Below are 40,876 nucleotides of genomic sequence, written 5' to 3'. Positions count from 1 at the left end.
ACACTTCCCGCCCCATCTCAAATAGTCTAAATAAATCCCGCATTTTGCCGATAACATGTCCAGCCGCACCCCTACCCGCGGTCCGACAGACTATGCAGAGTTCTTACAATTACTGGCTCGTGGCGATTTCGTTCGCGGTGGCGACCCTCGCGTCGTACACCGCGCTCGACCTGACCGGGCGCATCTTCCTGCTCGCGTCGGCGCCGCGGCGCCACGCGTGGCGGCTCGGCGGCGCGCTGGCGTTGGGCGTCGGCATCTGGTCGATGCACTTTGTCGCGATGCTCGCGTTCTCGCTGCCGATCCCGCTCGGCTACGACCTCGGGCCGACCGCGTGGTCGCTCGCGCTGGCGATCGGCGCGTCGTACCTCGCGCTCTGCATGACCACCCGCGCGCGCCTGACGCCGGGCCATCTGTTGCTCGGCGGCGTGCTGATGGGCCTGGGCATCGCCGGCATGCACTACACCGGGATGGCGGCGCTGCGGATGGCGCCGTCGATCAGCTATCAACCGGGCTGGTTCGCGGCGTCGCTGGCGATCGCGATCGGCGCATCGAGCGCGGCGCTCTGGATGGCGCGCGCGCTCAGTAACGAAAACACCCGCCATCTCGCGCGCAAACGTTTCGCTGCCGCGCTGGTGATGGGCGTCGCGATCAGCGGCATGCACTACGCGGGCATGGCCGCCGCCGATTTCGCGCCCGGCGCGATCTGCGGCGCGGCCAACGGCATCGACTCGACCTGGCTCGCGACCCTCGTGCTGCTGTTTACGTTCGCAATCCTGACGGTCACGCTGATGCTGTCGCGCTTCGACGTGCGCACCACCTTCCTGCTCGGCGCGGTATCGAAGCTGAACGGCCAGATCGTGCGACTCGCGACGCTCGACGCGCTGACCGGCCTGCCGAACCGCGCGACCCTCACCGAGCGGATCGACAGCGCGATCGGCCACGCGCGGCGCCAGCACACGTCGTTCGCGGTGCTGTTCATGGACCTCGACGGCTTCAAGACGATCAACGATTCGCTCGGCCACTCGGCCGGCGACGAGGTGCTGGTCGCGTTCGCGCGCCGCCTCGAACAGTGCGTGCGCGCGAGCGATACCGTCGCGCGGCTCGGCGGCGACGAGTTCGTCGTGCTGGCGGAAAACCTCGCGACCCGCGACGACGCGGCCGCGCTCGCCAACGGCGTGCTCGAACGGATGCGCCGCGGCACCTGGAGCGACGCGCAGCCGCTGCAGGTGATGCCGAGCATCGGCATCGCGCACTATCCGCAGGACGGCGACAGCGTCGAAACGCTGCTCAAGCACGCGGACGCGGCGATGTACGAAGCCAAGCGCGCGGGCCGCGGCACTTACCGTTTCTTCGAGCGCAGCATGAACGAGGCGGCGACGCGCACGCTGCAGATCCAGCACGCGCTGCACGAAGGCTTCGCCAACAACCGCTTCTCGCTCGAGTTCCAGCCGAAGTTTCAGGCCGGCGGCGACACGCTCGCGGGCGCCGAGGCGCTGATCCGCCTGAACGATCCGCAGATGGGCGCGCTGACGCCGCTCGAATTCATTCCGATCGCCGAGCGTTCCGGGCAGATCGTGCAGATCGGCTACTGGGTCGCGCGCGAAACCTGCCGGCGCATTCGCGGCTGGATCGACCAGGGTCTGCCGGCGATGAAAGTGGCGATCAACCTGTCGCCGCGTCAGTTGCTGCAACCGGATCTGGTCGAGACGATGCTGGAGATCGTGCGCAGCGAAGGGGTCGAGTGCGAGCAGCTGATGTTCGAAATCACCGAGACCGTCGCGATGCAGGACGCGGCGCGCACGATCGAAGTGATCCGCGCGTTCCAGGCGAGCGGCTTCGAGATCGCAATCGACGATTTCGGCACCGGCTATTCGAGCCTCGCGTATCTGCAGCGGTTTCGCGTGAAGCAGCTGAAGATCGATCGCTTCTTCACCAACGGGCTCGACTCGCACGGGCCGGAAGGCAGCGCGATCGTATCGGCGATCATCGCGCTCGCGCACTCGCTGGAAATGGACGTGGTCGCCGAGGGCGTCGAAACGCAATCGCAGCTCGACAAGCTGCGCTCGATGATGTGCGACGAAATGCAAGGCTTCCTGCTCGGCAAGCCGGTCAATGCCGACGACTTCGGCGCGATGCTCAGGGGACGAATGATGGCCGCATAAGCGAGGCGTGCTGCACAACCCGAGCGGGTTGCCGCCGTGGCCGGATCGACCGGCGCGGCGCGCCGCACGGGGCGGGGAATTAAAACAGAGCAATCACGTTGCCGGTTGCCGCCGCGGCGGGGACACGATCCGGGCATTCAGGGACCGGCGACGCATACCAATAAACAAAGACAGGCAGACCGTGCTGGAGAGTTCATGACTTTCGATGTAGCGACTTTTACCTCGTTGTGGCTAGTCACGTTTCTATACTGCGCGGTCTTCACCACCGCGTTGTCGCGGATGTTCGCGCAGGTCGTCGCGTTCCGCTTCTGGGCCGTCGCGTTCTTTCTGAATGCCGGCTCGGCGGCGTGCGTGTTTGCGCATCTGACGTGGCAGAGCAATGTGCTGTCGGTGCTCGCCGCGACGCTGGCGCTGCAATGCCGGCTGCTGCTGTGGGCCGGCCTGCGCAAGCTGCTCGGCAGCCGCGCGCCGTGGCGCACCGGGCTCGCGCTGTCGCTGCTGTTCTGCGTGCTCTATGCGGGTTTGCTCGCGTTCGACGTGCCGATCCTGTGGCGCGCCGCGTTGATCGCGCTGTTCTTCCTGCCCTACCGCGTCGGCACGCTCTATGAAGTGTGGCGCCCGCGCCGCGGCAATCTCGGCCCCGCGCGTTCGATCGCGACGATCGGCGGCGTGATGGCCTGTTTCAACTCGACGCTGCCGTTCCTGCTCGCGCTGGTCAATCGCTCGCATTTGTCGCTGCTGCTCGGCAGTCCGCAAACCATGTCGGCGCTCTACGCGTTCGTATTCGCCGGCGACCTGCTGCTCGCGAGCGGGCTGCTCGTGCTGGCGTTCAAGCTGCTGAGCGTCGAGCGCAACATGCTCGCGACGCTCGATCGCAGCGCGTCCGCGCAGCTCGCGGCGAGCCGCACGCTGCGCGCATTGCAGCGCCGGCGCGACCGGCTCGCTCATGTGTATGGGCAGCATGAAGGGATTACGCATCCGCAGCCGTTGACGTGGAACGCTTGAGTCGCGATGTTGCGACGCCGGGGGCGATGACGGCTGGCCCCCGCTCCACAGCCGCTTAAGCGGCTTAAGCCGCCTCCTCGCTCAACGCGGCGAGCCGCTCGGCCAGCGCGTCGCTGACGCGCGTCATCGGCAGACGCAGTTCGTTGCGCACCCACCCTCCTGCCGCGAGCAGCGCCTTGACCGGCGCCGGATTCGGTTCCGCGAACGCGAGCTGGATCTGCGGCACCAGCGCGTGAAACTGCCGCCGCCCTTCTTCCAGCCGCCCCTCCACCAACGCCCGATACAGCGCGACGAAGCGCTCCGGCCGCCAATGCGCGGACGCGGCAATCGCGCCGCTGCCGCCCGCGCACACCGTATTGAAGAGATCGAGATCGTTGCCGGCCAGCACCTGCAAGCGGCCGTCGCGGATCAGCGCGAGCGTGGTGTCGAGCGAGCCGGCGCAGTCCTTGACCGCCACGATGCGCGGATGCGCGGCGAGCGTCAGCAAGGTGTCGAGTTCGAGCCGCACGCCGGTGCGCTGCGGAATGTCGTACAGCACCAGCGGATGCGCGCTCGCGTCGGCCAGCGCCTCGAAGTGCGCGACGATGCCTTGCTGCGCCGGACGCGTGTAGTACGGCGCGGCGATCAGCAGACCGGCGAGCGGCAAACGGTTCAGTTCGGCGATCCGCGCGCGCATCGCGGCGGTATCGTTGCCGGAGACACCGGCTACGACGGGGAGCGGGCGGCGGGACGCGATACCCGTTGCCGGGGTGTCGGTTGCTTTGCCCGCCGCGGCGGCCTGCGCGGCGTCGAGAATCGTCGCGAGCACCGCGTCCTGTTCGGCCGCGTCGAGCGTGGCCGGCTCGCCGGTGGTGCCGAGCGCGACCAGACCGGCCACGCCGGCGTCCGCATAGCGGCGCACCAGCGCGCGCAACGCGGCGTGATCGACCGCGCCGTCGACGAACGGCGTGATCAGCGGAATCCAGATACCCGAGAAATCAGACATGTTTCTACCTCGATGACGACCGTATCGAATCCGGTCAGCGCTGCGAGGAAGAAGGGAAAGCCGCGAGGGCGGTCGACCGGTCGTTCCGTCGCAACATCTGACGACGGAACAGCACTCCGGTCAGATGAGCGACTGTTTTTTGGCTTTGGCGCCGACGTGGTCCGCGCAGGCGTTCGCGCACGCGTTCACCGCGCTCGAAAGAGCGGCGTGGGTGGCGAGCGACGAACGGAGTCGGATCATGGGGTCGGAATGCATGAACGGCAGTGTAACCGCGAAAGCCGCGCCGCGGGGCGCTGCGCAGGCGTCCGCAGCGGTTTTGTCTCGAAAAAGTCTTGACTTCCGTGGCCGGGAAACTAATATACGCACCGCGTACATACGACACGCGAACTTCCGCCCCTCCCGCCGCTTTCTTCCGACAGGTGCCGCCATGAGCGTTCCGCAACAAGCCTTCCTCCGCGATGCGATGCGTCGCCTGAACATGACGCGCGATACCTTCGCCAGCCGGATCGGCGTGTCGCGCCGGGCGCTCGACACGTGGCTGCTGCCGGACGACTCGCAGGAATCGCGGGCGATGCCGGAGATCGTCGAGCGCTTCGTGTCGGAGATCGTCGCGAACGGCGAGCCCGGCGAAAAATATACGCAAAGCGTAGATTCGCAGTCGCTCGCGAGTCAGATCCTGTTCGAGGGCCGGCCGCAATTGCTGTCGGTCGAGCAGTTCTCGCGCGACTCGGTCGAGGCGCTGTTCCGGGTCGCCGACATCATGCAGCCGATCGCGCGACGCCGAAAAATCTCGCGCGTGCTCGAAGGCGCGGTGCTCGGCAACCTGTTCTTCGAGGCCAGCACGCGAACCCGCGTGAGCTTCGGCGCGGCGTTCTGCCGGCTCGGCGGCTCGGTGTGCGACACGACCGGCTTCACGTTTTCGTCGATGGCCAAGGGCGAATCGATCTACGACACCAGCCGCGTGATGAGCGGCTACGTCGACGCGCTGGTGATCCGCCACCCCGAGCAAGGCTCGGTGGCAGAGTTCGCGCGCGCGACCAACGTGCCGGTGATCAACGGCGGCGACGGCCCCGGCGAGCATCCGAGCCAGGCGCTGCTCGACCTGTACACGATCCAGCGCGAGTTCTCGCGGCTCGGCAAGATCGTCGACGGCGCGCACATCGCGCTGGTCGGCGACCTCAAATACGGGCGCACCGTGCACTCGCTGGTCAAGCTGCTGGCGCTGTATCGCGGCATCAAGTTCACGCTGATCGCGCCGCCGCAACTCGAAATGCCGGCGTACATCCTCGAGCAGATTTCGCGCAACGGCCACGTGATCGAGCAGACCCACGATCTGCGCAGCGGGCTCGCGGGCGCCGACGTGGTGTACGCGACGCGGATCCAGAAAGAGCGCTTCGCGAACGAATCGTTCGAAGGCTATACGCCCGACTTCCAGATCAATCAGGCGCTGGTCGACAGCGTGTGCGGCGCCGATACGCTGATCATGCATCCGCTGCCGCGCGACAGCCGCCCCGGCGCGAACGACCTGAGCACCGACCTGAACCACGATTCGCGGCTCGCGATCTTCCGCCAGACCGACAACGGCATTCCGGTGCGGATGGCGATTTTCGCGGTGCTGCTCGGCGTCGAGAAACTGGTCCAGCATTCGATGCGCGATGCCGCGTGGCGTCCGCCCGTGTATCTCGGGCCGGACGACGCGGTGTTTCATGGGATCGATTGAGGGGGCGTTGGGGGGACGTTGCGGGACCTTGCGGGACCTTGCGGGCTCGCCGGCGCCGCGTGACCGTGACCGTGACCGGTCAGGTCGCCGCGCCGTTCGCGGCGCGGGCCGCCTGCCTGAAGCCGCCGGCGAAGAACAGCACCTGGTACTTGACCGCATTCGACCAGTAGTCCCAGGTATGGCCGCCGGGCCGCTCCGCGTAATCGTGCGGCACGCCGAGTTCGACGAGCCGCTCGTGCAGCAGGCGATTCGATTGCACCAATGAGTCGTTCACGCCGCAATCGATCGTCAGCGCGATGTGCTCGCGGCCGAAATCCTGCGCGCTCGCGACGATCGCCTCGTCGTTCCAGAACTGGGCATCTTTCAGCGGGTCGCCGAATACCCGTTCGATGCCCGGCTCGTCTTCACAGCCGCGCGGGTCCACCGCGCCGCTGATGCTGCCCGCCGCGCCGAATTCATCGGGGCGATCGAGCGCGATACGCAACGCGCCGAAGCCGCCCATGCTCAGACCGGTGATCGCGCGCGCCTGCCGGGTCGCGATCGTGCGGAAATGCAGATCGATATAGCCGACCACCTCGGAGCCCACATAGGTTTCATAGCGGCTGCGCGGATCGACCGGGCTGTCGATATACCAGCTTTCATGACCGCCGTCGGGCATCACGAGGATCACGTGGTAGCGGTCGGCGAGCTTGCCGATATGCGAATTCGCGGTCCAGTCGGTGTAATCGCCGCCGGAGCCGTGCAGCACGTAGACCACCGGGAAGCGCGCGCTGCCGCTGCCGTGTGTGTATTGATCGGGCAACACGACCGTCGCGTCGAACGAGCGATGCATCGCGACGCTCGGAATCGCGACGACGCGGGTCTGAAACGCCCACACCGGCGACGCGGTCAGCATCACTATCGACATCAATATCAGGCAGAACGCACGGACTGGATTCATCGTGGGTCGCTCCCGCTTGCTTTCGTTTGCCTTGATCCGGCATCGATCCAGCCTCGATCCATCAGGCATCCGAATGAAGTCGCCGGGGTTCGGCGCGGATGGTGCTCGCCGATGACTTTAGCAATAGGGACTTACAACCATATTTCAGGGCGACGCAAGGCCCCCGAGATATGAGCGTGAATTTCGGCAGCGGAATTCCTATTATGTTGTTGCCGTGGCCATTAAGCCGATTCCGCCATCGCGAGAATAAATATGCTTTCGCAATAGCGGTTTTTGTTTTCCGTAACCATTGGCGCAATCCGAAAATCTGTCCCACACTTATTCCCGACCCACCGCCCCGCGCGGCAGATAAACGCGGAATGTCAAATACAAGATTCGCACTGGTCCAAAGTCAACTGATTGGCCTGTTCCCTCGCTAACGGAGATGCCGAATGAAACGTCGTGAAGTGTTGGCCATGCTGGCCGCAAGCGCGCTTGTCGAGGTGACCGAGGTTTCCACCAGCGAGGCGCAGGCAGCCCAGGCGCCGTTCACCGATGAAGCCGAGTTGGCAAAACCGAACGTCACCGGCTCGGTCACGCTGGAGGACGCGATCCAGCGACGCCGCTCCGTGCGCTCGTTCAAACCCGACCCATTGCCGATCGAAACCATCGGCCAACTGTTCTGGGCCGGGCAAGGCATCACGAATCCGGAGAACGGCCGGCGCGCGGCGCCGTCGGCCGGCGCGTTGTACGCGCTGGAGCTTTACGCGGCGACCGCCACTCAGGTGCTGCACTATCTGCCGCAAGGCCACCGCGTCGAAACGCGGGACTCGGCCGACCTGCGCCCGAAGCTGCGCTCGCTTGCCGTCGACCAGGCATCGGTCGGCAACGCGCCGCTCGTGATCGCGGTGGCCGCGGAGCCGAGCCGGCTGAAGCAGCGGTATGGCGGCAGAGCCAATCTGTACGCCGACCTCGAAGTCGGCCACGCGACCCAGAACATCCTGCTTCAGGCCGTCACGCTCGGGCTCGGCGCGGTGACGGTGGGCGCCGTCGATGGACCCAAGGCGTCGCGCGCGCTCAAGCTGCCGAATGGGCAGACCATCGTTTATCTGATTCCGGTGGGTTTGCCTGCGTAGTCGGGAGGTGGGTTTGCCTGCGTAGTCGGGAGGCGGCTTTGGCGCCGCCGCTTCTTAACCTCAAGCATCGGTAATTCGCCGGCCGGCCTGCAGGTCCCGGCGAACTCACTCACGCCGCAGCGCCGCTGGTCCGCCACTGCGCCACTGCGCCACTGCGCCACTGCGCCACTTCGCTCGCGCGGCGACATCGCGCCGGTCTCTGTAAGACGTACTCCCGAAATATCCCCTCTCCATCGCAGCCAACCGCCGCGCGGCATCGGCCCACGCATGCCCGACCGCATCAGGCGCGCAACGTGCTTAGGGATAGATTCGTTGATCGCTACTCGCCGAAATCACAAGGAGGACAACGATGACCCTGATCATCTATCTGCTCGGATGGCTCATTTTTATCGGCGGCGTCGCCTGGGCATTGGTGACGCTGCATGTCGCGCAGCACACCATCGCGATCGTCGCCGTTATCCTGCTCGGCATCGCGGTGGCCACCGGCGCCACCCGAGCGCGCAATCGCGACCGGTCATAGTCGCCCCAGGCGCTTGCGCGGCGCGATCTCACGCAGCGGACATGACGGCCGTCTCACCCGGCTGAAGTTGCGCGGCATGATCCACCGCCCCGCTTGCGCGCCCTTCGACGTGCGCCGCGAACCCCACCTGCCCCGGCGCGACTTCATCGCGCAACGTCAGCGCCGGAATCGTGTAAGCACCGCCGTTCTGCTGCCGGAACGCGATCGGCGCATCGGTCCACAGCGCATCGAGCCGCTGCCCAAGTGCTTCGCTCACCTCACCATATTTCGCGTCATTGACCCGGCTCGTGCGATAGACGACGAACGGCGGCAGCACGTCGAAGCCCGGGTAATAAAGCACGCCGTGCTGGATCGGAAACAGCAGATCGTCGATCGGACCATTGATGCCGCGCGCGCTGTAATGCGACTCCCAGCCGCCGGTCGTCACGACCAGCATCGCGCGTTTGCCGGCGAACTTGCCCTCGCCGTAACGCTCGCCCCAGCGCGCATCGGAATGCTCGCCGACGCCGTACGCGAGACCATACGCATACACCCGTTCGATCCAGCCTTTCATCAGCGCCGGCATCGAGAACCACCACAGCGGAAACTGGAAGATCACCGCATCGGCCCACTTCAGCTTGTCCTGCTCGCGCGCGATGTCCTCGCTCTGCAAGCCGTTTTCGAACGCATGCTTCGATTCCTGCGACGGATAAAAGCGCTCGCTGCTGAGCCGCTCACGGCTATCGTCCGCATCGAGCGACGCTTTCCAGTTCATCGCGTAGAGATCGGACACCTGCACGGTATGGCCCGCGCGTTCGAGATGGCGGACCGTGAAATCCTTCAGCGAACCGTTCAACGATTTCGGCTCGGGATGCGCATAGACGACGAGTACGTTCATGATGAGACCTTCGTGGCTGAAAGTCCTCACGATAGGCGCCGCCGAGGTATATTGGAAATGAATTACCAACATATCAGGTATTACCGTGCTTAATCTCCGCAGTCTCGACCTCAACCTGCTGGTCACGCTCGATATGCTGCTCGAAGAGCACAACGTCACGCGCGCCGCCGAGCGGCTGAACTTCTCGCAGCCGTCGGTCAGCGTGCATCTGGCCAAGCTGCGCGAGCTGTTCGGCGATCCGCTGCTGTTGCCGGGCCCGCGCGGAATGCGCCCCACCGCCCGCGCCGAGGCGTTGCGCGAACCGTTGCGCGATGCGCTCGGCGCGCTGCAACGCGCGGTCGCGCCCGCCAGTCCGTTCGATCCGGCCGCGGCCACGCATAGCTGGCGCATCGCCGCGACCGACTACGCGGAATCGACGATCATCCTGCCGATGCTCGCCGGCCTGCGCGCGGCCGCGCCGGGCACGCGTCTGGCGATCGTCGAGGCGGCGCCGCCGCGGCTCGCGCGCCAGGCCGAACAGGGTGAGATCGATATCGGCTTTCATACCAGCGAAGGCGCGCCCGAGGGTTTGCGCCGCCGCGTGCTGTTCGCCGAGCGCTATCTGCTGGTCGGCCGCGCCGGTCATCCGAAGCTCAAGCGCCGGCCCACCCTCGCGCAGTTCTGCAAACTCGAACACGTGATCGTGTCGCCGGACGGCGGCGGCTTTTTTGGCGTCACCGACGAGACGCTCGCGAAGGTCGGACTCGCGCGCAAGGTCGTGCTGTCGGTGCCGCACTTTCTGTTCATGCAGTCGGTGCTCGCGAACACCGATCTCGTCGGCATGCTGCCCGCGCGTCTCGTACGCGGTTCGACCGCTCTCTGTACGGTCGAACCGCCGGTCGAAGTACCGGGCTATGAAATGGCGATGCTATGGCACGAGCGCGTGCATCGCGATCCCGCGCATCAGTGGTTGCGGGAGTTTATTGCGGCGTCGGTGTGAGCAAGCGGCGTGGCCGCTAGTCAATGCGCGCCACCCTCACCACCAATCGCATTCAGCGCATCGAGCGTCGCATCGCTGAGCTTCAACCGCGCGGCCTGCAGGTTCTCGCGCAGATGCCCAACCGACGACGTCCCCGGAATCAGCAGAATGTTAGGTGCCCGATGCAATAGCCACGCGAGCGCGAGCTGCATCGGCGTCGCATCGAGTTCACGCGCCAGCTCCGATAGCGCCGACGATTGAATCGGCGTAAAGCCGCCGAGCGGAAAGAACGGCACATACGCAATGCCTTGCGCGCCGAGCGCGGCGATCAACGCATCGTCGTCGCGGTGCACGAGGTTGTAGTGGTTCTGCACGCAGACGATCGGCGTAATGCGCTGCGCTTCCTCGATCTGCGCGGCCGTCACATTGCTCAGCCCGAGATGGCGCACCAACCCGCGTTGCTGCAATTGCGCCAGCGCGCTCACCTGCTGTTCGATCGACCCTTCGCTCGGCGCATGCACGTTGCCCATCACGCGCAGGTTGACCACGTCGAGCGCATCGAGCCCGAGGTTGCGCAGATTGTCGTGCACCGCGCGTTCGAGGTCGGCCGGCTCCTGCGCCGCCAGCCACCCGCCGGCGCTGTCGCGCACCGCGCCGACCTTGGTGACCAGCGTCAGCTCGCGCGGATACGGGTGCAGCGCCTCGCGAATCAGCTGGTTGGTCACGTGCGGCCCGTAAAAGTCGCTGGTATCGATGTGATCGACGCCCGACTCGACCGCCTCGCGCAGCACCGCGAGCGCCGCGTCGCGATCTTTCGGCGGCCCGAACACGCCGGGCCCGGCCAGCTGCATCGCGCCGTAACCCATCCGGTGCACGCTGCGGCCGGCCAACGGGAAGGTGTCGGTGGAGCTGAAATTCGGCATGACGATCTCCTTGTGAAGTGATGAGCCGCAGTATCGCCGGATTGCGTTGTTGAATAAACCGGTCTAACGTGCACGGGTTGTTCAAAAAAATGAACGGTATTCCTATGGAACTCAACGATCTGGCCGCCTTCGTGTCGGTCGCCCGCGCGGGCGGCTTTCGCGACGCCGCGCGGGTGAGCGGCGTGTCGGCATCGAGTCTGAGCATCGCGGTGCGGCGCCTCGAAACGAAGCTCGGGCTGCGCCTGCTGAACCGCACCACCCGCAGCGTCGCGCCGACCGAGGCCGGTGCGCGGCTGATCGAAAAACTGACGCCGCTGTTCGGCGAAATGGAAGCGGCGCTCGACGTGCTCAACGGCTTTCGCGACAAGCCGACCGGCACGCTGAAGCTGAACGTGCCGGCCAGCGTCGCGCGCATCGTGCTGCCCGACGTGCTCGCGCGTTTTCTGAAGCTGTACCCGGATATTCGTGTCGAGGTGGTGGTCGAGGACGGTTTCGTCGATGTGCTGGCGGCCGGTTGCGATGCGGGGATCCGTTACGACGAGCGGCTCGAACAGGACATGATCGCGGTGCCGATCGGCGCGCGCGCGCAGCGCTTCGCAACCGCCGCATCGCCCGCTTATCTCGACTCGCATGGGCGTCCCAGCCATCCGCGCGAACTACTCACGCATGCGTGCCTGCGCGGTCAATTCGCCGGCGGCGCGACGCCGACCTGGTACTTCGAGCGCGACGGCGAACTGCTGCAATTGAATCCGAGCGGCCCGCTGCTGGTGCGGCCGAGCGCGGCGATCGACCTCGCGATCAGCTGCGCGATCGCCGGCGTCGGCGTGATTCATCTGTTCGAGGACATGCTGCGTCCGCATCTGGCGAGCGGCGCGCTCGAAGCGATTCTGGAGCCGTGGTGGCAGCGTTTTTCCGGGCCGTTTCTGTACTATCCGGGACATCGTCACGTGCCCGCGCCGTTGCGAGCATTCGTCGATTTTCTGAAAGCGGATCCGGCAGGAATCCTGCCAATCCCGCATCAGTGAGGTGTGCCACATAATCGCGCGATCGTCGTCAGAAACAGGTCCGCGCCGATCGGTTTGAGCAGGCACGCGGTCCAGCATTGCGCGTCGCCGGTCGCCGGCGGCACCGCGGTATTGACGAGAATCGGCACGCGCGCGAGTTCCGGCATCAACTTTAGCCGCCGGCAGAACTCGGCGCCGCCCATCACCGGCATCATCCAGTCGGTGACGATCAGGTCGGGAATACGTTTGCGCAGACACGCGAGCGCCTCGGCCCCGTTGCTCGCACAACAGACCTGATACCCTTCGCTCTCCAGAATCAGCCGCCACGCGGCGAGGATTTCCGGTTCGTCGTCCACCAGCAGGATTGAAAGCATCGTGTTTTGCCGACGCAAAAAAAATGTTCTTGTCAGACGAGTCGCCGCAAGTCCTGTTCCACAGCCGGCAATTGCGCGGATAATGACGCGGATTGCCGCTGCGCACAGGCGCGCTCTCGCGGCCGCGCGAAACGCGCAGCCGGGGCTGAAGCGGTATCGACGCGAGTCGTAGCGTCGATACGTTCGCAGGTTGTAGAAACTTCATCCGCGCTTTCATCATGACCGAGTCACATGTAACCCCGCTGCGCAGTTTTGCAGGATTCGTCAAAGCCGAACGCCATCGGCTCACGCGTCAATGGATGCAGGCGGTCGCCGCCGACGTCGATCTCGTCGAAGCGGACAAGCTCACTTACCAGCAGCTTGCCGATCATCTGCCGGACATTCTCGACGAACTGTGCGCGGCGCTCGCCGCGGAAGATCTTGAGCACGTCGAAACATCGATCGAACGCGATGCGAAAAAACACGGCAAGGTGCGCTGGCGCCAGGGCTATCGGATCGAAGAACTGGTGCGCGAACTGGATCTGTTCCAGCAGGTGCTCGCCGATGCGCTCGACGAATACGCGGTGCTCGACAAGACCTTCACGCGCCGCCACGAAAGCCGCGCGCGGCGCTTGATCGCCGAGGCGTTCAGCATGGTCACGCTCATGTCGATCAAGGAAGTGGTCAGCGAGCGCGATCGCAAGATCGACGAATACACCGGGCAGCTCGAACGCGCGAATCATGAATTGACGCTCAAGCAACGGCTGGTCGGCGATCTGTACGAATCGCGGATGCAGATCACGCGCAGCGTCGTGCACGATCTGCGCAACTTCCTGAACGCGTTTTCGATTGCGTTGCAGCTGATCGCGCGGGCGCCGTCGAAGGCCGACACCGCGCTGACGCTCGCGAACCGCCAGGCCGCCGATATGAAGCTGCTGGTCGATCAGATGATCGAGTACTCGGTCGTGCTTGGCGACTCGGCGCCGCTCGCGCGGGAGAGCGTCGATCTGCGCGAGCTGTACGACGAACTGGTGGTCTCGACGCGGCCGTCGATCGAAGCAAAGGGACTCACGTTGCACAGCTCGTTCGACGCGGCGCTGCCGGTCGTCACGTCGCATCGCCTGAAGCTCAAGCAGATCGCGGTCAACCTGCTGTCGAACGCGATCAAATACACGAAGTCCGGGCAGGTCGAATTGCGCTTCGCGCTGCGCGATGCCGAACACTGGGCGATCCGGGTGGCCGACACCGGCGTCGGCATCGCGCCCGCCGACGCGGAACGCGTGTTCGACGAATTCGAGCGCGCGGCCGGCGACGATATTCCCGGCACCGGACTGGGACTTGCGATCGTCAAGGAGCTGAGCCGCGTGCTCGGCGGGCAGATCGAATTCCGGTCGCGCGAGGGCGTGGGCACGACGTTCGAGATCCGGTTTCCGCTGCGGCTCGAATGATTGCGCTGCGCTAAACTGCCCGCTCGCCAATCCCGCTCACCCGTTTCGACTTGCGCATGATCCACCTTCACACCGCCCGTTTCCCCGACCAACTCGACGACGTGCGCAGCATCTTCCGCGAATACGCGGAGAGTCTCGGCATCGATCTGGGCTTCCAGCAATTCGATGCCGAACTCGCCGGTCTGCCGGGCAAATTCGCGGCGCCGCGCGGGCGCGTGCTGCTCGCGAGCCGTGACGACGGCGAGATCGTCGGTTGCGTCGCGATGCGGCCGCTCGACGACACCGTCTGCGAAATGAAGCGGCTGTATGTGCGTCCGGCCGGACGCGGTCTGCACGTGGGACGGCAACTCGCCACGCAGATCTGCGCGGCCGCGAAACAGGCCGGCTATCGGCGCATGCGGCTCGACACGTTATCGACGATGCAGGCGGCGCTGGGACTGTATGCGTCGCTCGGCTTCGAGCCGATCGATGCATACGTGTTCAATCCGATTCCCGGCGCGGTGTTTCTCGAATGCGATTTGACGCGGCAGCGTGAGCAATCGGTTTAGCTTTTAGCTCGCCTGCCTGCGTCGCCGCTTTCGTCAGGATCGCGGTTCGACAATCGCGGCGATGTTCAATGCGCTGGCGATGCGCGCTCACCGCGCGTCGAAGGCAAACAGTCGCGCATCGCGCCGCCCCGCTCGCTCAACCCGCGCATTACCACTTCGGATGACTTACCGTCGCGCCGCACGAGTTCCGCGAGATCGAGCAAGGCGGCGTAGCGCGCGGAGCAATCCTGCGCGGCGGGACTCGCCGCAGCCGCAATGAAGTAGTTTGCGGCGACGAAAGCGCTGAGCGTGAGCAGCGTCGCGACGACGAACGCGGCGAGCGCCGCGGGTTGGCCGCCACGACGCAAGCGCGCCGGAACAACCCGCGCGCTTACCCACCTGGCCGCGCTCATCATCAGGCCCAGTGCGCCGGCACGAACACGCGGCCCACCCAATGCGCGGGCACCCACACAGCGGCGTGAGGCGCGGGAGCGACATACACCGGACGCGGCGCGACGTACACGGCCCGCGGCGCAACGTAGACCGGCGCACGCGTGACCACGACAGGCTTCGGTGCCACGTAGACAACCGGCGCGGGCGTCACGACCACGGGCTTGGGCGCCACATACACAGCCGGCGGCGGCACAACCACCACCGGCTTCGGCGGCACATACGCGACCGGCGGCGCCACGACGACAGCCGGCGCGGGCGGCGGCGTGACAACCACCGCGGCCGGCGGCGGCGGCGTCACCACCACGGCAGCCGCCGGAGGCGGCGCAACGACCACCGGCTTCGGCGCGACCACCACCGTGGTCCCCGTCGTCGTGCCGCCGGCCACCACCACCCCGCCCGTCACCACCGTGCCGCTCGAACTCACCGTATTGCCGTGCGTGCCGGTCACGCTCGTCGACGTGGTCACGACGCCGGGCGCGACCCGCGTCGCCGAACCGGAGTGATAGACGCTGCCGTTGTCGGGGCCCGTCACCGTGCCCGAGCGCGCGCAGGTCGATCCCGCGCAACTGGTCGCCGCCGAATGGCCGTAGGTATTGCCGTTCGCGCCGGTGACCGAGCCCGACGACGAATACTGACCCGGCGCCGTGCGGGTGACATCGCCGGAAGTCGTCGCGCTCTTGCCGTCCGGGCCGGTCAGCGAGCCGGTGTGCGAGCACGAACCGCCCGCGCAGCTGGTGTCGCCGGAATGCTGCACCGAGTTGCCGTAGCGGCCGGTCGCGGTGCCCGAGTTCGAGAACTGGCCGGGCGCGGTCCGCGTGACCGTGCCGGTGTTGCTCGCGAAGCCGCCGTACGGGCCAGCGACGCCACCCGCATGCGTGCAGCTGCCGCCGCCGCACGAGCCGTAGTGGCCGCCGTTATAGGCGCCGCGCGACGTGTACGCGGTGCCGTGTCCCGACCACGCGAACGCCGACGCGCTGCCGAACGCGAACACCGCGGCGGCCGCGCCGAGCACCAGTTGGCGCAGCGCGCGGCGGCCGCTGAACGCCGGCGAAACTGATGCCGCGGTGCAAGCCGCCGCGTCACGAGCGACGCCGGCCACGTTGGCATCGGCGTTGAAGAAACCTGCGAACGAACGATTTTTCACGGTATGTCCTTGCTGGATTCGGGCCACTTGCGTCACTGCGGTGTGGCGACGAACGGACTATAGAAGGAGCTGCCGGGGAAATCATCCGGGAAGATATGTCACGCTGTTTCACCGTGCGGCCACCGCATTGAAGCCCCGCCCAGCAAGGGTTTTCGGGCGATTCGCGGGCTTCGCGACATCTTTCGACATAGTTTGCGGCGCGCTCGTGTAAGCGGATTTACAAGAGTCCACAAGCACTCACTGCCCGGCCGGCGTCACCTCCACCGCCGCCGCCGACACAAACGCCGCATGCACGGTATCGCCCACCTTCAGCCCGTTCAGATCGACGCCGGGCGCCGCTTCATAGGTCTGCGTCTGCGACGCGCCGCGCAACGTCACGCGACGCTCGTTGCGATCGATCTTCTGCACGGTCGCGAGCACTTCGGTCTGGCGCGCCGCTTCATAGCCGCCCGAAGCCGGCGTGATGCTTTGCCGGTCGGCGCGCTCGCGACTCTTCTTACCCGCGCCGCCGGCCTTCTCGACCTTCGTCAGCAGCGCGTTCCTGTACAGCACGTCGACGCGGTCGCCGATCTTCAGTTGCTCGAAGCCGGCGACCTGCTGACTCACGAGCACGATCGCGACGTCGCCGCGTGGACCCTTCAGCGTCAGCGAGCGGTTGCCGGCATCGATCGCGACGATCTCGGCCGTCATACGCACCGGCTGGACCGCGCTCAGCACGCCGCGCGGGGCGCTCGCGAGATCGTCCTGCGCTGCCGCCGGCTGGACCACGGCCCCCGCCGCCGCCGCGAGCATCAACGCTGCGCCTATCGTCGCTGTCTTCATCCGCGTTCTCCTTGGCAAGGGTCGTTGCAATCGGGCAGCGCGATCGGTCGCATTCGCCGCCCGGATGCTCGTGGGACGCACTGTTCGTGCCAGATGCCGGCCGCACCGCGTAAGCGGGGCACAGCCATTCCATGCTATTCTCCATACCCCTAGGGGGTATACCTATGTCACATCTCAGTGCACAAAAAGACGATCTTCTGAAGCGGGTTCGCCGGATCGCCGGCCAGGTGCAGGCCATCGAGCGCTCGCTGGAGTCGGACGCCGATTGCGAGAAGGTTCTGCATCTGGTGGCCGCGACGCGCGGCGCGATGAACGGTCTGCTCGACGAGATCGTCGAGGCGCATGCGCTCGAACACGTCGCGCATCCGGACCTGACCGCGAGCCAGCGCAAGCAAGGCGTCGATGCATTACTCACGGCGATCCGCCGTTATTCGAAGTAGGTTTGAAATGACTGATTCCAGCAGCATCCGTTACGCGCACGAGCATTCGTATCTCGGCAGTTCGCACGACGAAAACGCGCGGCGCACCCGCTCGGTCGTCGCGCTGACGCTGATCATGATGATCGGCGAAATCACCGCCGGTTATCTGACCGGCTCGATGGCGCTGCTCGCCGACGGCTTCCATATGGCCACGCATGCGGGCGCGCTCGGCATCGCCGCGCTCGCGTACGCGTACGCGAGACGCAACTCGACCAACCGCGATTTCAGCTTCGGCACCGGCAAAGTGGGCGAGCTCGCCGGCTTTACGTCCGCGGTGATTCTCGCGCTGGTGTCGCTCGGCATCGGGATCGAATCGGCGTTCCGGCTGATCCATCCGACCGGCGTCGCGTTCGGCGAGGCCGCGATCATCGCCGCCATCGGCCTCGTCGTGAATATCGTCAGCGCGCTGCTGCTGTCCGGCGGCCATGCGGACCATAGCCACCACGGGCACGGTCACAGTCATGGTCACGATCATGCGCACGCTCACCCTCATCATCACGGCCATGCGCACGGCAGCGACAACAATCTGCGCTCCGCCTACGTGCACGTGCTCGCCGACGCGCTGACCTCGGTGCTGGCGATCGTCGCGCTGCTGGCCGGCCGTTATCTCGGCTGGGTCTGGCTCGATCCGCTGATGGGGATCGTCGGCTCGATCGTGATCGCGCGCTGGGCCTGGACGCTGATGCGCGATACCGCCGGCGTGCTGCTCGACAAAACCGATCAGCACGTGGCCGACGAAATCCGCAAGATCCTCACTTCACACGGCGACGCCGAGATCGCCGATCTGCACGTGTGGCAGATCGGACCGGAAGCGCGAGCGGCCATCGTCAGCGTGCGCACTCGCGGCGGCGTGACGATCGACACGATCCGCGCGCGGCTCGCGCCCGTGCACGAAGTCATGCATCTGACGGTCGAGGCGGCGTAGCCGCGGTAGCGTTTCGTTTCGCGCAAGAAACGCGCGCAAAACAAAGGGCCGGTGTGTCGGACGACACACCGGCCCTTCTCATATCGATTGGCGCGGAAAAACCGCAAGGCGGAGCGCGCTGCGCCCCGCCTCAAACCATTACACGCGTTCGATCGCGATCGCGATGCCCTGACCGACGCCGATACACATCGTGCACAGCGCGAAACGGCCTTGCGTGCGCTGCAGCTGATACGTCGCGGTCGTCACCAGACGCGCGCCGCTCATGCCGAGCGGGTGGCCCAGCGCGATCGCGCCGCCGTTCGGGTTCACGCGAGGATCGTCGTCGGCGACGCCCAGCGCGCGCAGCACCGCGATGCCTTGCGACGCGAACGCTTCGTTCAGTTCGATCACGTCGAACTGGTCGATCGTCATGCCCAGACGCTTGAGCAGCTTCTGCGTTGCCGGTGCCGGGCCGATGCCCATCACGCGCGGCTCGACGCCGGCGGTCGCGACGCCCAGCACGCGGGCACGCGGCACGAGGCCGAAGCGCTTCGCGGTTTCTTCGTTCGCGAGCAGCAGCGCGGCGGCGCCGTCGTTCACGCCCGATGCGTTACCGGCCGTCACCGTGCCGTCCGGGCGCACCACGCCCTTGAGCTTCGCGAGCGTTTCGAGCGACGTTTCGCGCGGGTGTTCGTCTTGCGTAACCGTGATCGGATCGCCCTTCTTCTGCGCGATCGTCACACCGACGATTTCCTGCGCGAGCGTGCCGTCGCGTTGTGCGCGCGCGGCCTTCTGCTGGCTGCGCAGTGCGAACGCGTCCTGGTCGGCGCGGCTGATGTTGTAGTCGGTCGCGACGTTTTCGCCGGTTTCCGGCATCGAGTCGACGCCGTACAGCTTCTTCATCAGCGGGTTGACGAAACGCCAGCCGATCGTCGTGTCGTAGACCTCGTTCTGGCGCGAGAACGCGGAAGTCGCCTTCGGCATCACGAACGGCGCACGGCTCATGCTTTCGACGCCACCCGCCACCATCAGCTGCGCTTCGCCCGACTTGATCGCGCGCGCGGCGATGCCGATCGCGTCCATCCCCGAACCGCACAGACGGTTCACCGTCGAGCCCGGCACGTCCTTCGGCAGACCCGCGAGCAGCAGCGACATACGCGCGACGTTGCGGTTGTCGTCACCGGCCTGGTTCGCGCAGCCGTAGATCACGTCGTCGATCGCGGTCCAGTCGACGTTCGGGTTGCGCTCCATCAGCGCCTTGAGCGGCACCGCGCCCAGATCGTCGGCGCGCACCGACGACAGCGAACCCGCATAGCGGCCAATGGGGGTGCGAATCGCGTCGCACAGGAATGCTTCGGTCATGTGATGTCTCCAGTTGAGAGGCTGCGTGCGCTGCGCGCCGGTTCGCCGCGATGCCGTGAGGGCAGCGCGGGAAACTGCAGGAAGCTGCAACAGGCATCGGCGTAGGGGCCGACGCGTCGCAGCAGCTTAGCGCAGGATCGAAAACGATGGGCTTGGGATTGACGACAAGTACCGCGATGGCGCTTCCTGAGCCGACCAAAATGTTCTTTACACGAACACTAGGTCATATATCGAACAAACAGGCACGATAATAGGCGCGTGCGCGAAACCATGTCAAGCACGGCGGACGCCGTGCCAGCTCATATTAGGGAATACGCGGAGGGGGAGTCGTTCGAGGTGCGGTGAATGCGCATTCGGTGCGCATTCAGTGCGGATTGAACGTACGGTCAGCGCGGAACGATCCCTTCGTCGGCGAGATAAGCGCGGATCACATCGGCGAAATTGCGCTCGCCGGTGAGCCCCAAACGCTCGGCGCGCGACGTGTCCCACGCGCCGGGCCAACTGCCGACAATCTTCTCGATCCGCTCATCGGGCTCGCGCACGACACGCCCGGCAACCGCGTCGCCGGCCACTTCGCGCAGCGCCGCGATCATTTCGTCGACGCTGACCGACAGCCCCGGCAGATTCAGCACCCGCTGCTTGCCGAGCGCGGCGCCGTCGAGTTCGAGTCCGGCGATCAGAGATTCGATCGCCTTGCGCGGCGACAGCAGCCACAGCCGCGTCGAGCCGGCGACCGGACACACGGCCTGCTCGCCGTTCAGCGGCTCGCGAATGATGCCGCTCGCAAACGACGACGCCGCCGCATTCGGCCGCCCCGGCCGCACGCTGATGGTCGGCAGCCGCAGCACCCGGCCGTCGACGAAACCGCGCCGCGAATAATCGTTCAGCAGCAATTCGGCGATCGCCTTCTGCGCGCCGTACGACGATTGCGGATTGAGCGCGGTGTCGTCCTGCACGATCTCGGGCAGTTCGCCGCCGTACACCGCGACCGAACTCGTGAACACCACGCGCGGTACATGCCCACGCTGCCGGCAGACTTCGAGCAGCAGCCGCGACGCATCCAGATTGATGCGCATGCCGAGATCGAAATCCGCCTCGGCCTGACCGCTGACGATAGCGGCCAGATGGAAGATCGCCGCCGTATCGGCATCGATCGCGCGTTCGAGCACGCTGCGCTCCGCGATATCGCCGACTTCGGTGCGCACGCGCGCGTCGCCGAAATCGTTCGCGCGCACGACGTCGAGCAGCACCAGTTCAGTCAGCGCTTGCGGGGTGCCGCGCGCATCCTTGAGCGAACCGCGCGCGAGCAGTTCGCGCGCGAGGCGTTGACCAAGAAAACCCGCGCCGCCGGTGATCAGTACTTTCATGATTGCGTGTCCGTGGTGATGGATCGGGAATCGCGCGCTGCCGCGACGCGCGGCAACACTCAGCGCGCCGCGTCCAGATAAGGCGCGAGCCAGCCGAGCCCGGCCGAAGTCCCCGCGCGCGGCCGGTATTCGCAGCCGATATAGCCGTCGTAGCCGAGCGCATCGATCAGCTCGAACAGGTACGGATAGTTCAGCTCGCCGAGATCCGGTTCGTGCCGCTCGGGCACGCCGGCGATCTGAATATGGCCGATGCCGGCCATGTCGCGTTTGAGCTTCATCGCGAGATCGCCTTCGACGATCTGGCAGTGGTAGCAGTCGAACTGCACCTTCAGATTCTTCGCGCCGACTTCCGCGCAGATCGCCTGCGCGTCGTCCTGGCGATTGAGGAAATAGCCGGGCATGTCGCGCGTGTTGATCGGCTCGATCACGATCGTGATCTGCTCGGCTTGCGCGATTTGCGCGGCGTAGGCGAGGTTTTTCAAATACACGTCGCGTTGCGCGCGGCGTTGCGTGTCGCCCGGTTGATCGCCTGCAAGCAGCCCCGCCATCACATGCAGCTTGCGATTGCCGAGTACGCGCGCGTACTCGAGCGCGGTGTCGAGGCCGCGTTTGAATTCTTCCTCGCGCCCCGGCAGCGACGCGAGACCGCGTTCGCCGCCGGCCCAGTCGCCGGGCGGCGCATTGAACAGCGCCTGCGTGAGGCTGTTCGCGTCGAGCCGCGCCTTCAGTTCGCCCGCGCGAAATTCATACGGGAACAGAAATTCGACCGCGTTGAAGCCGTCGCGCGCGGCGGCGGAGAAGCGGTCGAGGAACGCGTGCTCGTTGTACATCATCGTCAGATTGGCGGCAAAGCGGGGCATGTCGGCAACTCCTTTATCCAATTAGTGCTGTGCGGCGCGGCTGGCCGCCACTACCAGCGCGCGCCGAACGCGCCGCGCAGTTCATCGATTGCGGCGGCGTCGAGCGGCGCGGGCCGCGGGTTCGTCATCAGCCACAAACGCGCGGTCTCTTCCAGTTCTTCGAGCGCATACGACGCATGCGCGACCGAGCGCTCCCACACCACCGGCCCCAGCCGTTCGAGCAGCACCGCGCGCACGCTGTCGGCGAGCGCGGCGATCTGCTCCGCGACTTGCGGATCGCCCGGCTTGCGATAACGAATCAGCGGAACGTGCCCCACTTTCATCACGTAGTACGGCGTCAGCGGCGGCAGCACGTCGGCGTCGCTCCATACGCCCGCGAGCGTCAGCGCGACCAGATGCGTCGAATGGGTATGGACGACACCGCGCGCGTCGCGATTGCGCGCATAGATCCCGCGATGCAGCGCGAGCGTTTTCGACGGCTTGCCGCCCGAGACCGGCTGGCCGTCGAAACCGACCTTCGCGATCTCAGCGGGATCGAGGCGGCCGAGACACGCATCGGTCGGCGTGATCAGCCAGCCGTCGTCGAGTCGCGCGCTGATGTTGCCGGCCGTGCCGACCGTATAGCCGCGCTGATAGAGGCTCGCGCCGACCGTGCAGATTTCGTCGCGCACGCGCGCTTCATCCGACGTATGGAGTGCGGGCGCGCCGGTCATTGCGCGGCTCCGTCGAGATGGCGCAGCGCCTTCGCGAAGAAATCAGTCGTACCGAAGTTGCCGGACTTCAGCGCGAGCGCGAGCGGCTCCGCGCCGGTGGTCGCGGTCGCCGGCACACCCGGATCGATCTGCGCGCCGATGCGCAGCGTGCGCACGTCGAGCGCCTGCACGACCGCGCCCGATGTCTCGCCGCCCGCGACGACGAACTTGCGCACGCCGCGCTCGCGCAAGCCGCGCGCAATCGACGCCAGCGTCGTCTCGACCAGATGCCCCGCCTCGTTGACGCCGAGTTCGCGCTGCACCGCCTTCACTTCGTCGGGCGAGGCGGTCGCGTAGATCAATACCGGCTCCGCGCGATCCAGATGCTGCTGCGCGAACGCGAGCGCCTGCGCGACCACGTCCTCGCCGCGCGCCGCCGCGAGCGGATCGATGCGGAACGCGGGCCGGCTCGCGCGCCACTCGGCAACCTGCGCGTTGGTCGCTTTCGACGCGCTGCCCGCCAGCACCGCCGACAAACCTTCTACACGCGGCAACTGCGCTGCGTCGGCCTGTTCGCCGAGCAGACCCGCGCGGCGGAAATTGGCCGGCAAACCGAGCGCGACGCCGGAGCCGCCGGTGATCAACGCCAGCTCCGCGCAAGCCGCGCCGAGCGTATGCAGGTCGGCGTCGGACACCGCATCGGCGATCGCGATACGCACGCCATCGGCGCGCAATGCATCGATGCCGGCACGCACGGCCGCATCGCCTTGCGCGATCGTGTCGTAACGCAGCAGCCCGACCTTCGATTGCGTCTGTCGTTGCAGCACCCGCACGAGGTTCGCATCGCGCATCGGGGTGAGCGGATGGTTCTCCATCCCCGATTCGTTGAGCAGTGTGTCGCCGACGAACAGATGGCCGCGAAAGATCGTGCGGCCGTTCTCGGGAAACGCGGGGCATGCGATCGTGAACGACGCGCGCTGAGCGTCGTCGGCACCATTGGCACCATCGGCACCGCTAGCACCATCAGCCGCCAACGCATTCAGCAACGCATCGGCGACCGGCCCGATATTGCCCGCATCGGTCGAATCGAATGTCGAGCAGTACTTGAAAAAGAACTGCCGGCAGCCTTGTGCGCGCAGCCAGTCGAGCGCGGCGAGCGATTGTGCGACCGCATCGGCGGCGTCGATCGTGCGCGACTTCAGCGCGACCACCAGCGCATCGGCATCGAGCGCTTCGTTCGACTCGGGCACGCCGATCGTCTGCACCGTGCGCATACCGCCGCGCACCAGCATGTTGGCGAGATCGGTCGCGCCGGTGAAATCGTCGGCGATGCAGCCGAGCAGTGCGCGTTGCGCGGGTTTCGAATCAGCCGTCATTGCAAGCGCCCTCGCCTAGTGCCGACCCGGCAAATCGATGCCGGGAAAAATCTTCACGACCGCCGAATCGTCTTCGCCGCCATGCCCCGCGCTCGACGCCATCATGAACATCTGATGCGCGGCCGCCGACAGCGGCAGCGGAAATTTCGTGCGCCGCGCGGTGTCGAGCACGAGGCCGAGATCCTTGACGAAGATATCGACCGCGGACAGCGGCGTGTAATCGCCCGCGAGAATGTGCGGCACGCGGTTCTCGAACATCCACGAATTGCCGGCGCTGTGCGTGATCACTTCATACAGCGCGGCGGGATCGACGCCTTCGCGCAAACCGAGCGCCATCGCCTCGGCCGACGCGGCGATATGCACGCCGGCCAGCAGCTGGTTGATGATCTTCACCTTCGAGCCCGCGCCGTGCGCGGCGCCGAGCCGGTAGACCTTGCCGGCGATCGCGGCGAGCACGTCTTCGCAGGCGGCGTAGGCGGCCGCCGGTCCCGAGGTCATCATCGTCATTTCGCCGGACGCGGCGCGTGCGGCGCCGCCCGACACCGGCGCGTCGAGCATCTGCAAGCCGGCCGCCTCGACGCGCCTGCCGAGTTCGACCGCGAATTCCGGCGCGACCGTCGCGCTCGCAATCACCACGCCGCCCGGCTGCATCGCCACGACCGCACCGTGCTCGCCGAACAGCACCGCTTCGGTTTGCACGGCGTTCACGACCAGCGTGACCACGACCGCGCATTGCGCGCCAAGCTCGGCCGGCGTGCTGCAACCGGTCCCGCCTTCGGCGACGAAACCCTGCAACACGTCGCCGCGCAAATCGCACGCGTGGACCTTGAAGCCCGCGCGCAACAGCGAACGCGCGACACCCAGCCCCATCGCTCCCAACCCAATCACACCGACATTTCTCGACATGCGTGTCCTCGCTCGAATGATGTGCCTACCCGATCCCCGCCTCCGCCAGCCGCCGCGCCGCGTTATACAGATGCGTCTGCGCGGCCTCGCGCGCCGCCGCCGGATCGCTCGCGCGAATCGCCGCCGCGATCGCCGCATGCTCGTCGCGCACCTGGCGTGAAAAATCCTCGCGCAGCGCCTCGTTGCGGCGCGTGACGAGCGTACCTGCTTCGAGGTACTGATTAAGGAAGCTCAGTGTCTTCAGGAAATATGGATTGCCGGTCGCGGCCGCAATCGCGCGATGAAACGCGACATCCGCGGCGACGCCATCGTCGCCGTCCGCGACCGCCGTATCGATCCGCGCGAGCGCCGCGTCGATCGATACGAGATCGGCCGCGCTGCGCCGCATCGCCGCCTCGGCTGCCACTTCGGCCTCGATCGCGCGCCGCAGCGCCAGAATCTGCACGACCGAACCCGGCTCGATCGCCTCCGCGTAATCGATCCGCAGCGGCCGGATCGCGCCGTGCGCGGCGATGAACACGCCGCTGCCCTGGCGCGGCTCGACCACGCCTTCGTTCTTCAGCCGCGACAGCGCCTCGCGAATCACCGTGCGGCTCACGCCGAACTGCTGCGCGAGCACCGTCTCGGTCGGCAGCTTGCCGCCGCGCGCGAACGCACCCTTATCGATCTGCTTGAGCAGTTGCTGCGCGACGGTGTCGCTCAGCGCCCGCGCGGGAATTTTCTCGAACATGCACTATCGCTTCGGTGGGGGCGGTAAGATGCGGCAGGTTGTCGGGTCATCATACAAATTTCGCGCTGCGTGCCGCATTCACGCAAACCCTGGGATTTTTGAGCAGGTTTCGCGTTATTTGGCGAAACGGAAGGCTTAAGCTATCGTCTCGCCTTTGCGTCACAACCTGCCTCAGCGCGCCGTAGCCGGGCGCGCACCGCGTGCATCGCCACGCGCACTTCTCGAACCGACTTATCTCGAACCCATTTACCAAGGTCCATGAGCAAAGCCCTGCCGTCGTCTTCCGTCGTGCCCGCCAACGCCGAACCGGCTCCGGAGAAGCCGGAGCCGGGCGACTCGTACGTGCAGTCGTTCGCGCGCGGTCTCGCGGTGATCCGCGCGTTCGATGCGAGCCGTCCCGAACAGACGCTCACCGATGTCGCCGCCGCGACCGGCCTGACCCGCGCCGGCGCGCGGCGGATCCTGCTGACGCTGCAGACGCTCGGCTATGTGGAAGCGGAAGGACGGCTGTTCCGGCTGACGCCGAAGATTCTCGATCTGGGCTTCGCGTATCTGACCTCGATGCCGTTCTGGAATCTCGCGGAACCGGTGATGGAGAACCTGTCCGCGCAGGTGCACGAAAGCTGCTCGGCGGCCGTGCTCGATCGCACCGAGATCGTCTACGTGCTGCGCGTGCCGACCCACAAGATCATGACGATCAACCTGTCGATCGGCAGCCGGTTGCCCGCGTACTGCACGTCGATGGGCCGCGTGCTGCTCGCCTCGCTCGACGACGACACGCTCGACGCGACGCTGAACTCGTCGCCGCTCTACGCGCACACGCCGCGCACCGTGACCGACAAGGAAGAGCTGAAGAAGCTGATCGCGCAGGTGCGCCGCCAGGGCTGGGCGATCGTCGATCAGGAACTCGAAGGCGGCTTGATCTCGCTGTCCGCGCCGATCCGCAACCGCCAGGGGCGCGTGATCGCCGCGCTGAACATCAGCGGCAATGCGCAGCGCAATTCGGCCAAGCAGATGGTGAAGGCGTTTCTGGAGCCGCTGCAGGAGGCCGCGCAAACCGTCTCGGAGATGGTCGCGCGGCGCGGCTGATCAATCGAGCGGCTGGTCCGCGGTCTCTTTCAACATCGACACCGCGATCAGCGACACCACCACGCACGCGGCCACATAGCCGGCCGGCGCGAGCTTGCTGCCGGTGACGCGCACCAGCCATGTCGCGACCAGTTGCGCGGTGCCGCCGAACACGCACACCGACAGCGCATAGGCGATCGAAATCCCGGTCGCGCGCACGCGGCGCGGAAACGACTCGCACATCAGCGCGAATTCCGACGCCGAACCCATCGAGTAGAACACCAGCATCAGCGACGTCAGCGGCATGATCACCGACAGCCGCGGAAAGCGCGCCATCAGCATGAAGGCCGGAAACAGCAGCAGCACCAGCACGCCGCGGCCGATCAGGATCGGCAGCTTGCGGCTGCGAATGCGGTCCGACAGCAACCCGAACACCGGGCACATCACCAGCACCACGCAGCCGGACGCGACGCCGACCAGCATCGACAGCGACATCGGCATGCCGAGCGTGTGGATCGCGTAGGTCGGCATGTAGAAGGTCAGGATGTAGGTCGACACGGTGCCGCCCATCACCGCGAGCGTAATCAGCAGCAGCGTGCGCAGATGCTTGCTGAACAGTTCGTGCAGCACCCCGCGTTCGATCCCGTGATGAGAATGCGCGCCGACCGGATCGTCGGCGAGACGGCGGCGCAGGAAAATGCCGACCGGCGCAATGCCCACCCCAATCAGAAACGGCACGCGCCAGCCCCAGCTTTCGAGCGCTTCCTTCGACAACACCGCCGCCAGCAGTGCCGCGATACCCGCGCCCATCAGCGCCGCGCCGCCTTGCGTCGCCAGTTGCCAGCTCGCGCGAAAACCGCGCCGCGAACCGCCGCCCTGTTCGAGCAGCGCCGAAGTCGCCGCGCCGAATTCACCGCCCTGCGAGAAGCCCTGCACGAGCCGCGCGAGCACGATCAACAGCGGCGCCGCGAGACCGATTTGCGCATAGGTCGGCATGATCGCGATCAGGCCGGTGCTCGCCGCCATCAGCATGATCGTCACGTTCAACGCGGCCTTGCGGCCCTTGCGGTCCGCGTACACGCCGAGCATCACGCTGCCGAGCGGCCGCGTGATGAAGCCCGCGGCGAACGTCGCGACCGACAGCAGCAACGAGGTAGTCGGGTCCGCCGACGGAAAGAACAGCCTGCCGATAATCACGGCGAAAAAGCCGTAGACCGTGAAGTCGAAGAACTCGAGCCAGTTGCCGATCACCGCCGCGGCAATCGCACCGCGATGGGAGATGCGCGCGGCGCCGGCGGCGTGGCTTGCGTCGGTGGTGGTATTCATCGCGTGGTCGACTCCATCGTGATGCCGGCCGGCGCCGGGGCGCCGGCCCTGCGGTTATTGCGGCAGATAACGCTCGACCAGCCGCGCCCAGAACGCCGCGCCGATCGGCAGGCTGTGATCGTTGAAGTCGTAATGCGGGTTGTGCACCATGCAGCCGTCCTCGCCGACACCGTTGCCGATGCGCAGGAACGTACCCGGCCGCTTTTGCAGCATGAACGCGAAGTCCTCGCTGCCCATCAGGATGGCGGTCTGCTCGACCACCTTGTCGTCACCGACCAGTTCGCGCGCGACCTGCACCGCGAAATCCGTTTCGGCGTCCGTATTAATGACGACCGGATAGCCTTCGATGTACTCGACCCGCGCCTTGCCGCCATAACTCTGCGCCTGGCTTTCCGCCAGCTCGGTGATGCGCTTTTTCAGCAGCGCGCGCACTTCGGGGCTGAACGAACGCACGCTCAGTTCGAGCCGCGCGCTGCTGGCAATCACGTTGTTCGCGGTACCCGCGTGCATCGAGCCGACCGTCACCACCGCCGGCTGCGACGGATCGACATTGCGCGCGACGATCGTCTGCAACGCCATCACGATGCTCGCGGCGATCACGACCGGATCGACGGTCAGTTGCGGCCGCGCCGCATGACCGCCGACGCCTTCGATCGAGATGATCGCCTTGTCGCCGGCCGACATGAACGGCCCCTTGCGGAACAGCAGCGTGCCCGGCTCCGCGCCCGGATGGTTGTGCAGGCCGAACACCGCGTCGCACGGGAAGCGCTCGAACAGCCCGTCTTCGATCATCTTCAGCGCGCCGCTGTCGATCCCGCTTTCCTCGGCCGGCTGGAAATACAGATGCACGGTGCCGGAGAAGTTACGCGTCGCCGCGAGCCGTTGCGCGGCGCCGAGCAGGATCGTCGTGTGGCCGTCGTGGCCGCATGCGTGCATCTTGCCGTGCGTGCCGCTCGCATACGGCAGCCCGGTCTCCTCGATGATCGGCAGCGCGTCCATGTCCGCGCGAATGCCGATGCTGCGCTTGCCGTCGCCCGCTTTCAGCGTGCCGACCACGCCGGTCTTGCCGACCCCGCGCGTGACCTGCCAGCCCCACTGCTCGAGCTTTTCCGCGACCAGCGCGGCGGTCCGCACTTCCTCGTACGCGAGTTCGGGATGGTGATGGATGTGATGGCGAATCTCGCGCAGGCTCGCGGCGGCGGGTTCCAGATCGGACACTTCGGTCAAACGCGGGGCTTCTTTCATCGGGGACGGCTCCAGTGAGTTCGCAGGCCGGGCGCAACGTGACGCTGAAAAGCGGCCTCGCGGCCAGGCGGATAGCGGTAACAGAAAGCGTGCAAGGTAGCCCAGCACTATAGCCACGCGATCTGGTTCGAATAAGATGCTATTTTTTTCACCCTGATTAACAGTCCTTATCTCGGGGAATACCCTCATGAAGCTGCAGCAGTTGCAGGCCTTCGTCGCCGCCGCGCATCACCGCAGCCTGCGCGCCGCCGCGCGTGAACTCGGCGTCACGCAGCCGGCCGTCACCCATACGATCCGCGAGCTGGAAAGCGCGCTCAATGCCGAGCTGATGGTGCGCAGCGTGCGCGGCATCGAGCTGACCGCGTGCGGACTCGCGCTGCTGCCGCGCGCCGAGCAATTGCTCGGCGACATGCGGCGCACGGTCGAAGCGGTCGAGCAGGTGAAGGGAGAGATGGCCGGCAAGGTCAGCGTCGGCACGATGCCGTCGCTCGCGCTGACGGTGCTGCCGCACGCGGTGTCGAGCTTTCGCGAGCGGATGCCGCTGGTGAGTCTGCATCTGGAAGAAGTGACGGTGCCCGATGCGCTCGCGCGGCTGCGCAACGGCGCGCTCGATCTCGCGGCGATCCATCACGTGCAGGCGCTCGACCCCGATCTCGTGCAGGTGCCGCTGTATTCGACGCAATTCGTCGTGACGATGCGCGCCGGCCATCCGCTCGCGCACGTCACGCGGCTGTCCGAGCTGCTCGACGCCGAGTGGATCGTCACGGTGGGCGCCGATCATTTTCCGCACAGCGTGATGATGGCGATGTTCAGCGCGCATGGTCTGCCGGTGCCGAAGCGGCTGCTGCGCGCGCCGTCGTCGTTCGCGGTGACGCTCGGGCTGGTGTCGCAGACCGACGTGATCAGTTGCTTCACGCGGCCGCTCGCGCAGATGGTCGCGCCGCTCGGGATCCGCGTCGCGCAGATCGAGGACGCACTGCCGAACTACGATCTGAGCATCATCTCGCGACGCAATCTGCTGCCGACGCCGGCCGTGCAGCAGTTCGTCGCGTGTTTGCGGCAGGTGACGCGCGAGAGGATCGGCGCGGTGCAGTAGACGCGCGCGTTATGCGAGCCCGCGAGCCCGCCAGCGCGTGGCGTGACGCGTTAAACGCTCAGCGGCTCCTTGAGGGCCGCGATCAACGCGTGGCCCGCTTCTTCGAGCGCGCCGGAATTATCGATCGACGTGCAGCGCACGCCGGCGGGCAACGCGAACGGCGCCTGCCGCGCGAGCCGCGCGGCGACCTGCTCCGCCGATTCGCGGGCGCGCGCGCCGAGCCGCGCTTCGCGGATATGCGGCGCGGCGTTCACATGCACCACTTCCGTTCGCGGATAACGCGCGAGCGCATGCGGCAGATATTGCCGCGAACCGTTGACGACCACCGTGCAGCCGCGCGCGAGCCAGCCGTCGAGTTCGATGCCGATCCCGTAACGCAGCGTATGGCTCGACCATTCGAGCGCGAACAGGCCGAGCACCGAGCGCGCGGCGAACTCCTCGACGCTCAGCGCGACATGCGCTTCGCCGTTGCCGCTCGGCCGCGTGATATAGCGATGCGCGAACAGGATCGGCTCGCCGGCCAGACGCCCGCGCGCGAATGAAAGCAGCGCGTCCTTGCCCGCGCCCGATGGCCCCATCACGTAGATCAAACGTCCTGCCATTGCTGGCTCACCTCCTTGTGATTTGCGTCGTTGCGGGACTCGCTACTCGCTACTCGCTACTCGCTACTCGCGCGGCGCGAGGCACATTAAGCACCGGGTCACGCGGTCGGCTCGGCCTCGCGGCCCTCGTCCGCGTCCGCGGCGTCCGCCGCATCTGCCGCGTCCGCCGCGTCGGTCGCAGCGCGCACCTCGGCGACACCGGCTCGCGCGGCGGCCTCGGCGGCTTCGGCCTGCTCGCGCAGACGCGCGGCGAGCAGATCCTGGTAGCGCAGATACGCGCAGCGCCCGCCCGATTTCGCCGCGTACATCGCCGCGTCCGCGTTCAGCAGCAGTTCTTCGGCATTGCCGCTGTCGTGCGGGAATTCGCTGATGCCGATGCTCGCGCCGACCGTCATGCTGTTGCCGTCGAGCGTCAGCGTTTCGTTGAGCGCATCCATGATACGCGTGGCGATCGCCGGCATGACCTGCGCCGCGCGCGCGCCTTCGATCAGCACGATGAATTCGTCGCCGCCGAGCCGCGCGACCACGTCGCCGGCATCCAGCACGTCCTGCAAGCGGCGCGCGACCGCGACCAGCACCTTGTCGCCGACCGAGTGGCCGAACTGGTCGTTGATCTGCTTGAAGCGGTCGAGGTCGACGAACAGCACCGCGAGTTCTTCGCGACGGCGCCGCGCGTCGTCGATCGCGCTTTCGAGCTTGCGCATGAACAGCATGCGGTTCGGCAAACCGGTCAATACGTCGTGCGTCGCCAGATATTCGAGGTCGCTCTGCTTGCTGCGCAGCGCATCCATCTGCGCGCGAATCTCGCCGCGCAAGCGCTCGAAGCAGCGCGCGAGCACGCCGATTTCGTCGGTGCGCTTGAGCGGTAGCGTATGCATCGCGTGCGCGGCGAACAGATGGGTGGCCGCATACGCGAGCTGATGCAGCGGCTTGGTCAGCGCCCGCGCGAACAGGATCGCCAGCAGCACCGACAACGCGCTGAACACCAGCACCATGCGGATGATGCGGGTGCCGAGCTGATGCGCGCCGGACAGCACGTCTTCGAGCGGCTTGGCGAGCCCGAGCACGATGAAGCGGTTGCCCTCCGAGCCGCCGAACGGCCGGCGCACGAACGCCAGCACGTGGCCGCCCGCCTGGCGCGGCCGGGTCAGCCCGTTGACCAGCATCGCGGTCTGCTTCTGCTCGAACAGCGGCCTCGTGACCGGGAAGCTCTCCTGCATCAGCACGCGCCGGCCGCGATCGAAGCCAAAAGTTTGCGACGCATCCGGATGCACGAGGAAGTCGCCCCACTCGTTGGCGAGATAGACCTGGTAGTCGCTCGGCAGATCGCTTTGCAGGCGCCGCAGCATGCCGGCCAGATCGATGTCGATCACGACCACGCCGACCACGCTGCCGCGCGCGTCCGCGATCGGCGTGCCGATCCGCAGCGTCGGCCTGCCCTGCGCGGCGTGCGTGCTGTATTCGTGATTGACGCCGATCGGCGACGTGTAGATGCGGCCCGGCGAAAACGCGAGCGTCTCGAACACATAGGAGAACTGGGCTTTTTCCTGCAGATCGTTGCCTGCGACGCGCACGATGCCGTCGCGATCGCGATCGAAACGGATCAGCTCGAGCCCGTAGTGCTGCCGCGTGATCAGCCGCACCTGCAGATATTCCGGGTGATGCAGCATGAAGCTCGAATACACCTGCGCGAGACGCTCGCGCCCCGCGTTCGAGCCGATCCCGTCGTCGGTCTGCGCGACTTCCACCGACGACGGCATCGTGGCGAGCACGAGCGCATCGGCGGCGACATCGTCGATCGACACCGAGATGCGCTGGCCGAGCAACTCGGTCGATGTGAGCAGGCTCCGCTCCGCTTCGTTGACCAGCATCGTGCGGTTCGCGTGATACGCGTAGTAGCCGGTCGCGCCCGACGCCAGCACGCCGATAAACGCGAACAGCACCGACAGCTTGAAGGTCAGGCCGTGGCGGAACATCAGAAGCGCTCCGAGCGGTCGCCCGACACGATGCGCGTCCACAACTGCTCGCGCCGCTGGATGTCTTCGACCGGACCGATCCACACGATGTGCGCGTTCGCGCTGTTGCCGGCGGAATCGGCGAGCGTATTCGCGAGTCCCTGGCGCTGCGTGAGCAGCCCGCTCACGTCCGGCTCCAGCATGTAGTTGATCCACGCGAGCGCGAGCGGCGGATTGCTCGCCGCGCGCGTGACCGCCCAGCAGTCGAGCCACGCGAGCGCGCCTTCGTCGGGGATCACGTAGCCGACGTCCGCGCCCGCGCGGCGCAGCAACTGCACCTGCTGGGTGCCGTAGTTGCCGAACATCAACGCGACCTTGTGCTGGATGAAGAACGCGGTCGCCTCTTCCGGCAACGTGTAATAGGTCAGCAGATTGCGGCGCAACTCGACCAGCTTGTGCGCGATCGAGCGCATCTGCGCGGCGTCGAGCTGGAACGGATGCGGATAGCCGAGCGCGAGCGCGGTAAACGAGAAGTTGTGCTGCGCGCTGTTGAAGTCGAGCACCTTGCCGCGATAACGCGGGTTCCACAATTCGCGCATCGAGTGAGGCGCCACCGGGATCTGCTGGCGATCGTAGATCAGGCCCATCGACGAATACGTGAACGGAATCCCGTACACCCTGCCCGCCGTCGTCAAACCGTCGATCGAGCCGAGCGCCTGAAAGCGCGGCAACTGTTTGGCGGTATTGGGCAGACTGGCGAGATCGAGCGGCGCGAGCAGATGCGCGTCGGTATAGCGGCGAATTTCGGCGGTATTGGCGGCGAGCACGTCGAACGGCGCGCGGTCCTTGCCGTGCATCTGCGCCCACAACGCCTCGTCCGAATCGACCAGCGTGACTTCGACTTTCGCGTCGTAGCGCGCCTCGAAATTCTTCACCACGTCGGGGTCCGCATAGCCGGGCCACGCGAGCACGCGCAGCACGTTGCCGGCGGCGAACGCGGGGCGCGCCGCGCTCAAACCCGCGCATAACAATGCACCGCTCAGAACAGACAAAAGCGCGGATGAAAGCGTCATTGCGGCGGCGGCCCGAAAAACCGCGCTTATCGAAGCGGTAATGACGGCGAAAAATCCGCGTGAAACGCGATGCGTCGATAAAGCGGCGCGCACCGGCACAGCCGCGCCCGCCATTGCTCGCTTAAAAGGCTGTTTACAACAGCTTGTTTCATCCGCTGTCGACATCGTGTGCATGGTTAACACCGTTGAGCAGAAGGCCTTTTGAGCGAACGTAAAAGCGCGACGCACTCGGGTTCGGGCTGGCAAACCGGTACAGGCCGGGCCGCGCGGGCGGCGCCCGGCGGCAAACGCGGGGAGCACCGATGATAGCGCCAAAGCCCGCGTTTTTACCCTCGAACTCGAAACGACAGCGCAAAAATATCCGCTGTTGGTAACAGCTGGTAATGCATCGGACGACGGGTCGGCCGCTGCCGTTAAATAACGGCAATTTATGCGTAATCTTTAATTCGTCCGCCGCGGTTTTCAAACAGCATGCGCTGTAATCCGGCAAAAAGCCGTTGTAAATCAGTGATAGTAACGACTACCGCGAAAGCTTTACCGGCACTCGCCGATTACAATCCGGTTACGTCGAAACGAGCGCCGGCCCGCACCCCGATAACGGCGCCGCGCGACGGCCCGCGGCGTTAGAAGCACCTCTCCTACGCCATCCGGTGTTTTCCTAACATCCCAATATTTTTGAACTGATAAGCTTTGCGCGCGTTGCAGGCCGACCCGGCTTGCAGCTGACCCCAAAACCCGTCGCGAGTCGCGCCGGGGAGCCCCCGGCGGCGCGAAATGCCGAGGGCGCAATTGAACTACACCGAGGAGTAAAAACAGTGAAAAAACTGCTAGCGGCTTTGACGGTTGCCCTGCTTGCCACCGTCGCGATCGGCGCACACGCTAAAGATTGGACGACGATCCGTTTCGGCGTCGACGCGAGCTATCCCCCGTTCGAGTCGAAAGGCGCGGACGGCAAGCTCGTTGGCTTCGATATCGACCTCGGCAATGAAATCTGCAAGCGCGTCGGCGCGAAGTGCGTGTGGGTCGAAAACGACTTCGACGGCATGATCCCGGCGCTGAAGGCGAAGAAGTTCGACGGCGTGCTGTCGTCGATGTCGATGACCCCGCAACGCGCGGAACAGGTCGCGTTCTCGTCGAAGCTGTTCAACACGCCGACGCGCCTCGTCGCGAAGAAGGGTTCGGGCCTGCTGCCGACTCCGGAATCGCTGAAGGGCAAGACGATCGGCGTCGAACAGGGCACGATCCAGGAAACCTACGCGAAGACCTACTGGGAGCCGAAGGGCGCCAAGGTCGTGCCGTACCAGAACCAGGACCAGGTCTACGCGGACCTGATCTCGGGCCGTCTGGACGCGGCGCTGCAAGACGCGGTGCAGGCTGAACAGGGCTTCCTGAAGACGCCGCGCGGCGCGGGCTTCGACTTCGCCGGCAAGGACCTCGTCGACGCGAAGATCCTCGGCAACGGCGCGGGCATCGGCATGCGCAAGGAAGACACCGATCTGAAGGCGAAGGTCGACAAGGCGATCGCCGACATGATCAAGGACGGCACCTACAAGAAGATCGAACAGAAGTACTTCGACTTCGACGTGTACGGCGGCTAACTCCCGCCACGCGTGCGGTAGCGCACGCCGGCTGCAGGCCTGAAACGGGCTCCGCGTTGCGGAGCCCGTTTTGTTTGGGCGCGCAGATCGGCTAAGATCGTGCGACACGCGAAGGCTACGAGACACCTGCGCCGCGCGCCGCCAGCCCGCTTTCCCGCCCGCGGCGACACGCACCTTTCCCCTTGCAATCAACCAGATAGCGCCGCTCGCCCAGGCGAGCCGCGAAGCCAATATCATGCAAACCCTGACCCATCCGCTGATTGCCCCGTCGCTTGGCACCGAACGCAACCTGACGAGTTTCCACTACGGTCCCGGCGGCGGACAGAAGATTTACATCCAGTCGTCGCTGCATGCGGACGAACTGCCCGGCATGCTGGTGTCGTGGGCGCTGCGCCGCAAGCTCGCCGCGCTCGAAGCCGCCGGCAAGCTGCGCGGCGAAGTGGTGGTCGTACCGGTGCCCAATCCGATCGGTCTCAATCAGCACCTGCTCGGCCAGATGCTCGGCCGCTTCGAAACCGGCAGCGCGCAGAACTTCAACCGTAATTTCCACGACCTCGCGGCGCTGGTGCTGCCGGTGATCGAAGCGCGCCTGACCGACGACATCGACGCGAACCGCGGCGCGATCCGCGCGGCGATGCGCGAAGCGCTCGACGCGCAGCAGCCGACCACCGAACTCGCGTCGCAACGCCTCGCGCTGCAAAAACTCTCGTACGACGCCGACGTCGTGCTCGATCTGCACTGCGACTGGGAAGCCGCGATGCACCTGTACACGAATCCGGATCTGTGGCCCGAGGTCGAACCGCTCGCGCGCTATCTGGATGCGAAGGCATCGCTGCTCGCGCTGAACTCGGTCGGCAATCCGTTCGACGAAATCCACAGCTTCTGCTGGTCCGATCTGCGCGGCCGCTTCGGCGAGCGCTTCCCGATTCCGAACGGCGGCATCTCGGTGACGATCGAACTGCGCGGCCAGCGCGACGTGTCGTATGAATACGCGGAACAGGACGCGCAAGGGATCATCGAGTACCTGACCTCGCGCGGCGTGATCGACGGCGAGGCGGCGCCGCTGCCGCCGCTCGAATTCGCGGCGACCCCGCTCGCGGGCACCGAGCCGCTGGTCGCGCCGATCAGCGGCGTGCTCGTGTATCGCTGCGATGTCGGTTCATGGGTGGACGTGGGCCGCGAAATCGCCGACATCGTCGATCCGCTGACGGACCGCGTCATCACGATCAAGAGCAGCGTGGCCGGCGTGCTGTACGCACGGCACCTCGCGCGCTTCGCGACGGCCGGCCTCGAGTTCGCGCGGATTGCCGGCGCGAAGGCGTTTCGTAGCGGTTCGTTGCTGAGCAACTGATAGTGACTTTCCGGGCCGGCGCTCTTGCCGGCCCTCTTGCCGCCCCCCGCATCTGCCCTTCCGCCCCGCGCTTTCGCTCCGTTTCAGTTCAGCCCTTCGGCGACGTCTCGCCCAGCTACTCCAAAAAGCTCCCCGCAACATAGGTCAAATCTGGCTTGACAGCCGCTCGCGCTTGTTCCGACGCGCGAATAGCCGCTTATTTCCGCGTGCGAAAAGCTTATGACAGTGCGGTCTTGCGCAAGATTGGCCACCGTCGCCAGCGAAGTGTCGCGTCTGCACGACAGATAAGAAAAAAATTCTAACTGTCACACACGGTACTCAGCGTTCCCTTAAATTGCCGCCCATCGCGTGACTTTGCCGCAGAGCACCGCGTCGCGATCGCCAATTTTTTAACCGGAGAATGTTTTGAACAAGAAAATCCTGACCGCCGCTACGTTTGCCCTGTTCGCCAGCGCTGCTCACGCACAAAGCAGCGTCACGCTGTACGGCCTGATCGACGCCGGTATCAGCTATGTGAACAACTCGAAGACGGCGAGCGGCAGCGACCACCTCTTCAAGTACGACGACGGCGTTGCGCAAGGTAGCCGTTGGGGCCTGCGCGGCACGGAAGACCTGGGCGGTGGCCTGAAGGCACTGTTCGTGTTGGAAAACGGCTTCAGCAGCGGCACGGGCGCTGCCGGCCAGGGCGGCGCGATGTTCGGCCGTCAGGCATTCGTGGGTCTGTCGCAGAACAACATCGGCTCGCTGACGTTCGGTCGCCAGTACACGTTCTCGACCGACTTCCTCGGCTCGAACTACTCGACCGGCGGCCAGACCGTCGCGGGTAACTACGCTTACCACATCAACGACATCGACCAGCTGACGTCGAGCCGTATCAACAACTCGGCCAAGTTCACCAGCGCGAACTTCTCGGGCCTGACGTTCGGCGGCATGTACGGCTTCTCGAACCAGGCAGGCGCATTCGCCGGCGCACCGGCAGTCGGCACGACCGCTGGCTCGTCGCGCGCATACAGCTTCGGCCTGAACTACGCGAACGGTCCGTTCGGCATCGGCGCGGCTTACACCGACATCAGCTACCCGGCTCAGGCTACCCCGGCCATGTCGACGACGGTCTCGAACGTCGTGACCGGCACCGTGCGCGACCTGCGCTCGTTCGGCGTCGGCGCTCGCTACGCGATCGGCCCGGCAACGCTGTGGGCGTTGTACACCAACACGCGCCTCGAAGCGACGACCGGCAACTCGACGACGTTCGCAGCGTACGAAGCAGGCGCGAAGTACGCGATCACGCCGGCCATCACGGCAGGCGCGGGCTACACGTACATGCACCTGAGCAACGCGAACACGGGTCACTGGAACCAGGTGGACCTGAGCGCCGCTTACGCGCTGTCCAAGCGTACCGACGTGTACGTGCTGGGCATCTACCAGATCGCGTCGGGCAACAACGGCGGCACGCCGCTGCAAGCGCAGATCGGTTCGAGCTCGAGCTACTTCGGCACGTCGGGTACGTCGGACAACCAGCTCGCGTTCCGCCTTGGCATGCGTCACAAGTTCTAAATGGATGGCCGGGGATGGGGGGCGCTTGCGTCTTCTGTCCTCGTGGTTTGAGGAAAAACGCCCCCACGTGGGGCGTTTTTTTTCGTCTCCGCAATCGATGGGCCGTGTTGAGCACGGCCGCTGCGCTTTGCCATTTCGGCAAAGCCATCTGCCAAATATTGTAATTGTCGGGAAATATCGGCCACCTCAAGATCGCGACACAGGCTTCGAATCCTGCGCCGCGGACGAGACACCGACGGCGCGCCCCCACACGCCGCCAGAGGACTTCGTCATGCGCATCAATTCCGCCACCACGGCCGACACGATAGAGGAGCCGGCATCGCAAGCGGGCGTCTCACGGCTGATCCTCGCGACGTCGATCGGCAATGCGCTCGAGTTCTACGATCTGGTCGTGTACGGCTACTTCGCGGCGGTGCTGTCGCGCACGTTCTTCCCGGTCCACGACCGCACCGTGTCGCTGCTGCTCACGCTCGGCACCTTCGCGCTATCGTATCTGGCGCGGCCGGTCGGCGCGCTCGCGCTCGGCTCGTTCAGCGACCGCAAGGGCCGCAAAGCATCGTTGACGCTGTCGATCGCGCTGATGACGCTCGGCACCGCGATGATCGCGCTGATGCCGCCGTATGCCGCGATCGGCGTGCTGGCACCGATCGGCGTATTCGCGTCGCGGCTGTTGCAGGGCTTCTCGGCCGGCGGCGAATTCGGCAGCTCGACCGCGTTTCTGATCGAGCACGCGCCGCAGCGCAAAGGCTTCATGGCGAGCTGGCAGTTCTCCAGCCAGGGCGCGAGCACCCTGCTCGCGTCGCTGTTCGGCGCGGTGCTGACCACTACGCTGTCCACCGAACAACTGGAAAGCTGGGGCTGGCGCATTCCGTTTCTGTTCGGTCTACTGATCGGCCCGATCGGTCTGTACATTCGCCGCCGCATCGATGAATCGCCGGAATTCGAGCGCGCGGAAAAATCCGAGGCGCCGGTGCGCGAGCTGCTCGCCACGCAGAAAGAGCGCGTGCTCGTGTCGATCGGCGCGCTGATCCTGACCACCACCGCGAACTACATGCTGCTCTACATGCCGACTTACGCGGCGCGGCAACTCGGGCTCGCGCCGTCGTCGGGTTTCATCGCGACGCTGCTGGCCGGGCTGATCATGATGCTGCTGACGCCGTTCATCGGCCATCTGTCGGACAAGATCGGCCGCGTGCGGATCATGCTGTGCACCGCCGTGCTGTTCTTCGCGACCGTTTATCCGGCGTTCGTGCTGATGAACGCGCACCCGTCGCTCGGCACGCTGCTCGCCGCGGTCGCGTGGGTCGCACTGCTCAAAGCCACCTACTTCGCGCCGCTGCCCGCGTTGATGTCCGAGATGTTCCCGACCCGCACGCGCACGACCGGCATGGCGTTCGGCTACAACATCGGCACCACGATCTTCGGCGGCTTCACGCCGGTCGCGATCGCCGCGCTGATCGCGGCGACCGGCAACAATCTCGCGCCGGGCCTGTATCTGATGATCGCCGCAGTACTAAGCATTTTCTCGGTGACGTGGGCTCGACTGCGCCTGCATGCGCGTTAAGGCGATATGACTTTGATTGAATCGACAGAACAACAGGACTTATCCATGCAAGACCGTTTGCAACCCGCGGTGGACTTCGCGGTGGCTCATGAATCGTCGTGGGATCGCCATGTGAATGGCGCGTGGGGCGTGCACGTGAACGACCCGCCGCCGTGGAACAAACTGCTCGGCCCGGTGCACGATCGCGGGCCGGTGTCCGGCACGATCGCCGTCGATGGCCGTGTGCTGACGAGTTGGGGCGAACCCGATCGCGCCGATCTGACCTTCAGCGTCGCGAAGATGTACCTCGCGCTACTCGCCGGCGTCGCGCACGATCGCGGGCTTCTCCCCGACGTCGATGAACCGGTGCGCGTAAGAGTGCCGGGTATCGGTTTCGACGACGAACACAATGCGCCGATTACGTGGGCGCATCTGCTGCAGCAGACCAGCGAGTGGCGCGGTACTTATTTCGGGCTGTCGGATCAGGCGGACCACTATCGCGCGGTCAATTTCGCCGCGCCGCCTAATGGAAGGAAAGGCGATCCGCGGCCCGCGCAAACGCCGGGCACGTACTGGGAATACAACGACGTACGCATTAATCAGCTGGCGCTTGCGCTGCTCCATCTGTTTCGCCGGCCGCTGCCCGAGGTGTTTCGCGAAGCGATCATGCGGCCTTGCGGCGCCAGTGAACACTGGCAATGGGTCGGTTATGACAACGCGTGGGTCGAGATCGACGGACAGCGGATGCAGTCGGTGCCGGGCGGTACGCATTGGGGCGGCGGGATGTCGGTGAGCGCGCACGATCAGTTGAAGGTCGCGCAGATGCTGTTGAA

38 protein-coding genes (1 of these 38 running past the window's edge) are annotated in these 40,876 nt (G+C 65.9%); 18 read left to right on the top strand and 20 right to left on the bottom strand.

Annotated features, from left to right (window positions below; genetic code table 11):
- The first annotated feature begins 92 nt into the window (after positions 1 to 92).
- Both BTH42_RS24530 and BTH42_RS24525 read left to right on the top strand, forming a co-directional pair.
- The gene (locus BTH42_RS24530; protein WP_075303758.1) at positions 93 to 2,162 is read left to right on the top strand and encodes a bifunctional diguanylate cyclase/phosphodiesterase; all 2,070 of its coding nucleotides are present in this window, start codon (positions 93 to 95) and stop codon (positions 2,160 to 2,162) included.
- Positions 2,163 to 2,357: 195 nt separating this feature from the next.
- Entirely contained in the window at positions 2,358 to 3,167 is an 810-nt protein-coding gene (locus BTH42_RS24525; protein WP_075303757.1) for a hypothetical protein, read from the top strand.
- Positions 3,168 to 3,231: 64 nt separating this feature from the next.
- Here the strand turns inward: BTH42_RS24525 and dapA are convergent, their stop codons facing one another.
- Positions 3,232 to 4,152 carry a 4-hydroxy-tetrahydrodipicolinate synthase gene (gene dapA, locus BTH42_RS24520; RefSeq protein WP_075303756.1) on the bottom strand — a complete coding sequence of 307 codons (921 nt, stop codon included), beginning with the start codon at positions 4,150 to 4,152 and terminating at the stop codon, positions 3,232 to 3,234.
- A gap of 427 nt (positions 4,153 to 4,579) precedes the next feature.
- On the opposite strand from dapA, the gene BTH42_RS24515 reads away from it, so the two are divergent.
- Positions 4,580 to 5,872: an aspartate carbamoyltransferase gene (locus BTH42_RS24515; protein ID WP_075303755.1), complete on the top strand. Its 1,293-nt coding sequence runs from the start codon at positions 4,580 to 4,582 to the stop codon at positions 5,870 to 5,872.
- 79 nt (positions 5,873 to 5,951) lie between these two features.
- On the opposite strand, the gene BTH42_RS24510 is transcribed toward BTH42_RS24515, so the two are convergent.
- Positions 5,952 to 6,812: an alpha/beta hydrolase family protein gene (locus BTH42_RS24510; RefSeq protein WP_075303754.1), complete on the bottom strand. Its 861-nt coding sequence runs from the start codon at positions 6,810 to 6,812 to the stop codon at positions 5,952 to 5,954.
- 431 nt (positions 6,813 to 7,243) lie between these two features.
- On the opposite strand from BTH42_RS24510, the gene BTH42_RS24505 reads away from it, so the two are divergent.
- Together BTH42_RS24505 and BTH42_RS35595 are read left to right on the top strand one after the other, a co-directional pair.
- The gene (locus BTH42_RS24505) at positions 7,244 to 7,927 is read left to right on the top strand and encodes a SagB/ThcOx family dehydrogenase (protein WP_075303753.1); all 684 of its coding nucleotides are present in this window, start codon (positions 7,244 to 7,246) and stop codon (positions 7,925 to 7,927) included.
- A gap of 349 nt (positions 7,928 to 8,276) precedes the next feature.
- Positions 8,277 to 8,447 carry a hypothetical protein gene (locus tag BTH42_RS35595; RefSeq protein ID WP_178392231.1) on the top strand — a complete coding sequence of 57 codons (171 nt, stop codon included), beginning with the start codon at positions 8,277 to 8,279 and terminating at the stop codon, positions 8,445 to 8,447.
- 28 nt (positions 8,448 to 8,475) lie between these two features.
- Here BTH42_RS35595 and BTH42_RS24500 read toward each other — a convergent pair whose 3' ends face one another.
- Positions 8,476 to 9,324: an NAD(P)H-dependent oxidoreductase gene (locus BTH42_RS24500; RefSeq protein WP_075303752.1), complete on the bottom strand. Its 849-nt coding sequence runs from the start codon at positions 9,322 to 9,324 to the stop codon at positions 8,476 to 8,478.
- A gap of 70 nt (positions 9,325 to 9,394) precedes the next feature.
- On the opposite strand from BTH42_RS24500, the gene BTH42_RS24495 reads away from it, so the two are divergent.
- Positions 9,395 to 10,303: a LysR family transcriptional regulator gene (locus BTH42_RS24495; RefSeq protein WP_075303751.1), complete on the top strand. Its 909-nt coding sequence runs from the start codon at positions 9,395 to 9,397 to the stop codon at positions 10,301 to 10,303.
- Between the two features lie 20 nt (positions 10,304 to 10,323).
- On the opposite strand, the gene BTH42_RS24490 is transcribed toward BTH42_RS24495, so the two are convergent.
- The gene (locus BTH42_RS24490; RefSeq protein ID WP_075303750.1) at positions 10,324 to 11,205 is read right to left on the bottom strand and encodes an aldo/keto reductase family oxidoreductase; all 882 of its coding nucleotides are present in this window, start codon (positions 11,203 to 11,205) and stop codon (positions 10,324 to 10,326) included.
- A 104-nt stretch (positions 11,206 to 11,309) separates the two neighbouring features.
- On the opposite strand from BTH42_RS24490, the gene BTH42_RS24485 reads away from it, so the two are divergent.
- Entirely contained in the window at positions 11,310 to 12,230 is a 921-nt protein-coding gene (locus tag BTH42_RS24485) for a LysR family transcriptional regulator (RefSeq protein WP_075303749.1), read from the top strand.
- Here the strand turns inward: BTH42_RS24485 and BTH42_RS24480 are convergent.
- Positions 12,224 to 12,583 carry a PleD family two-component system response regulator gene (locus BTH42_RS24480; protein WP_075303748.1) on the bottom strand — a complete coding sequence of 120 codons (360 nt, stop codon included), beginning with the start codon at positions 12,581 to 12,583 and terminating at the stop codon, positions 12,224 to 12,226. The genes BTH42_RS24485 and BTH42_RS24480 overlap by 7 nt on opposite strands.
- Before the next feature lie 218 nt (positions 12,584 to 12,801).
- Between BTH42_RS24480 and BTH42_RS24475 the strand changes: the two genes are divergently transcribed.
- Both BTH42_RS24475 and BTH42_RS24470 read left to right on the top strand, forming a co-directional pair.
- On the top strand, positions 12,802 to 14,010 hold the full coding sequence (locus BTH42_RS24475) for a sensor histidine kinase (protein ID WP_075303747.1): 1,209 nt from the start codon (positions 12,802 to 12,804) through the stop codon (positions 14,008 to 14,010).
- A gap of 56 nt (positions 14,011 to 14,066) precedes the next feature.
- Positions 14,067 to 14,558: a GNAT family N-acetyltransferase gene (locus BTH42_RS24470; RefSeq protein ID WP_075303746.1), complete on the top strand. Its 492-nt coding sequence runs from the start codon at positions 14,067 to 14,069 to the stop codon at positions 14,556 to 14,558.
- A gap of 65 nt (positions 14,559 to 14,623) precedes the next feature.
- Here BTH42_RS24470 and BTH42_RS24465 read toward each other — a convergent pair whose 3' ends face one another.
- From BTH42_RS24465 to BTH42_RS24455, 3 genes are all read right to left on the bottom strand, one after another.
- Positions 14,624 to 14,905, bottom strand: coding sequence for a hypothetical protein (locus tag BTH42_RS24465; protein ID WP_143752192.1), 282 nt, complete (start codon positions 14,903 to 14,905; stop codon positions 14,624 to 14,626).
- Between the two features lie 47 nt (positions 14,906 to 14,952).
- Positions 14,953 to 16,134, bottom strand: a complete 1,182-nt coding sequence (locus BTH42_RS24460; protein ID WP_372237284.1) for a hypothetical protein — start codon at positions 16,132 to 16,134, stop codon at positions 14,953 to 14,955.
- A gap of 237 nt (positions 16,135 to 16,371) precedes the next feature.
- Positions 16,372 to 16,956: a copper-binding protein gene (locus BTH42_RS24455; RefSeq protein WP_075303744.1), complete on the bottom strand. Its 585-nt coding sequence runs from the start codon at positions 16,954 to 16,956 to the stop codon at positions 16,372 to 16,374.
- A gap of 164 nt (positions 16,957 to 17,120) precedes the next feature.
- Between BTH42_RS24455 and BTH42_RS24450 the strand changes: the two genes are divergently transcribed.
- Together BTH42_RS24450 and dmeF are read left to right on the top strand one after the other, a co-directional pair.
- Entirely contained in the window at positions 17,121 to 17,396 is a 276-nt protein-coding gene (locus BTH42_RS24450; RefSeq protein WP_075303743.1) for a metal/formaldehyde-sensitive transcriptional repressor, read from the top strand.
- Positions 17,397 to 17,403: 7 nt separating this feature from the next.
- Positions 17,404 to 18,360 (top strand): CDF family Co(II)/Ni(II) efflux transporter DmeF, encoded by a 957-nt coding sequence (gene dmeF, locus BTH42_RS24445; RefSeq protein ID WP_075303742.1) that lies wholly within the window; start codon positions 17,404 to 17,406, stop codon positions 18,358 to 18,360.
- Positions 18,361 to 18,498: 138 nt separating this feature from the next.
- Here dmeF and pcaF read toward each other — a convergent pair whose 3' ends face one another.
- The 7 genes from pcaF to BTH42_RS24410 all read right to left on the bottom strand — a co-directional run bounded on the left by pcaF (position 18,499) and on the right by BTH42_RS24410 (position 25,632).
- On the bottom strand, positions 18,499 to 19,701 hold the full coding sequence (gene pcaF, locus BTH42_RS24440) for a 3-oxoadipyl-CoA thiolase (protein WP_075303741.1): 1,203 nt from the start codon (positions 19,699 to 19,701) through the stop codon (positions 18,499 to 18,501).
- Positions 19,702 to 20,087: 386 nt separating this feature from the next.
- Positions 20,088 to 21,068, bottom strand: coding sequence for a D-erythronate dehydrogenase (denD, locus tag BTH42_RS24435; RefSeq protein WP_075303740.1), 981 nt, complete (start codon positions 21,066 to 21,068; stop codon positions 20,088 to 20,090).
- Between the two features lie 59 nt (positions 21,069 to 21,127).
- Entirely contained in the window at positions 21,128 to 21,928 is an 801-nt protein-coding gene (gene otnI, locus BTH42_RS24430) for a 2-oxo-tetronate isomerase (RefSeq protein WP_075303739.1), read from the bottom strand.
- A gap of 50 nt (positions 21,929 to 21,978) precedes the next feature.
- Entirely contained in the window at positions 21,979 to 22,641 is a 663-nt protein-coding gene (locus BTH42_RS24425; RefSeq protein ID WP_075303738.1) for an aldolase, read from the bottom strand.
- On the bottom strand, positions 22,638 to 23,996 hold the full coding sequence (gene otnK, locus BTH42_RS24420; RefSeq protein WP_075303737.1) for a 3-oxo-tetronate kinase: 1,359 nt from the start codon (positions 23,994 to 23,996) through the stop codon (positions 22,638 to 22,640). The genes BTH42_RS24425 and otnK overlap by 4 nt, the downstream gene beginning before the upstream one ends.
- A 15-nt stretch (positions 23,997 to 24,011) precedes the next feature.
- Positions 24,012 to 24,902, bottom strand: coding sequence for an L-threonate dehydrogenase (ltnD, locus tag BTH42_RS24415; protein ID WP_083654893.1), 891 nt, complete (start codon positions 24,900 to 24,902; stop codon positions 24,012 to 24,014).
- A gap of 25 nt (positions 24,903 to 24,927) precedes the next feature.
- Complete coding sequence (locus tag BTH42_RS24410) at positions 24,928 to 25,632, bottom strand: FadR/GntR family transcriptional regulator (RefSeq protein ID WP_075303736.1); 705 nt, start codon at positions 25,630 to 25,632, stop codon at positions 24,928 to 24,930.
- A 258-nt stretch (positions 25,633 to 25,890) separates the two neighbouring features.
- Between BTH42_RS24410 and BTH42_RS24405 the strand changes: the two genes are divergently transcribed.
- Positions 25,891 to 26,721, top strand: coding sequence for an IclR family transcriptional regulator (locus BTH42_RS24405; protein WP_075303735.1), 831 nt, complete (start codon positions 25,891 to 25,893; stop codon positions 26,719 to 26,721).
- Here the strand turns inward: BTH42_RS24405 and BTH42_RS24400 are convergent, their stop codons facing one another.
- Together BTH42_RS24400 and BTH42_RS24395 are read right to left on the bottom strand one after the other, a co-directional pair.
- Positions 26,722 to 28,026 carry an MFS transporter gene (locus BTH42_RS24400; protein ID WP_075303734.1) on the bottom strand — a complete coding sequence of 435 codons (1,305 nt, stop codon included), beginning with the start codon at positions 28,024 to 28,026 and terminating at the stop codon, positions 26,722 to 26,724.
- A 54-nt stretch (positions 28,027 to 28,080) separates the two neighbouring features.
- A complete protein-coding gene (locus BTH42_RS24395) occupies positions 28,081 to 29,271 on the bottom strand; it encodes a M20 aminoacylase family protein (RefSeq protein ID WP_075303733.1) in 1,191 nt (396 codons plus the stop codon).
- Between the two features lie 187 nt (positions 29,272 to 29,458).
- Here BTH42_RS24395 and BTH42_RS24390 point away from each other — a divergent pair, with 187 nt between their 5' ends.
- Positions 29,459 to 30,367 (top strand): LysR family transcriptional regulator, encoded by a 909-nt coding sequence (locus tag BTH42_RS24390; RefSeq protein WP_075303732.1) that lies wholly within the window; start codon positions 29,459 to 29,461, stop codon positions 30,365 to 30,367.
- A 50-nt stretch (positions 30,368 to 30,417) separates the two neighbouring features.
- On the opposite strand, the gene phnN is transcribed toward BTH42_RS24390, so the two are convergent.
- From phnN to BTH42_RS24375, 3 genes are all read right to left on the bottom strand, one after another.
- The gene (phnN, locus tag BTH42_RS24385) at positions 30,418 to 30,969 is read right to left on the bottom strand and encodes a phosphonate metabolism protein/1,5-bisphosphokinase (PRPP-forming) PhnN (protein WP_075303731.1); all 552 of its coding nucleotides are present in this window, start codon (positions 30,967 to 30,969) and stop codon (positions 30,418 to 30,420) included.
- A 98-nt stretch (positions 30,970 to 31,067) separates the two neighbouring features.
- The gene (locus BTH42_RS24380; RefSeq protein ID WP_075303730.1) at positions 31,068 to 32,945 is read right to left on the bottom strand and encodes a diguanylate cyclase domain-containing protein; all 1,878 of its coding nucleotides are present in this window, start codon (positions 32,943 to 32,945) and stop codon (positions 31,068 to 31,070) included.
- Positions 32,945 to 34,171, bottom strand: a complete 1,227-nt coding sequence (locus BTH42_RS24375; RefSeq protein ID WP_372237283.1) for a PotD/PotF family extracellular solute-binding protein — start codon at positions 34,169 to 34,171, stop codon at positions 32,945 to 32,947. The genes BTH42_RS24380 and BTH42_RS24375 overlap by 1 nt, the downstream gene beginning before the upstream one ends.
- 641 nt (positions 34,172 to 34,812) lie before the next feature.
- On the opposite strand from BTH42_RS24375, the gene BTH42_RS24370 reads away from it, so the two are divergent.
- From BTH42_RS24370 to BTH42_RS24350, 5 genes are all read left to right on the top strand, one after another.
- Complete coding sequence (locus tag BTH42_RS24370; RefSeq protein WP_075303729.1) at positions 34,813 to 35,595, top strand: ABC transporter substrate-binding protein; 783 nt, start codon at positions 34,813 to 34,815, stop codon at positions 35,593 to 35,595.
- A 235-nt stretch (positions 35,596 to 35,830) separates the two neighbouring features.
- Positions 35,831 to 36,946 (top strand): succinylglutamate desuccinylase/aspartoacylase family protein, encoded by a 1,116-nt coding sequence (locus BTH42_RS24365; RefSeq protein ID WP_075303728.1) that lies wholly within the window; start codon positions 35,831 to 35,833, stop codon positions 36,944 to 36,946.
- A gap of 405 nt (positions 36,947 to 37,351) precedes the next feature.
- Positions 37,352 to 38,500, top strand: a complete 1,149-nt coding sequence (locus BTH42_RS24360) for a porin (RefSeq protein WP_075303727.1) — start codon at positions 37,352 to 37,354, stop codon at positions 38,498 to 38,500.
- 271 nt (positions 38,501 to 38,771) lie between these two features.
- Entirely contained in the window at positions 38,772 to 40,064 is a 1,293-nt protein-coding gene (locus BTH42_RS24355) for an MFS transporter (protein WP_075303726.1), read from the top strand.
- Positions 40,065 to 40,109: 45 nt separating this feature from the next.
- Positions 40,110 to 40,876, top strand: the 5' portion of a protein-coding gene (locus BTH42_RS24350) for a serine hydrolase (RefSeq protein WP_075303725.1). Its footprint extends 289 nt past the window's final position; the window shows 767 of its 1,056 coding nt (coding positions 1–767); its start codon is at positions 40,110 to 40,112; its stop codon lies beyond the right edge, outside the window.

The sequence above is a fragment of the Burkholderia sp. SRS-W-2-2016 genome (assembly GCF_001931485.1).
GTDB lineage: Bacteria > Pseudomonadota > Gammaproteobacteria > Burkholderiales > Burkholderiaceae > Paraburkholderia.
Note: the sequence above shows the minus strand (reverse complement) of the source record. Positions and strands in the feature narration are given on the sequence as shown.

Excerpts from the sequence above, each read along its gene's own strand:
- BTH42_RS24530 (WP_075303758.1), top strand. The coding sequence starts at position 93 with ATGCAGAGTTCTTACAATTACTGGCTCGTGGCGATTTCGTTCGCGGTG.
- BTH42_RS24525 (WP_075303757.1), top strand. The coding sequence starts at position 2,358 with ATGACTTTCGATGTAGCGACTTTTACCTCGTTGTGGCTAGTCACGTTT.
- dapA (WP_075303756.1), bottom strand. The coding sequence starts at position 4,152 with ATGTCTGATTTCTCGGGTATCTGGATTCCGCTGATCACGCCGTTCGTC.
- BTH42_RS24515 (WP_075303755.1), top strand. The coding sequence starts at position 4,580 with ATGAGCGTTCCGCAACAAGCCTTCCTCCGCGATGCGATGCGTCGCCTG.
- BTH42_RS24510 (WP_075303754.1), bottom strand. The coding sequence starts at position 6,812 with ATGAATCCAGTCCGTGCGTTCTGCCTGATATTGATGTCGATAGTGATG.
- BTH42_RS24505 (WP_075303753.1), top strand. The coding sequence starts at position 7,244 with ATGAAACGTCGTGAAGTGTTGGCCATGCTGGCCGCAAGCGCGCTTGTC.
- BTH42_RS35595 (WP_178392231.1), top strand. The coding sequence starts at position 8,277 with ATGACCCTGATCATCTATCTGCTCGGATGGCTCATTTTTATCGGCGGC.
- BTH42_RS24500 (WP_075303752.1), bottom strand. The coding sequence starts at position 9,324 with ATGAACGTACTCGTCGTCTATGCGCATCCCGAGCCGAAATCGTTGAAC.
- BTH42_RS24490 (WP_075303750.1), bottom strand. The coding sequence starts at position 11,205 with ATGCCGAATTTCAGCTCCACCGACACCTTCCCGTTGGCCGGCCGCAGC.
- BTH42_RS24485 (WP_075303749.1), top strand. The coding sequence starts at position 11,310 with ATGGAACTCAACGATCTGGCCGCCTTCGTGTCGGTCGCCCGCGCGGGC.
- BTH42_RS24480 (WP_075303748.1), bottom strand. The coding sequence starts at position 12,583 with ATGCTTTCAATCCTGCTGGTGGACGACGAACCGGAAATCCTCGCCGCG.
- BTH42_RS24475 (WP_075303747.1), top strand. The coding sequence starts at position 12,802 with ATGACCGAGTCACATGTAACCCCGCTGCGCAGTTTTGCAGGATTCGTC.
- BTH42_RS24470 (WP_075303746.1), top strand. The coding sequence starts at position 14,067 with ATGATCCACCTTCACACCGCCCGTTTCCCCGACCAACTCGACGACGTG.
- BTH42_RS24455 (WP_075303744.1), bottom strand. The coding sequence starts at position 16,956 with ATGAAGACAGCGACGATAGGCGCAGCGTTGATGCTCGCGGCGGCGGCG.
- BTH42_RS24450 (WP_075303743.1), top strand. The coding sequence starts at position 17,121 with ATGTCACATCTCAGTGCACAAAAAGACGATCTTCTGAAGCGGGTTCGC.
- dmeF (WP_075303742.1), top strand. The coding sequence starts at position 17,404 with ATGACTGATTCCAGCAGCATCCGTTACGCGCACGAGCATTCGTATCTC.
- pcaF (WP_075303741.1), bottom strand. The coding sequence starts at position 19,701 with ATGACCGAAGCATTCCTGTGCGACGCGATTCGCACCCCCATTGGCCGC.
- denD (WP_075303740.1), bottom strand. The coding sequence starts at position 21,068 with ATGAAAGTACTGATCACCGGCGGCGCGGGTTTTCTTGGTCAACGCCTC.
- otnI (WP_075303739.1), bottom strand. The coding sequence starts at position 21,928 with ATGCCCCGCTTTGCCGCCAATCTGACGATGATGTACAACGAGCACGCG.
- BTH42_RS24425 (WP_075303738.1), bottom strand. The coding sequence starts at position 22,641 with ATGACCGGCGCGCCCGCACTCCATACGTCGGATGAAGCGCGCGTGCGC.
- otnK (WP_075303737.1), bottom strand. The coding sequence starts at position 23,996 with ATGACGGCTGATTCGAAACCCGCGCAACGCGCACTGCTCGGCTGCATC.
- ltnD (WP_083654893.1), bottom strand. The coding sequence starts at position 24,902 with ATGTCGAGAAATGTCGGTGTGATTGGGTTGGGAGCGATGGGGCTGGGT.
- BTH42_RS24410 (WP_075303736.1), bottom strand. The coding sequence starts at position 25,632 with ATGTTCGAGAAAATTCCCGCGCGGGCGCTGAGCGACACCGTCGCGCAG.
- BTH42_RS24405 (WP_075303735.1), top strand. The coding sequence starts at position 25,891 with ATGAGCAAAGCCCTGCCGTCGTCTTCCGTCGTGCCCGCCAACGCCGAA.
- BTH42_RS24400 (WP_075303734.1), bottom strand. The coding sequence starts at position 28,026 with ATGAATACCACCACCGACGCAAGCCACGCCGCCGGCGCCGCGCGCATC.
- BTH42_RS24395 (WP_075303733.1), bottom strand. The coding sequence starts at position 29,271 with ATGAAAGAAGCCCCGCGTTTGACCGAAGTGTCCGATCTGGAACCCGCC.
- BTH42_RS24390 (WP_075303732.1), top strand. The coding sequence starts at position 29,459 with ATGAAGCTGCAGCAGTTGCAGGCCTTCGTCGCCGCCGCGCATCACCGC.
- phnN (WP_075303731.1), bottom strand. The coding sequence starts at position 30,969 with ATGGCAGGACGTTTGATCTACGTGATGGGGCCATCGGGCGCGGGCAAG.
- BTH42_RS24380 (WP_075303730.1), bottom strand. The coding sequence starts at position 32,945 with ATGTTCCGCCACGGCCTGACCTTCAAGCTGTCGGTGCTGTTCGCGTTT.
- BTH42_RS24375 (WP_372237283.1), bottom strand. The coding sequence starts at position 34,171 with ATGCACACGATGTCGACAGCGGATGAAACAAGCTGTTGTAAACAGCCT.
- BTH42_RS24365 (WP_075303728.1), top strand. The coding sequence starts at position 35,831 with ATGCAAACCCTGACCCATCCGCTGATTGCCCCGTCGCTTGGCACCGAA.
- BTH42_RS24355 (WP_075303726.1), top strand. The coding sequence starts at position 38,772 with ATGCGCATCAATTCCGCCACCACGGCCGACACGATAGAGGAGCCGGCA.